This window comes from Vaginella massiliensis (genome assembly GCF_900089075.1).
GTDB classification, from domain to species: Bacteria; Bacteroidota; Bacteroidia; order Flavobacteriales; family Weeksellaceae; genus Weeksella; species Weeksella massiliensis_A.
In genome coordinates, this window is sequence record NZ_LT593745.1 from 115,343 (window position 1) to 173,013 (window position 57,671).

57 protein-coding genes and 1 pseudogene (2 of these 58 running past the window's edge) are annotated in these 57,671 nt (G+C 38.6%); 21 read left to right on the forward strand and 37 right to left on the reverse strand.

Annotation, left to right across the window (positions count from 1 at the left end; all coding sequences use genetic code 11):
- Together BN8061_RS11700 and BN8061_RS00495 are read left to right on the forward strand one after the other, a co-directional pair.
- Positions 1–301: the 3' portion of a DUF5715 family protein gene (locus tag BN8061_RS11700; protein ID WP_094745808.1), read on the forward strand. 464 nt of this gene lie to the left of the window's left edge; the window shows 301 of its 765 coding nt (coding positions 465–765); the start codon falls outside the window, past its left edge; the stop codon is at positions 299–301.
- Positions 302–363: 62 nt separating this feature from the next.
- Positions 364–939 (forward strand): DUF5715 family protein, encoded by a 576-nt coding sequence (locus tag BN8061_RS00495; RefSeq protein ID WP_068595547.1) that lies wholly within the window; start codon positions 364–366, stop codon positions 937–939.
- 16 nt (positions 940–955) lie between these two features.
- Here the strand turns inward: BN8061_RS00495 and BN8061_RS00500 are convergent, their stop codons facing one another.
- Positions 956–1,471, reverse strand: a complete 516-nt coding sequence (locus BN8061_RS00500; protein WP_068595264.1) for a gamma carbonic anhydrase family protein — start codon at positions 1,469–1,471, stop codon at positions 956–958.
- A gap of 56 nt (positions 1,472–1,527) precedes the next feature.
- On the opposite strand from BN8061_RS00500, the gene BN8061_RS00505 reads away from it, so the two are divergent.
- Entirely contained in the window at positions 1,528–2,415 is an 888-nt protein-coding gene (locus BN8061_RS00505; RefSeq protein ID WP_068595265.1) for a NifU family protein, read from the forward strand.
- 57 nt (positions 2,416–2,472) lie between these two features.
- Here the strand turns inward: BN8061_RS00505 and BN8061_RS00510 are convergent, their stop codons facing one another.
- Positions 2,473–3,084, reverse strand: a complete 612-nt coding sequence (locus tag BN8061_RS00510; protein WP_068595267.1) for an NUMOD4 domain-containing protein — start codon at positions 3,082–3,084, stop codon at positions 2,473–2,475.
- A 229-nt stretch (positions 3,085–3,313) separates the two neighbouring features.
- On the opposite strand from BN8061_RS00510, the gene BN8061_RS00515 reads away from it, so the two are divergent.
- Positions 3,314–4,195: a GyrI-like domain-containing protein gene (locus tag BN8061_RS00515; protein ID WP_068595269.1), complete on the forward strand. Its 882-nt coding sequence runs from the start codon at positions 3,314–3,316 to the stop codon at positions 4,193–4,195.
- 446 nt (positions 4,196–4,641) lie between these two features.
- Here the strand turns inward: BN8061_RS00515 and BN8061_RS00525 are convergent, their stop codons facing one another.
- From BN8061_RS00525 to BN8061_RS00540, 4 genes are read right to left on the reverse strand one after another with little or no spacing between them, the layout of a single operon-like run.
- Positions 4,642–5,685: a T9SS type B sorting domain-containing protein gene (locus BN8061_RS00525; protein WP_154662226.1), complete on the reverse strand. Its 1,044-nt coding sequence runs from the start codon at positions 5,683–5,685 to the stop codon at positions 4,642–4,644.
- A 20-nt stretch (positions 5,686–5,705) separates the two neighbouring features.
- Complete coding sequence (locus BN8061_RS00530) at positions 5,706–6,380, reverse strand: hypothetical protein (RefSeq protein ID WP_068595273.1); 675 nt, start codon at positions 6,378–6,380, stop codon at positions 5,706–5,708.
- Between the two features lie 16 nt (positions 6,381–6,396).
- Positions 6,397–7,080 carry a hypothetical protein gene (locus tag BN8061_RS00535; RefSeq protein WP_154662227.1) on the reverse strand — a complete coding sequence of 228 codons (684 nt, stop codon included), beginning with the start codon at positions 7,078–7,080 and terminating at the stop codon, positions 6,397–6,399.
- A 15-nt stretch (positions 7,081–7,095) separates the two neighbouring features.
- Positions 7,096–8,229, reverse strand: coding sequence for a hypothetical protein (locus BN8061_RS00540; RefSeq protein WP_154662228.1), 1,134 nt, complete (start codon positions 8,227–8,229; stop codon positions 7,096–7,098).
- Positions 8,230–8,371: 142 nt separating this feature from the next.
- Here BN8061_RS00540 and BN8061_RS00545 point away from each other — a divergent pair, with 142 nt between their 5' ends.
- Positions 8,372–9,238, forward strand: coding sequence for a pirin family protein (locus tag BN8061_RS00545; protein ID WP_068595280.1), 867 nt, complete (start codon positions 8,372–8,374; stop codon positions 9,236–9,238).
- A gap of 37 nt (positions 9,239–9,275) precedes the next feature.
- On the opposite strand, the gene BN8061_RS00550 is transcribed toward BN8061_RS00545, so the two are convergent.
- The 7 genes from BN8061_RS00550 to BN8061_RS00580 all read right to left on the reverse strand — a co-directional run bounded on the left by BN8061_RS00550 (position 9,276) and on the right by BN8061_RS00580 (position 17,145).
- The gene (locus tag BN8061_RS00550) at positions 9,276–9,803 is read right to left on the reverse strand and encodes a GNAT family N-acetyltransferase (protein WP_068595282.1); all 528 of its coding nucleotides are present in this window, start codon (positions 9,801–9,803) and stop codon (positions 9,276–9,278) included.
- A gap of 4 nt (positions 9,804–9,807) precedes the next feature.
- Positions 9,808–10,359, reverse strand: a complete 552-nt coding sequence (locus BN8061_RS00555; protein WP_068595283.1) for a DNA-3-methyladenine glycosylase I — start codon at positions 10,357–10,359, stop codon at positions 9,808–9,810.
- A 15-nt stretch (positions 10,360–10,374) separates the two neighbouring features.
- Complete coding sequence (gene gdhA / locus BN8061_RS00560) at positions 10,375–11,730, reverse strand: NADP-specific glutamate dehydrogenase (protein WP_068595549.1); 1,356 nt, start codon at positions 11,728–11,730, stop codon at positions 10,375–10,377.
- 206 nt (positions 11,731–11,936) lie between these two features.
- The gene (locus BN8061_RS00565; RefSeq protein ID WP_068595285.1) at positions 11,937–12,929 is read right to left on the reverse strand and encodes an FAD:protein FMN transferase; all 993 of its coding nucleotides are present in this window, start codon (positions 12,927–12,929) and stop codon (positions 11,937–11,939) included.
- Positions 12,930–12,973: 44 nt separating this feature from the next.
- Positions 12,974–15,172 (reverse strand): PepSY domain-containing protein, encoded by a 2,199-nt coding sequence (locus BN8061_RS00570; protein ID WP_068595287.1) that lies wholly within the window; start codon positions 15,170–15,172, stop codon positions 12,974–12,976.
- A 12-nt stretch (positions 15,173–15,184) separates the two neighbouring features.
- Complete coding sequence (locus tag BN8061_RS00575) at positions 15,185–15,655, reverse strand: DUF2271 domain-containing protein (protein WP_068595289.1); 471 nt, start codon at positions 15,653–15,655, stop codon at positions 15,185–15,187.
- A gap of 11 nt (positions 15,656–15,666) precedes the next feature.
- Positions 15,667–17,145: an ankyrin repeat domain-containing protein gene (locus tag BN8061_RS00580; RefSeq protein WP_068595291.1), complete on the reverse strand. Its 1,479-nt coding sequence runs from the start codon at positions 17,143–17,145 to the stop codon at positions 15,667–15,669.
- A 339-nt stretch (positions 17,146–17,484) separates the two neighbouring features.
- Here BN8061_RS00580 and BN8061_RS00585 point away from each other — a divergent pair, with 339 nt between their 5' ends.
- From BN8061_RS00585 to BN8061_RS12090, 3 genes are all read left to right on the forward strand, one after another.
- Entirely contained in the window at positions 17,485–19,020 is a 1,536-nt protein-coding gene (locus tag BN8061_RS00585; RefSeq protein WP_394330288.1) for a glycine--tRNA ligase, read from the forward strand.
- Between the two features lie 115 nt (positions 19,021–19,135).
- Complete coding sequence (locus BN8061_RS00590) at positions 19,136–19,477, forward strand: phage holin family protein (RefSeq protein WP_068595295.1); 342 nt, start codon at positions 19,136–19,138, stop codon at positions 19,475–19,477.
- Positions 19,478–19,907: 430 nt separating this feature from the next.
- Positions 19,908–20,030 (forward strand): transposase, encoded by a 123-nt coding sequence (locus BN8061_RS12090; protein ID WP_235802659.1) that lies wholly within the window; start codon positions 19,908–19,910, stop codon positions 20,028–20,030.
- A gap of 132 nt (positions 20,031–20,162) precedes the next feature.
- Here the strand turns inward: BN8061_RS12090 and BN8061_RS00600 are convergent, their stop codons facing one another.
- From BN8061_RS00600 to BN8061_RS00610, 3 genes are all read right to left on the reverse strand, one after another.
- The gene (locus tag BN8061_RS00600) at positions 20,163–21,020 is read right to left on the reverse strand and encodes an OmpA/MotB family protein (protein ID WP_068595552.1); all 858 of its coding nucleotides are present in this window, start codon (positions 21,018–21,020) and stop codon (positions 20,163–20,165) included.
- 152 nt (positions 21,021–21,172) lie between these two features.
- A complete protein-coding gene (lysM, locus tag BN8061_RS00605) occupies positions 21,173–21,628 on the reverse strand; it encodes a peptidoglycan-binding protein LysM (protein ID WP_068595299.1) in 456 nt (151 codons plus the stop codon).
- A 56-nt stretch (positions 21,629–21,684) separates the two neighbouring features.
- Positions 21,685–22,518 (reverse strand): hypothetical protein, encoded by an 834-nt coding sequence (locus BN8061_RS00610; protein ID WP_068595301.1) that lies wholly within the window; start codon positions 22,516–22,518, stop codon positions 21,685–21,687.
- Positions 22,519–22,635: 117 nt separating this feature from the next.
- On the opposite strand from BN8061_RS00610, the gene BN8061_RS00615 reads away from it, so the two are divergent.
- On the forward strand, positions 22,636–23,664 hold the full coding sequence (locus tag BN8061_RS00615; protein WP_068595303.1) for an asparaginase: 1,029 nt from the start codon (positions 22,636–22,638) through the stop codon (positions 23,662–23,664).
- Here BN8061_RS00615 and BN8061_RS00620 read toward each other — a convergent pair.
- Positions 23,661–25,067 carry a DHA2 family efflux MFS transporter permease subunit gene (locus BN8061_RS00620; protein ID WP_068595305.1) on the reverse strand — a complete coding sequence of 469 codons (1,407 nt, stop codon included), beginning with the start codon at positions 25,065–25,067 and terminating at the stop codon, positions 23,661–23,663. The genes BN8061_RS00615 and BN8061_RS00620 overlap by 4 nt on opposite strands.
- Before the next feature lie 99 nt (positions 25,068–25,166).
- Here BN8061_RS00620 and BN8061_RS00625 point away from each other — a divergent pair, with 99 nt between their 5' ends.
- Genes BN8061_RS00625 through BN8061_RS00640 form a run of 4 tightly spaced genes read left to right on the forward strand, consistent with a single transcriptional unit; the run spans position 25,167 to position 27,860 of the window.
- Positions 25,167–25,811, forward strand: a complete 645-nt coding sequence (locus BN8061_RS00625; protein ID WP_094745810.1) for a TatD family hydrolase — start codon at positions 25,167–25,169, stop codon at positions 25,809–25,811.
- Between the two features lie 5 nt (positions 25,812–25,816).
- Positions 25,817–26,539: a tRNA threonylcarbamoyladenosine dehydratase gene (locus BN8061_RS00630; RefSeq protein ID WP_068595309.1), complete on the forward strand. Its 723-nt coding sequence runs from the start codon at positions 25,817–25,819 to the stop codon at positions 26,537–26,539.
- Between the two features lie 24 nt (positions 26,540–26,563).
- Positions 26,564–27,274 (forward strand): hypothetical protein, encoded by a 711-nt coding sequence (locus tag BN8061_RS00635; RefSeq protein WP_068595311.1) that lies wholly within the window; start codon positions 26,564–26,566, stop codon positions 27,272–27,274.
- Between the two features lie 13 nt (positions 27,275–27,287).
- On the forward strand, positions 27,288–27,860 hold the full coding sequence (locus tag BN8061_RS00640) for a hypothetical protein (protein WP_068595313.1): 573 nt from the start codon (positions 27,288–27,290) through the stop codon (positions 27,858–27,860).
- A gap of 45 nt (positions 27,861–27,905) precedes the next feature.
- Here the strand turns inward: BN8061_RS00640 and BN8061_RS00645 are convergent, their stop codons facing one another.
- Entirely contained in the window at positions 27,906–28,439 is a 534-nt protein-coding gene (locus BN8061_RS00645) for a tetratricopeptide repeat protein (RefSeq protein WP_068595316.1), read from the reverse strand.
- A 542-nt stretch (positions 28,440–28,981) separates the two neighbouring features.
- Here BN8061_RS00645 and BN8061_RS00655 point away from each other — a divergent pair.
- Positions 28,982–29,554: an ankyrin repeat domain-containing protein gene (locus BN8061_RS00655; RefSeq protein ID WP_094745816.1), complete on the forward strand. Its 573-nt coding sequence runs from the start codon at positions 28,982–28,984 to the stop codon at positions 29,552–29,554.
- A gap of 56 nt (positions 29,555–29,610) precedes the next feature.
- Here BN8061_RS00655 and carB read toward each other — a convergent pair whose 3' ends face one another.
- From carB to BN8061_RS00695, 8 genes are all read right to left on the reverse strand, one after another.
- Positions 29,611–32,841, reverse strand: a complete 3,231-nt coding sequence (gene carB, locus BN8061_RS00660) for a carbamoyl-phosphate synthase (glutamine-hydrolyzing) large subunit (protein ID WP_068595555.1) — start codon at positions 32,839–32,841, stop codon at positions 29,611–29,613.
- A gap of 10 nt (positions 32,842–32,851) precedes the next feature.
- Complete coding sequence (carA, locus tag BN8061_RS00665) at positions 32,852–33,940, reverse strand: glutamine-hydrolyzing carbamoyl-phosphate synthase small subunit (RefSeq protein ID WP_068595322.1); 1,089 nt, start codon at positions 33,938–33,940, stop codon at positions 32,852–32,854.
- Positions 33,933–35,069: an aspartate aminotransferase family protein gene (locus BN8061_RS00670; RefSeq protein WP_068595323.1), complete on the reverse strand. Its 1,137-nt coding sequence runs from the start codon at positions 35,067–35,069 to the stop codon at positions 33,933–33,935. Before BN8061_RS00670 ends, carA begins: the two co-directional genes overlap by 8 nt.
- A gap of 32 nt (positions 35,070–35,101) precedes the next feature.
- The gene (locus BN8061_RS00675) at positions 35,102–35,458 is read right to left on the reverse strand and encodes a four helix bundle protein (RefSeq protein WP_068595325.1); all 357 of its coding nucleotides are present in this window, start codon (positions 35,456–35,458) and stop codon (positions 35,102–35,104) included.
- A gap of 39 nt (positions 35,459–35,497) precedes the next feature.
- On the reverse strand, positions 35,498–36,484 hold the full coding sequence (gene argC / locus BN8061_RS00680; RefSeq protein ID WP_068595558.1) for an N-acetyl-gamma-glutamyl-phosphate reductase: 987 nt from the start codon (positions 36,482–36,484) through the stop codon (positions 35,498–35,500).
- Between the two features lie 73 nt (positions 36,485–36,557).
- Complete coding sequence (gene argG / locus BN8061_RS00685; protein ID WP_068595327.1) at positions 36,558–37,739, reverse strand: argininosuccinate synthase; 1,182 nt, start codon at positions 37,737–37,739, stop codon at positions 36,558–36,560.
- A gap of 12 nt (positions 37,740–37,751) precedes the next feature.
- Positions 37,752–38,204, reverse strand: coding sequence for an arginine repressor (locus BN8061_RS00690; protein ID WP_068595329.1), 453 nt, complete (start codon positions 38,202–38,204; stop codon positions 37,752–37,754).
- A 70-nt stretch (positions 38,205–38,274) separates the two neighbouring features.
- A complete protein-coding gene (locus BN8061_RS00695; RefSeq protein ID WP_068595330.1) occupies positions 38,275–38,859 on the reverse strand; it encodes a GNAT family N-acetyltransferase in 585 nt (194 codons plus the stop codon).
- Between the two features lie 237 nt (positions 38,860–39,096).
- On the opposite strand from BN8061_RS00695, the gene argB reads away from it, so the two are divergent.
- The 3 genes from argB (at position 39,097) to BN8061_RS00710 (ending at position 42,581) form a co-directional block, all read left to right on the forward strand.
- The gene (gene argB, locus BN8061_RS00700) at positions 39,097–39,864 is read left to right on the forward strand and encodes an acetylglutamate kinase (RefSeq protein WP_068595332.1); all 768 of its coding nucleotides are present in this window, start codon (positions 39,097–39,099) and stop codon (positions 39,862–39,864) included.
- Positions 39,858–40,931 carry a M20 family metallo-hydrolase gene (locus BN8061_RS00705; protein ID WP_068595334.1) on the forward strand — a complete coding sequence of 358 codons (1,074 nt, stop codon included), beginning with the start codon at positions 39,858–39,860 and terminating at the stop codon, positions 40,929–40,931. The genes argB and BN8061_RS00705 overlap by 7 nt, the downstream gene beginning before the upstream one ends.
- Before the next feature lie 120 nt (positions 40,932–41,051).
- Positions 41,052–42,581, forward strand: a complete 1,530-nt coding sequence (locus BN8061_RS00710; protein ID WP_068595336.1) for an IS1182 family transposase — start codon at positions 41,052–41,054, stop codon at positions 42,579–42,581.
- Positions 42,582–42,715: 134 nt separating this feature from the next.
- Here BN8061_RS00710 and BN8061_RS00715 read toward each other — a convergent pair whose 3' ends face one another.
- The 4 genes from BN8061_RS00715 to BN8061_RS00730 all read right to left on the reverse strand — a co-directional run bounded on the left by BN8061_RS00715 (position 42,716) and on the right by BN8061_RS00730 (position 45,773).
- Positions 42,716–43,672, reverse strand: a complete 957-nt coding sequence (locus tag BN8061_RS00715; protein ID WP_068595338.1) for a hypothetical protein — start codon at positions 43,670–43,672, stop codon at positions 42,716–42,718.
- A gap of 30 nt (positions 43,673–43,702) precedes the next feature.
- Positions 43,703–44,242: an ExbD/TolR family protein gene (locus tag BN8061_RS00720; protein ID WP_068595340.1), complete on the reverse strand. Its 540-nt coding sequence runs from the start codon at positions 44,240–44,242 to the stop codon at positions 43,703–43,705.
- Positions 44,243–44,258: 16 nt separating this feature from the next.
- Complete coding sequence (locus BN8061_RS00725; RefSeq protein WP_068595342.1) at positions 44,259–44,858, reverse strand: ExbD/TolR family protein; 600 nt, start codon at positions 44,856–44,858, stop codon at positions 44,259–44,261.
- Between the two features lie 96 nt (positions 44,859–44,954).
- Positions 44,955–45,773, reverse strand: coding sequence for a MotA/TolQ/ExbB proton channel family protein (locus BN8061_RS00730; RefSeq protein WP_068595344.1), 819 nt, complete (start codon positions 45,771–45,773; stop codon positions 44,955–44,957).
- Between the two features lie 332 nt (positions 45,774–46,105).
- On the opposite strand from BN8061_RS00730, the gene BN8061_RS00735 reads away from it, so the two are divergent.
- Positions 46,106–48,193 (forward strand): type IA DNA topoisomerase, encoded by a 2,088-nt coding sequence (locus BN8061_RS00735; RefSeq protein WP_068595346.1) that lies wholly within the window; start codon positions 46,106–46,108, stop codon positions 48,191–48,193.
- Here BN8061_RS00735 and BN8061_RS00740 read toward each other — a convergent pair.
- The 3 genes from BN8061_RS00740 to BN8061_RS00750 all read right to left on the reverse strand — a co-directional run bounded on the left by BN8061_RS00740 (position 48,190) and on the right by BN8061_RS00750 (position 50,298).
- A complete protein-coding gene (locus BN8061_RS00740) occupies positions 48,190–49,104 on the reverse strand; it encodes a helix-turn-helix transcriptional regulator (protein WP_068595349.1) in 915 nt (304 codons plus the stop codon). The genes BN8061_RS00735 and BN8061_RS00740 overlap by 4 nt on opposite strands.
- A gap of 86 nt (positions 49,105–49,190) precedes the next feature.
- Positions 49,191–49,889, reverse strand: a complete 699-nt coding sequence (locus tag BN8061_RS00745; RefSeq protein ID WP_154662229.1) for a hypothetical protein — start codon at positions 49,887–49,889, stop codon at positions 49,191–49,193.
- A gap of 97 nt (positions 49,890–49,986) precedes the next feature.
- A complete protein-coding gene (locus BN8061_RS00750; protein WP_068595353.1) occupies positions 49,987–50,298 on the reverse strand; it encodes a DUF3817 domain-containing protein in 312 nt (103 codons plus the stop codon).
- 121 nt (positions 50,299–50,419) lie between these two features.
- On the opposite strand from BN8061_RS00750, the gene BN8061_RS00755 reads away from it, so the two are divergent.
- Positions 50,420–51,544, forward strand: coding sequence for a calcium:cation antiporter (locus tag BN8061_RS00755; protein ID WP_068595355.1), 1,125 nt, complete (start codon positions 50,420–50,422; stop codon positions 51,542–51,544).
- Positions 51,545–51,899: 355 nt separating this feature from the next.
- On the opposite strand, the pseudogene rplI reads toward BN8061_RS00755, so the two are convergent.
- The 3 genes and pseudogenes from rplI to rpsF form a co-directional block, all read right to left on the reverse strand.
- Positions 51,900–52,397: pseudogene (rplI, locus tag BN8061_RS00760) on the reverse strand (50S ribosomal protein L9); the annotation flags it as partial.
- Between the two features lie 24 nt (positions 52,398–52,421).
- The gene (gene rpsR / locus BN8061_RS00765) at positions 52,422–52,724 is read right to left on the reverse strand and encodes a 30S ribosomal protein S18 (protein ID WP_068595360.1); all 303 of its coding nucleotides are present in this window, start codon (positions 52,722–52,724) and stop codon (positions 52,422–52,424) included.
- Between the two features lie 11 nt (positions 52,725–52,735).
- The gene (gene rpsF / locus BN8061_RS00770) at positions 52,736–53,080 is read right to left on the reverse strand and encodes a 30S ribosomal protein S6 (protein ID WP_068595362.1); all 345 of its coding nucleotides are present in this window, start codon (positions 53,078–53,080) and stop codon (positions 52,736–52,738) included.
- Positions 53,081–53,389: 309 nt separating this feature from the next.
- Between rpsF and BN8061_RS00775 the strand changes: the two genes are divergently transcribed.
- Positions 53,390–54,694 (forward strand): aminopeptidase P family protein, encoded by a 1,305-nt coding sequence (locus BN8061_RS00775; protein ID WP_068595560.1) that lies wholly within the window; start codon positions 53,390–53,392, stop codon positions 54,692–54,694.
- 45 nt (positions 54,695–54,739) lie between these two features.
- Here BN8061_RS00775 and BN8061_RS00780 read toward each other — a convergent pair whose 3' ends face one another.
- Positions 54,740–57,001 carry an OmpA family protein gene (locus BN8061_RS00780; RefSeq protein WP_068595364.1) on the reverse strand — a complete coding sequence of 754 codons (2,262 nt, stop codon included), beginning with the start codon at positions 56,999–57,001 and terminating at the stop codon, positions 54,740–54,742.
- A gap of 105 nt (positions 57,002–57,106) precedes the next feature.
- Between BN8061_RS00780 and BN8061_RS00785 the strand changes: the two genes are divergently transcribed.
- On the forward strand, positions 57,107–57,671 hold the 5' portion of the coding sequence (locus BN8061_RS00785; RefSeq protein WP_068595366.1) for a cupin-like domain-containing protein. 305 nt of this gene lie beyond the right edge of the window; only the first 565 of its 870 coding nucleotides appear in the window; it begins with the start codon at positions 57,107–57,109; its stop codon lies off the right edge, out of view.

Sequence of the window (57,671 nt, forward strand, 5' to 3'; positions counted from 1 at the left end):
GACTCGCACGCTCGAAACCCAACAAAAATTGCGTCGTGTAAATAGCAATGCCGCAAAAGGAAACAGCGCACATGAATATGGTGCAGCATTCGACATCTCGTATGCACAGTATGATGATGGAATAAGAGGAAGAAATTACACCTACGAATCGGTAATGAAAAACATTCTAGATCAATTGGTTACAGAAGGTAAGATTTACTATATAAAAGAAAGAAGACAACCTTGCTTTCACATAACGGTGAGAAATCCTAATTTGGTCTATCCCGAGATGTTGAGTGAAGAATATCATCAACATTTATAATAATTCATCGAAAGTTAGCGTTCTATAGATTGAATGAATTAATTTTGAGTAAATTATCGAACGTGAGAACTTTTTTCGTTTTATTTTTATTTTTGATTTTCAGCACCACACAAGCACAGGCAACCATAGAACCCACCAAAGAATACCTCACCCATTTGTCTGCAGCCAAGTCGCATGGGGTAGATTTGATCATCAACAAAGAACAGCTCGACAAATACATCAATCGAGGAAAATTGATAAAAGTAAAGCAACGCGGATATGGATTTCGCGTGGCAAATCTCTCTCATAGTCATTCATATCTTGTCCCAAAAGGTCAAAAAGTACTAGCCGATATCGCACGTGAATTTGTACGAACAACCGGGCAAAACTTCTTCATCGTTACCTCGCTTACCAGAACATTAGACGATCAGAATAGATTGCGTAGAGTGAACACCAACGCCTCGTCAAATGACAGTTCGCACAATTTTGGGGCGGCGTTCGATATTTCGTATGTACGCTTCAATCACAAACACGAAAGAAATCTTACGCTAGAGAAAGAGTTAGAAAACGTTTTGAAAATCTTTCAGAAACAAGGAAAAATCTATTATGTGAAAGAGAATAAAATGAAGTGTTACCATGTGATTGTTCGCAAATATTAGGCAACACTTCGCTATTTTACTCTTTATACCAACTGCTGTAAAGCAAATAATTATTCGCTATACGTTCTATTTCGCCTTCTTTCAGCTCTTTGGGAACATCTTTTATTTTCTTTGCTGGGATTCCCGCCCACAATTCGCCTTCTTGTACATAAGTGCCTTTGGTAAGAATAGCGCCCGCTGCTATTAGCGAATTAGATTCTACCACACAATCATCCATCACAATTGCGCCCATCCCAATCAGCACATTATCGTGTATCGTACAACCATGCACAATGGCATTATGACCAATAGAAACATTATTACCAATTGTGGTTGGCGATTTCTTGTAGGTGGCGTGTATCGTTGCATTGTCTTGTACATTGACTTTGTTTCCCATTTTGATGTAATGCACATCTCCTCTAATCACAGCAGAAAACCATATCGAACAATCATCTCCCATCTCTACATCTCCCACCACAACAGCATTGTCTGCCAAGAAACAATTCTGCCCGATGATTGGTTTTTTACCATTTAATTCTTTTATAATAGCCATGATGAAAATTATTTTTTGTATGTGTAAAGATACTGGATAATGCCTAAATTTGTAATATGAAAACAGTTTATACAGAAAGTACTCCAAATCCCAATATTTTGAAGTTTGTTTGTCCGACTCAACTCACTTCTGGAGGCATAGAATTTAGCGAAGTCACCGATAACTCAACATCGCCCCTAGCGCAGATTTTATTGTGCATACCTTTCGTCGAGAAGGTCTTCATCACTGCTAATTTTGTCGCAATACAGAAAGTCGAAGCAATTTCCTGGGAAGATGTTCAGGATGATTTGGCAGAGATCGTACAAGATCATTATGACGAAGGAACGGTTATTTTAGCGTCTACTAAAAAAGAGCCGATTACGGTCTATGCAGAAATGACGCCTAACCCCAATGTGATGAAATTTGTTGCAAACCGTTTGTTGGTTCCAGATATAATCGAAATCAAATCACGAGAAAACACGGCTGGCGTGCCCGTAGCAGAGGCAATTTTTGGAGAATACCCTTTTATCGAAGAAATTTTTGTCGCCGAAAACTATATTTCGTTGACCAAAAACAACCAAGAATCGTGGGATTTATGGACGATGGATGTTCGGGCATACATCCTGAATTATTTGCAAAACGATGGCAAAATTTTCGAGCAAGATTACGTCTTCAAAACCGAAACGCCTACGCAAATCCTCATGAAAGACAGCAACGATTATACCGATGCAGAACATCAGATAAAAGCTATTCTCGATGAGTATGTGCAACCTGCTGTTGCCAACGATGGCGGTAATATTGAATTGATCGAGTTTGACGAAGAAACCAAAACAGCCAAAATGCTTTTGCAAGGTGCATGTTCGGGTTGCCCATCTTCTACCGCCACACTGAAAAACGGTATCGAAGGTATTTTGAAACAAATGTTGCCCAATGTGGTAGAAAATGTAGAAGCTATCAACGGGTAGTTTTCGAGCTATCGCAACACAAAGGGTTTCAATTTCTTGAAACCCTTTGCTTTTTTTCTACTTATCTTCTTTATTATTTTCTCTAGTACTTACATTTACTTTTACATTTCCCCAATTCTCTCCTCTTTTGATTCGATAAAGTTGCATTTCGCTTATCCCAAACTCTTTCGCAATCAGGCGTAATCTGGTTTTGCGATTCGGATTTTCGATTTTCTTTTTTATCCGCATCACCTGCGTAAGGGTAAGTTTCATGCCTTTTTGTCTTACTTTCGACTTACGTTCTTCGATGGCTTGCTTCACAAAAGGACTATTTTTCTGATGCGCATACATTTCTTCCTTTGTAGCCCATTTCAGATTTTTCACATAATCGTTGTCTTTATTATAATCCAAATGCAAGACATATACTTGATCTTCCGACGTTTTTTCTAGAAAATTTTCAGCAACCATTTTCGAAAAAAAACGATGCCCATAACTCGCCTTACCATCTTTGAAGTTTTTATACCTAAAAAGTCGGTATCCTTCGGTCATACTTCCTTTTATAATGACACCATCTTCGAAAGAATTGGTAAACGAAATAAAGCGCCCGAAATTCGAAATGGCGTATCTTTTTTTTCTTTTGGGTTCGAAATGAACTTCTTTAAAAGTTTCTCCCGGATAAATTCTAAACATTAATCTCTCTTATATTTCTTCAACATCAATTGAAATGGATTTAAGGTGGTTTAATCCTTTTTTTGGGATTTTTCGATGTAGTGAATCTCAAATATAAGCATATTAAAATGATTCAATCAAAATTAACGTTATATTAACGTTCTGATAAGTAATTGTGCTGCAGTAACAATCGAAAAAGAAATAAAAAGCGCCCAACAACCTGCAAAACCTATCGAAATGGCAACAATTCATGCCAAAAGAAGAGCGTGTTGATTTGAGTTTTTTTGCCAATCCTCGCGATGTAAACGCTTGGATGAAGTGGGAATCAGAATCTGCTACAATCGGTGATGGTCGCTTGAGTATTGTCGATAGCGACATCAATCAAAATGTGGTGTACGAAATAGAAAATTTCGGATGGGAAGAAACTGGAACGTTAACCATTAATTTTAGTGCTAATAACGATGGAAAAACTTTGGTAAAAATGATTTACGAAGGACCAAAATTGCCCTATCTCTACCGTTGGTACAACCTCTTCAAAAACCGAAGTGACTTGTTGGAAGAGAATCTCATGGGCTTGAACGAATATGTAAAAGTTGAACTGAAAAAGCAAAGACAAGAAGGAAAATTATTGGTTGGTGATTACAAAATTTTCGAGACCGATGCCATTACTTTAATTGCCGTGAAGAATGAAACAACGCTAGCTCAATCCAAAATTACCAACGCCATCGATCAATCGTTCGAAGATATTTACAACGTTCTTGCACCCAAATCTGAACAAGAAGAGGGACTGCATATCGACTTGGGTTTTCCTACGATATATTATACCCATTGGGACGAAGAGAAAAATAAAACAACATTTTTTAGCGGAATTCCGTTTATCGAGAGTTTTCCAATCAGTAAACCACTCCAAAAAGTTTCCATCCCGAAAGGGAAATATTTATTAACGCTTCACATTGGTCCAAAAAGTAAGAAAAAAGCAACCCTCGACCTAATGAAACGGTATGCCGAGAAAAACAATCTGAAATTGGGTAAAAAACACGGGGAGGTTTTCCTCAACGATCCTAAAGAAACCGATAGTTTGCTCTTGCAATCGAGAATATACTACGAAATCATAACACCCAAAAAACAATAACGGAATCTGAATGTGAGTTTTTGGTTGACGATTTGACAGGCTCAGGGGACGCGGGATTTCGGATTGCGGATTTGGGCTGCGGAGGCTGAGGTTCTCAAAGCCCAGGCAAGTCCATCTTCTAAAGGTTACTTCGAGAGGCTTTGCATGATAAATATGCTAATATTTCTTTATTTTATTACTTTTTTCTTGATGAAAAAAATGAACCAAAAAAATCAAGGCTTTAAATCGTTTTGGCTAAAAATCCTTTTCACTTCAGGAGTGAATTAAATCGCTCCTTTCAGTCGGTAATTCATTCTATTGCTTCTTGAAAATGATTTTCTTAACGCCAACGATTTAAATGCCGTTTTCCCTTCGACAAGCTTAGCGACCGACTTGAAGAGTAGCATAAACCGTATGACATCTGGCGTCTGCCAAAGGCTCAACGAGACAACAAGTTCTCCGTAAGTTTATTTATATTTCAAGAGTATTGATCCTGACTTGGTTTGTTTTTCATCGATTCGAATCAAATACCAATAACTATCGGTTGGTAGTGCATGTCCGTTGACTTTTCCATCCCAAATGAAATTATCTTTGGCGGTGATTTCGATTAATTTTCGTCCGTATCGATCATAGATTTCTATTACAGCTTCTGGATATTGTGCCAAATGTTTGCTCAGATCCCAAGTGTCGTTCTTGTTATCGCCATTTGGTGTAATGGCATTGGGCAAAATGAACGCTTCTAATGCAATATGTGTTAGACAATCTCCATTCAACGAGCGTATTCTTACGACATATCGCCCTTTTGGTACGCTGAGGAAGGTGTTCGAATGCTGCCATGGATAAATAATCGTTCCGTTTTCATGTTCTAATTGATATTCGACCGAAGAATTTCCGCCACTCGCCACAATAATGATCGAATTGTCGAGATCGGTATTCACGACGAAAGTTGGGAATTCGACCAAAATTACTTCGGTTTGCGCCTTTGCACTACAAGAACCTTTCTCTACAACCACGGTGTAAATCCCTGGCTCACCCACCTCTATTTCAGCTCCTTCGCCTACCAAATTGTGGTTTGCATCGTACCATTGGTAATTGTCATATCCGGCTGGAGCGGTGAGTGTAGTAACCAATCCGGGACAAAGGTAGAATTGTGGAGGCAGTGTAATTGCTATCGATTCTTCGATCGTTACTTTTAGCTGCTTGGTTACATCACCACAAATTCCGTTTTCTGTCACTTCTAAAGTATAATCACCGGCAGAAGTTTCGCCCCAATCAACCGAAATCTGGTTCCCCGAGTCGGTGAGGGGATTTATATCGCCTCTAAAATTAGACTCGAGCACTTTCCAAGTATAGGTAGAAGCTGTTGATCCTTCTCCTCCATTTTCAGATTTATCGACGCTGTATTGCTTTGTCGAACTATAACAGATCATTTGTTGACCATACAGAACAGCACTTCCCAAAGCGAGAAGAGCTGTCGTGCATAGTTTGATATGGATATGATTCAACTTCAACCTGATCTGGATTTTGATGATTAATCGAACTCAATAGCCGAAGTGGTTGTGGTCATAACCGTAGTCGTTGCCGAAATGTTTTGAGCTGCTAGATCGACATTAGTCCCGGTACTCAACTCCATTTTCGTAAGTGTCACCACGATTTTGTCAACGCCAGCATCTGGTGTTACGGTAATCGTGGCCTTACCATCAGCATCTACTGTTATAGGATTCTGATCTGTTGTTGTTCCGCCTGTTATGATGTAGCTGATTTTGCTATCGGCAGCTGCATTGCTTATGCTAAAGGTTGTGGTGTCTGTGCTACAAATCTGCGCATTATCTGCTGTCAATACTGGATATTGAACTGCGGCAATGATGACTTTAATTTCCTTTTCATCTTTACAGCCGTTGTTTGTCTCCACTACCTTCAGCGTGTATGTACCTGCTGGTGTAGTATTCCAATCGATTTGTATACTGTTTTTTGACGTGATTTGATAAGTTATCACAAAGGGACCTGTCATCAAATTTGACGAGCTATCCAAAACAGACCATTCGTAGGTAGAACCTGGCGTTCCTTCGGTACCTTCTGCTGTATCAACAGCGTAGTTTTTCACATCACCATAATTGATGTTTTGTGTTGTTGTTTGCGCTTGTAAACCTAAGACAATCAGCATCATGATTGTCGATAAAATATTTTTTAATTGAAACGTTTTCATATTTTAATTTATTTTTTTAGTTTAATATTATTATTGGCGAGGTTTGAACAATATTTATCGTTGCGGTAGCCGTAGGCTTGGTATCTGGAAACGGAATATCTTGATTGTTTAGTACCATTTTGTCCAATGTAATGACTACCTCATTGTTGTCTGTATGAGTTACTTTAATGGTCGCTTTACCTACAGGATCAACTGCTATAGTACCTGTAGAGTCGGTTGCATTGGTTACGGTATAATGCAGTGTACTGTTTGGTACAGCACCTGTTACAGTAAATGTTACTTCTCCTCCCTTACATACATTTACACTATCCCAAGATACGCTTCCTGTTGCGTTCGGAAGTACCACTTCGACTTGAAAACTAACGGGATCGGTAGAACAGCCTGCATTCGTCTCTTCTACCGTAATGGTATAAATCCCTGGTGCTGCTCCCGACCAATTGATGGTCGCTTTGTTATCATTATCATTAGTATTATGTTGCCCTGTTGGGAAAGTTCCACCACCGCTAATCGACCATGCGTAGGTTGACCCGGGGGTTCCATCTGGAATTGCCCCACCTTGAGTAGGGTCGGTATCTACAGAATAATTGTAATCTGTATTATCACCAAAAGTTAGCGTTTGCTGTACTTGAGCAAAAACTGCACTAGTGAACAAAAGCATGCAGCAAATGATGAATTGTTTGAAGGTAGAATGTATTTTCATACTCTATATTTTTTTTTAGTTTAATCTATTAATTGGCGAGGTTTGAACTTGGTTTACGGTGACTTTAAAAACTTTTGATTTAACTGTTGATTTAGATGTTTTAATACACTCCGAAGGTTTATTTGTTTCACAATCTTGCCACTTCAATTGATAGGTAATCTCGCAATAGAAATAATAGACTCCAGCTGTGTCTAATGGTATATTAACATCTCTTCCTGCACCTACATTTTCAGGATTAGACAAGTTGGAATTAACACTTCTTTTCCATTGAAAATTCGTTTGTATAGAACCACTTGGTATTTCACTGTCGTATTCTATACTCAGTTTGAAATTTTCACCTGCACAAACCTCAATTTCTGAAGTCTCTGATATTTCTATTTTTTTAAAATTTTTCATTTCATCCATCATCGTTGAACAATCAGAAGCGTATGTCCAATTATTTGGATTCAATAATCTAATCAGCCATTCGTTTTTTGAAGTTTGGGAAAGGGGTCCATTGTAATATCTATACCTCTGATTACTATCTTTTGGAGTAAAATGATAATTTTCGATATTTAAATTTGTATTGCTATTTGAAGAACTAGGTAACAAAGAATTACTAGAGTTAATAGGCTCTTTTTTGAGCCAATAATTTTTTGAATTATATGCTGCAATAATTTTCTGATCTTTCCAAAATTGAGAATCTTCCCATTTTGAACCATGTAAAATAAAAAATTGATCTCCATCCGTATTCAGACCAAAGATATTTTTTCTATTAATCAATTTCCAACCATTTAATTTATCTCCGTTTGGACCAGCAATTAATTTCCCTGAAGTAAAATCTATCCTAAACACTGTACCTTTCGTAATCGTCTCATCAACTCTTTCCAACTCGTATGCACCTTCATTTACTTTAAAAGTATTATTTCCGATATAAGCATTATCTGTAACGATTATTCTAGTACCTTTCTCTATATCCTTCAGTCCTACCAAAAAAATATTATCAAAAGTAGCCTGTTGTTGATTAATTTTAGTATCACAATTATTATTATGATTCAAAAGATTCACCCCAACAACCACAATATCACCTTTGTCTAGGGTTGTGGTTTGCCCTAAAAGCATGGCTGTTTTCGCAAAACAAAAAAGTAAAAAGAATAGAAACTTCTTCAAGCGTTTTAATTTTTCACACCACGAATGTAACTTAAAGTTTCAATATGCATTATAGTATCATTAACTTAACTTTAAGATTTAACATGAAAATAATATTGCATTTCATCCTAACTTTAAGCTCATCCTAAAAACAAAAATAATCATGTCTAACATCGACTATATTTTTCCAGAAAAAGCTGCCGATATTGGCAACTTTTTGGTGGGTCGTCTGTTGCCTTTCAGGCAAAAAAGAAGCATTGGACCTTTTGTATTCATCGATCATATGGGACCAGCTTGCTTGGCAGACCATGAAAACCTAGACGTTGGACCGCATCCGCACATTGGGCTTTCTACCCTCACCTATTTGTTCGATGGCGCCATTATGCACCGCGATTCTATGGGCACAGCAATCGAGATTCTGCCCGGAGCAGTAAACTGGATGACTGCTGGTAAAGGTGTAACACATTCTGAACGGACGCCAGAACGCCTCAGAAACAAAGACAAATTTCTTCACGGACTGCAAATTTGGGTGGCACTACCCAAAGAATACGAAGAGATCGAGCCCAGTTTTCATCATATCGAAGCGAGTCAATTGCCCTCTTGGCAAGAAAACGGCAACGATTTTAAATTAATCGCGGGCGAATTCGAAGATAAAAAATCTGCTGTTCCTGTTTTTTCGAAATTGTATATGATCGAAATCAAAGCGAATAAAACCTCGACCATCAGCCTAAAAAACAAGCTCTTTGGCGAAAGTGGTTTGTATATTTTGCAAGGAAAAATCAGCAGTAACGGTCATGAATATGGGAACAAACAAATCTTGATTACGAAAGATGCGCATCTATGCGAATTCGAAATTGAAGAAGGGTCGATCGTCTATATTTTTGGTGGGGAACCATTCCCAGAAGAACGGTACATTCGTTGGAATTTCGTTTCGTGTTCGGTCGAACGTTTGAAACAAGCCGAAGAAGATTGGCGTGCGCATCGCTTCCCGAAAGTGGTGAACGATGATGGCTACGTCCCCATGCCCTGAAAACAAAATCGGCTTCGAACAAAGAGTAAAGCTCGTGCTAAGAAGCTTCTGAAATCACTTTTTCGAAGGCTTTACGAGTGCCGTCTCGCATCTTAACTTCGCCACAATATTGATAGCCCAATTTCGATATGATGTGCAACATGGGCGCATTATCGAAATTGGTATCGATCTTGATGCTTTTACGGTTTTGTTGCAAGGCGACTTGCTCTGCATTTTTCATCATCCACTCGGCCAAACCTTTTATTTTATGATCCTGATGCACTGCTAAGCGATGCACCACCAAATAAGGTGTATTGGTCAGCCATTGCCCGTCGATGTTTTCGTAGGCTTTGTCGCCATCTGCAATGAGCGCGATGTAAGCGATGCATTTGCCCTGAGGGTTTTCGGCAACGTATCCGTATTCATTTTCGATATCAGACTGCAAAACCGTAAGATTTGGGTAACCGTCTTGCCATTGCTCACTGCCTTCTGCTTTTCTTTTGGCAATGGCGTTTTCTATAATCGCCCAACAAGCCGACAAATCGACAATGGTTGCTTTTCTAAATTTTAAATAATTCGTTTCCATATACTTAAACTGAACACCATTTCGGATTGAGTTCGACAATTTGTTGATGTATTCTACACGTTTCGTCGTGTGCACCTGGCAAATATCCTATGCTCATGAGAAATTCGTTCACAATCTCGCCACCCATAAATTTAAAGTTTTTTTTGAACAACTGTGTCCATTCTTCTTTAGTTTTCGGATGATGCGCATCTAACCAATTTTTGAAAGAACCATGGATTTCTTGTATTTGCAGTATTGTTTTAGCGTTTTCGATGGCGGCATTTATTTTCAATCGATTGCGGATAATTCCAGCATTTTGCAACAATCGTTCACGGTCTTGCTCATCAAAATTAGCGACTTTGGCAATATCGAAATTAGCATAGGCTTGACGAAAAGAATTTTCTTTTTTCAGGATGGTTTCCCAACTCAAACCTGCTTGGTTAATTTCTAAAATCAATCGTCCAAACAATTCCTCATCGTCTTCTATCGGAAAACCGTACGAAAAATCGTGATACTGTTGATGCAAATCTTTTCTTTGCCCATTGGGCATGGCTTCGATAGCTTTACAATACGACATACAAGAAGGCGAAAATTAGACAAGTCCTTGTGCCAGCATGGCGTCGGCAACTTTTACAAATCCGGCAATATTGGCTCCTTTCACATAATTCACATAATCAGCTTCTTGACCGTATTCTTGGCACAAATGATGAATGTTTACCATGATCGCTTTCAGTTTGGCATCTACCTCATCGGCAGTCCAATTCATCCGAATCGAATTTTGAGTCATTTCTAAACCAGACGTTGCAACACCGCCAGCATTCGAAGCTTTGCCAGGAGAAAACAGTATTTTGTGATCGATAAAATAATTGATAGCTTCTAAGGTACAAGGCATATTGGCTGCTTCTGTAATGCAAATACAACCGTTTTCGACCAAGGTTTTGGCATCTTCTAAATCCAATTCGTTTTGGGTTGCCGAAGGAATCGCCACATCACATTTCACTTCCCAAGGTTTTTTACCAGCATGAAATATTGCCTCTGGATATTTCAAAAGATAATCTTCGACCCGGTTGTTACCCGAATTACGAAGCGTCAAAAGATAATCGATCTTCTCACCGCTAATTCCGTCTGCATCATAAATATAGCCGTCTAGACCAGAAATGGTTACCACTTTACCGCCCAATTGGTCGATTTTTTTGATCACACCCCAAGCAACATTTCCGAAGCCCGAAACGGTAAAAATTTTCCCTTTGATTTCTTGTTGAATGGTTCGAAGCATCTGTTCGCAAAAATAAACCACGCCATAGCCCGTAGCTTCGGGGCGAATCAACGAGCCGCCATAAGCTAAGCCTTTACCAGTGAGGACTCCCGTGAATTCGTTTCGAATGCGCTTGTATTGCCCGAACAAATATCCGACTTCTCTCGCTCCTACTCCAATATCGCCAGCAGGCACATCGAGATTTGGTCCGATATGTTTAGACAATTCGGTCATGAATGCCTGACAGAAACGCATGATTTCGGGATCCGATTTTCCGACAGGATCAAAATCAGAACCACCTTTAGCGCCGCCCATTGGCAAGGTCGTCAAACTATTCTTGAAGACTTGTTCGAAAGCTAAAAACTTCATGACGCTGAGGTTTACAGAAGGATCGAAACGCAACCCCCCTTTGTATTGCCCGATGGCTGAATTCATTTGAACTCTATATCCGCGATTTACCTGAACCTCGTGCTGATCGTCTTGCCAAACAACTCTGAAAATGATCACGCGTTCTGGCTCGGTCATCCGTTCTAAGAGTTTCATTCCATCGTAGTCTTCGTTAGTTAAAATATAAGGAATCACCGTTGTAGCGACTTCTTTTACAGCTTGTAAAAACTCGGGTTCGTTCGGATTTCTTTTTTCTACCCAAGTCATGAATTCGTCTATCCTTTTTTCAACATCAATATTTTGCATACGTTGTAGTTTATGTTTTGCCAATTGTAGCTTTCAACTGGCGAATGCCTTGCTTAGCTTCAGTAAAGATATTATATCTCGAGCTTTAATGTTGATTTTTAAAATATTTTTAATGTAAATTTATTCAACACAGCATTTTGAATTTTGCTCGCCTAATGAGCGTTCGGTTTAAAAATAAAATCGAGCAGAAAGAGAAAAAACGCCGCTTATTTTAGATATCTTTTCACTCGACGATAGTGTTTCGATTTGATGATTTTTCCGCTATCGGTCATCATCATTGCGGCATAATCCGGATGCTGATTGATTAATTTCAGTCCGTCTTTTTTACCCAACACCATCAACGAGGTCGAAAAACCGTTACACATTTCGGCATTGGGTCCGATTACCGTCACGCTGGTGAGTCCAGTCGACGGCATTCCAGTTTTGGGATTGATGATGTGCGAATATCGCTTACCGTCTATCATCAAAAATTTTTCGTAATCGCCCGAAGTGGCGACAGCAGCATTGGTAAAGTACAGAATATCGAGAAATTTGCCGCGTTTTTTTGGATTGGTAATCCCGATAGACCAAGGCGCACCATTGGGTTGTTTTCCCCAGGTTTGGATATCGCCAGACGCATCGATGATACCAGCCAAAATTCCTAAAGACTTTGCATATTCGCTGGCTTTGTAGGCTGCATAGCCTTTTCCGGTTGCACCAAAACCAATCTTCATGCCTTTGTTTTTGAGGAAAATTGTAGAATGTTTTTCATCTATGATTATGTTCCGATAATCGATGTGCTGAATTGCTTGCCGAATTTCTTCTGCGGTAGGAAGCTGTTCCATCGAATCGTCGAACCTCCAAATGCGATCCATTGCCGCAAAACTAATGTCGAAAGCCCCTTGGGAAAGCTTAGAAAAATGGATGGCACGCTGCGTAAGCTCCAATACTTCGCGATCGACTTTCACGGCTTTTATACCTGCATTTTTATTGACTTCTGATACTTGTGACCACGCACGCCAATCGGAGATTAAATCCTCTATGCGAACGATTTCGGTAATGATCTGATTGATCTTTTGGTGTGCAGTTTCTCGATTTTGTTCTACAATCGTAATCTTGAATCTGCTACCCATCAAAATTGTATCGCTAGAAACCGTTTCTTGTGCCTGTAACAAAGGAATTAAAAAAAACAACAAGCATACGTAAACGAGCCTTTTCATTAGCACTTTCTTGAAAATTAATAAGCGTTCAAATTTCAGCTAAGTTAATAACAATCTGTAAGAATCTGTTTTTGACGTTTGAAGGATTCTAAATTTTGATTCAAGTACTGTTGGCAAATTTCCTCCAAAACCCCTTCAACATCTCGTTGCATGGCGAGCGATCCACAAATCATAATGCTTCCGCCGCTTGCCAAAACCTTAGCAATTTGTTCTGCGTCTCGACGCACAATATCCATCACATAAGCCGAATCTTGCTCGCGCGAAAAGGAGAAATGAGCGCTCGTAAGTAAATTTTGATTTTGATAAGCTTCTGTGAAGGCTTGATAAGCTCTTGTCGTCTGATTGAGGTATCTAAATCCTGCATACAAATGCATTGGTCTCTGATGCATATTGTTGGCAATCATGCCCAAAAAAGGTGCAATCCCTGTACCGTTGGCGATGAGAACAACCGCTTTGCTATGGCGAGGCAAATGAAACGTTTTATTCTCTACCAATCGCGCCTCAAACTGGTCGTTTTCTTTTAGCTGAGCCAGAAAATTAGACCCCAAACCGTGTGGATGGCGTTTTACAACCAACTGTATTTCGCCCTCTATTTTACCAATCGAATACAAGCGTTCGCGATGATCCTTGGCGGGATAAATTGCCAACAAATCGCCTGAATCGAATTTCTGAGTGGTCTTTATACGAAGTTTAAACACCTGATCTTCCTCGTTGATTGGTGAAATTGACTTTACTGTAAAACGTTTCAATTTGGGTAGTTTTTCGGCGTACAATGCGGCTGTAGTTGCCAAATTGAGTCCTTTCAAATCGTTGTATTGTTGTACCCAAGCAACAAATTCTTGGGGTGATTTATCGTTTACCGCATGCCAAGGCATCAAAGGGTTTGCCCATGGTTTTTCTCTCAATTGTTCATCAACTTTTTTAGCAAATCCACAAAAATCTTCGTAAGCATCAGACCCAAATCCTACAACAGTAAAATCGATTGGATGGGATTGATCGATTTTGTTCAGCCGCTTCAAAAACTGATTGGCATTGGTTGGAGCATCGCCCAAACCAAAGGTTGACGTAAAAATAATGAGTTCTTTAGCCTCGGGATAATCGCTGTATTGATTGAGCTCTGAAAAATATACTTTCTGATTTTGCTCTTGGAGTTGCTTGTATATTTTATTGGCAAAATGCAAAGTCGAGCCGTTCTCCGAGCCTACCAACAAAATTGTTTCGGCCTCAGTAGCCGAGCATTTGTTTTTGTGCATTTTGTTTTTCAATCGTTTCCACGAAATCACAAAACCCGAATAGATAAAAAACAAAATATTGAGCGAGGCAATTCCGATAATAATCGCCCAAATGATACTCGTGCGCCCAGTATGCAGATCGAGGCTCCATTTTTCTAACAAAGTTTGGATGGGATATGGCGTTTCTTGGAGAATTTGCCCTGTAAATTGATCGATTACCAATGCTCGATCGCGAAGTTTGAGGGTGAAAAATTCTTCGGGATCTTCCATAAAAGGGAATTCCACCTTTTCTACATCTTTTAACTTAATGGTTCGAAAAACATCGAATTCTGCCCATTCTAGCTGATGTTCTTCTGCATTGGCAATTGCTGGGATTTCGGATGGTTCGATCGCTTGGTTAGGAATAAATTCGAATCGAAGAAGAAATAAATACGTCCCTGTAAGGGCCAAAATAATAATCGGAATCAATAATATTCGTCCGGAAACCACATGAAAATATTGTGCAAAGGAATCTTTGTTGATGCTATCGAAAAAATGCCGAATTCCTTTTTGACGTTTCAGAATAAGGACTGTCCCCGAAAGGGCGATGAGCAACAAAAGAAAAGACACTACTCCCACGATGAAGCGTCCTGTTTCTTTGAGGAACAACGAACGATGAAGCGCCGTTACCGTTTCCATCAACTCGCTTTTCACCAAAGGATCGCCTATCGATTCACCCGTTTCTGGGTTGATGATTTGCTTGACATCGTTTCCATCTTCATCCATTCCCTCCAGGGTCACAAAACCATGATGATCGACAACAAGTTCGAATATCTCGGGATAGGTTGATTTGAGGTTGGGCAACGTCTGAGCCAAAGTAAGTTCATCTGAACCTGCTATTTTGTAGGGCTGAGCTTTTTCTATGATCGGATCAAACGCCAAAATGACTCCTGTAACAGAAGCCATTGTGAGAAATAAAAACGAAATTATTGCCAATGCGAGATGGGCATATCGCCAAATGGAAACCGTCATAACCGAAAAGGGTTAAACTTTGTTCAGTTTCACATAGCGGATATAGCCTTTTCCTTCTGCCTTTGCTGTTACAGCAGCAGAAGTCAACGGAATCTCGACATCTTGTACATGGTATTGACCATCTTCTACAGCCGATTCGAAGCGTAATTTATAGCCTTTGTTCATGTATTTATCTTCAATCGACATCGTCGTTACCGTACGATCGCCAGCAGCAACCGATGCTCCGGTAATTCCGTTCAAATTTGGTTTTTTCTTTTTGTTGAATTTATCCCATTCTTTGAAACCATTGTACCATTGTTTATCTGGTCCCATCATATACAAGGTTTTTACATAAGTCCCTTGTTTATCGACCACCGAAACCACAACATAGGCTTCTAAACCTTTGTAATTCGACATTTGTAACATGCATTTGTACTTAGAACTTTGAGCAAAAGAACATACCGCTAAAGTCAAGAAAAATGATGTAATGATTGATTTGAACATGCTAAATTATTTTATGATTTCAAAAATTCTACTGAAACGTTTTGATCTTTTAAAAATTCGTTTTCACTGGCTAAATCGTAAGCAGTTTCACCAAACTCGGTTTGAATATTTTTTTCCGCTCCGATGGATAATAAGTATTGGAGAATGGTGTCGTCTTGCGACATCATCGCTGCCTTGTGCAAAGGTGTGAGTCCGTTCTCATCTTGAGCATTCACCGCTAGTTTGAAGGGTGCTAAAACCTTGAGCAACTGCAAATCATTTTTAGCAACCGCTGCATGAAGAAGCGTGCTGCCGTCGTGTACCTTTACAGAAAAATCAACTCCAGCTTGCTTTAGCAATTCTAATTTTTGTAAGAAATCTGCCGAAATTTCAGCCGGATTTGCAGGTTTATAACTCTGGATTAAGGCAAAAGCTAAATTTCCGTCTTTTGTTGTTGCATTCGTTTTCGCACCTTTCGCAATCAAATAGCTTACAATTTCTGGCGTACCCGATTGCACAGCAAAAGTGAGTGCGTTTGCACCTTTTTTATTTTGTGCGTTGACCTCTGCTGATTTTGCGATCAAACTTTGCACCACATCTAAATTTTTAGAAGATGCTGCTTCCATCAGAACTGTGTTTCCATCTTGTTTTACTGCATTGATGTCCGCACCTTTGCTTACCAAATAATCGATAATCGCAAGCTGATTTGGTTTTTTCACCAAATAATGCAATGCACTTTCACCGTTCAAACCTTTTGCTTTTGGATCTAATTTCATCGTCTCGATCAAATACTGATAAACTTCGATCGGATTCGACTTTGCTCTTGTACCCTGTGCAGCAAACAACAACGCATGATGAGTAGGTTTTACCCCTTTTGCAACAAGCGTTTTCAACAAATCGAGGTTACCATTACGAGCTGCATAGTCGAATGCTGTACGACCATGAGCGTCTACATCTTTTATCGAGAGACCTTTCGTTGTCAGGTAGTTGGCAATTTGCAAATTGGTGTCATGAGCTATGGCAAACAACAAGAGATTTGCTCCCTCTGCATACTTTTGTTTTGGGTCTATGCCAGCATCGAAAAATTTTCGGTACACGTCTATATTTACCTGTCCGTTACTGGCAGCAAAAACCAAAGGTGTCGCGCCTTTATCATCTGTACGGTTCAGATCAGAACCTTTTCTTATCAAATAATCAATCAACTCCAAATTCCCTTTGTTGGCTGCCCAATGGATATATTGTCTACCGTCGTGCGTATTTTTGTCGATGGCATTCCCAGGTTGATCTATTAAATACTGAATTACCTCGAAATCTGCATTATTATTGATCGCAATACTCGGCACATCGTGATTGCCTCTGTTTGATTCCGACGGATTATTCCCTTTCCCAATTTCGGCTTTTACAGCTGCCAAATCAGGATTCGATTTCCAAAAATCTCCGTTCAACAAGGTATTCGTCTGAGCTTGCAAAAATGTTCCTAAAAACAGTAGTGCGAATGCTATTTTCTTCATGCAAATGTTACATTTATTATTTAGACCAAATATAATTAAGGCAAATATAATTGTTTATTTATATTAATTCTAAAGAAAGAATCATAATTTTTATAAACATGTTAAATATCATCAAAAAGCTATTGAGGAGATTTTGGCTAATGTTCGCTTTGGTTAAAAAAATTCAACTCCTTTGTAGAAAGTAAATCGAGGCTTTTGCGTACCGAGTTATTAGTTTGAATCGAAAAATTAGAAAATTTGAAAAAAAATTTGAATTCCTTTGATATCCCTCCTTCATTATACCGAAAAAATGGTGAATATTTCTTAAAATTGCATTTTAGAACAGAATAAACATTGAGTATGTCAGAAGAGATTTTCAAGAAAGTGATTTCTCACGCAAAAGAATATGGATTTATCTTCCAATCTAGTGAGATATACGATGGATTGTCAGCGGTTTATGATTACGGTCAGAACGGAGCTGAGTTGAAAAACAACATCAAACAATATTGGTGGAAAGCAATGGTACAATTGAACGAAAATATCGTGGGTATCGATTCTGCCATTTTTATGCACCCGACAACTTGGAAAGCTTCTGGTCACGTTGATGCTTTTAACGATCCGCTGATCGATAATAAGGATTCTAAAAAACGTTACCGTGCAGATGTTTTGATTGAAGATCACTGTGCGAAAATTGAAGCAAAAATCGAAAAAGAAATTGCCAAAGCTGCCAAACGTTTTGGTGACGCTTTCGATAAAAACGAGTTTGTTACGACCAATGCTCGTGTTGTAGAATATCAAAAACAAATCGATACGATATTGGCGCGCATGGGCAAATCGTTAGAGAATAATGATTTGGATGATGTAAAAGCGCTAATCGAAGAATTGGAAATTGCAGATCCGGTAACGGGTTCTAAAAACTGGACCGAAGTTCGGCAATTCAACCTCATGTTCGGAACCAAGTTGGGTGCAACTGCAGATCAAGCGATGGACTTGTATTTGCGTCCAGAAACAGCGCAAGGTATATTTTTGAACTACCTGAATGTGCAGAAAACTGGGCGCATGAAATTGCCTTTTGGTATCGCCCAAATCGGTAAAGCATTTCGCAACGAAATTGTGGCTCGCCAATTCATTTTCCGCCAGCGCGAATTTGAACAAATGGAAATGCAGTTTTTTGTGAAACCAGGAACAGAACTCGAATGGTACGAAAAATGGAAAAATGTACGCCTCAACTGGCACAAAGCCTTAGGCTTGGGCGATGATAATTATCGTTTTCACGACCACGAAAAATTGGCTCACTATGCCAATGCCGCCGCAGATATTGAGTTCAAGTTTCCTTTCGGATTCAAAGAATTAGAAGGCATCCATTCGCGTACAGATTTCGATTTGAAAGCACACGAACAGTATTCTGGAAAGAAACTTCAATACTTCGACAACGAAACCAATGAAGCTTATGTGCCCTATGTGGTAGAAACCTCTGTAGGATTGGATCGCATGTTCTTGGCAGTCTTTTCGAACTCGTTGAAAGAGGAAAAGCTAGAAGATGGTAGCGAACGCGTTGTATTGGCACTTCCACCAGCATTGGCACCCATAAAAGCAGCAATTTTACCATTGGTAAAAAAAGACGGTTTGCCAGAGTTTGCAGAACAAATTGTGAGAAAATTGCGTTTGGATTACAATGTAATGTACGAAGAAAAAGACTCAATTGGTAAGCGTTATCGCCGTATGGATGCAATCGGGACGCCGTTCTGCATTACCGTTGACCACGATTCTTTGAATGACAATTGCGTAACCTTGCGTCACCGCGATACCATGGAGCAAAAACGAGTTTCGGTAGACGAACTTGCAGCCATTATCGACCAAGAAGTGAACATGAAATATCTGTTGAACAAAATATAAAATCCTTGTTTTTTCTAAAATATAAAGCGAATCTCTCTCGATTCGCTTTTTTTGATGACTTTGGTAAAGTATTTGATTTGTAAAAAACAATTTTAATCAAATTTATTATTATATTATGAGCTTTATTTTAAATCTAATCATATCGGCTATTGTCGTATTTGTTTTAGCAAACATTTTACCAGGCGTTAGCGTTTCTGGTTTTGGAAGCGCACTTATCTTAGCATTGGTTCTAGGATTATTGAATTCTATTGTGAAACCCATCCTGAAAATTATCAGCTTACCAGTCACTATCATTACTTTGGGATTATTCTCCTTTGTGATTACTGCGCTCATCATCTTGCTCGCCGATAAAATAATGGGATCGAGTTTTGAAGTTACCAATTTTTGGTATGCTATGCTTTTTGGAGTTGTACTTGGAATCGTACAGTCTGTTTTTGGAGGACTGTTGAATGAATAAAAAAAAACTTAAACGGCTTCTTTTTTGTTTTTGATAAAATCCTCTGCAGCAGATTCTTCTACGAGTTTTATTTAAAAGATCAGAATGACGAGGAAAGAAAACGAGAGAAAAGTTCTATAGGGTAGATTGCTTGGAGTTACAAAAATAAAAGAAACCGTCTCACAACTGAGGCGGTTTTTTATATAAATAATGGATTGATTATTAGGTGATTAATAAAGAATTCACGATATTTAACTACTTAATTTTCAGCGAAATGAACTACAGAATTAAAGAATATAACCCATCCGGGAGAAAATGATCAAACAATTAGAGGATATGTGGCAATACGCGCAGTGCGTTGCTGATGAAGAAGACCAAGATCCCGAGCCACCGGAGTTCAAAAAAACTTGATCCCGAAAAAATCCAACAGGCTGCAGATAAAATCAACCGGATATTTGCCCAACTCAAACACAACCGAAACTTCAAAAGATTTCCTCTAAAAGGAATTGAAAAAGTGGAAATAGCGTTCGGATTGCATGCTTTAGCTCATAATCTGAAAAAGATGAGTGCGTAAACAAGAATAATCACTCATTTTTTTCTAAATTATTGAATAGCGTTGGTTTTTGACCTCAATTTTTTAATCATAAAAAAACCGTCCCGATTTTATAAATGAGACGGCTTCTTCTAATGATTATTTTTAAGAATCTTATTTACCAGCTTCCGGTGCTTGCCCAATCAAATTCATAAATTCATCTAGCTTAGGTGTGATGATGATTTGTGTACGTCTGTTTTTCGCTTTTCCTTCTTCGGTTGCATTAGACGCAATTGGGTTGTACTCTCCTCGTCCACCAGCTGTCAAACGTTTAGGATCTACACCATATTGGTTCTGCAATGCTTGCACCACAGAAGACGCACGCAAGGTAGACAAATCCCAGTTGTTGCGGATGTTGGTTTTGTTGATCGGCACGTTGTCTGTATTCCCTTCGATCAACACGTCATAATCTCTATAATCTTTGATGATTTTGGCAATTTTACTCAAGGTTTCGCCTGCTGCAGGTGAAATTTCGTAGCTTCCAGATTTGTACAACATATTATCTGCCAACGAAATATAAACTACCCCTTTCAACACTTGTACATCAACATCGCGCATTTCTTCGCGTGATAGCGAACGCGTCAAATTGTTGGTCAATACCATATTCAAAGAGTCTGACTTTGATTTGGTGTTAACTAAGTGCTGAATGTATTTATTAGAAGCTGCAATTTCATCCAACAATTTAGAGATGTTTACAGCATCACCTTTTTTACCATCTAAACAGTTGTTGAGGGAACTCTGACAAGTTTGAAAAGCAGTTTCTAATGATTTTAGATTTCTCCTTTCAGACTCGATCATACTCTCCAAACCTTCTATTCTTGCTCTAGCAGCCGATAACTCGTTTTGTGCAGCTTGTGCTTCTGCATACGTGGTGTTGAACCTCGATTGTAATTCATCATATTGCTTTTGGCTTACACATCCCACCATAAGGGTAAGTGCTAATGCTGCGATTGGGAAAATTGATAATTTCATATTATTTGTTTTTTTACTCATTACGAATATTTCATTAACGAAAATAGTGACTTTTTAGTGTACTTGGTAAAAATTAATATAATTTTATAAAAAAAAACTTCTAATCCGCTCGGAATAGAAGTTTTATTTAATTTATTCTTAACAAATTATGATTAATCTTGTGGAATATACAACACTTGTCCAGGATAAATTTTGTTGGGATCTGTCAGCATTGGTTTGTTTGCTTCAAAAATTTTGTTGTATAGGTTTGGATCTCCGTATACTTCTTTAGAGATTTTAGACAAGGTATCACCGCTCACTACGGTGTACATGGTTTTCGAAAGGTCTGGAATTTCTATTTTCAAAGGTTCTTTCAATGTAAGTTTGTCTTCTACTCCATCTACGCCTTCGATATTACCTGCTGTAGCCAAGATTTTTTGTTTTTCATCGATGTTTTTTGCTTCACCAGAAACAACAACTTTCTCACCGTTCATAGAAAAATGTACACCGCTCAAGTCGAATCCGTATTTAGATACGTGATCTTTTACTTTTTTAGCTTTTTCTTCTGGCGATTCGTTACCTCCAAATAATTTAGATCCTGCATTTTTTATAAATGAAAATAATCCCATAGTTTTTATAATTTTTTAATGGTTAAACATAGTTCGAATATACAATTATTTTGCCATTATCGATAAATATTATTTAATTTTGATTTAAATGTTTGAATCAATTCGTTTTGTGCTTGAATGGTTTTGTTCACACCATCTAGTGTAAGGTCTAATTGTTCCATTTCGATGTTTGCCGCGTTTATTGCTTGGTTCAGTTTAGAGCTTTTGGCGTCGTAGGTATTGTATTTCGTTTCAGATTTTACTTTCTGGTTGTAGAGTTTGTTCAGCTTTTTCTCGTCTTCTTCAAACGATAGCTGGCTGTCGATGGTTGCAATCTTTTGCGCTTCGAGATTTTTTTTGGTCTCCAACTTTAAAAACTCGTTCTGATTTTTCAACATTTTTTTCATCAGATTTGCTTTTGTAGTTTGGGCGTCTATGCTTTGCTTGGTCAATCGCATCATGTATTCATTAGCCTGCGTCAACTCGTATCGGTAGCAACCTTTTCGCATCTCGAAAGATAAGTCTTTAAGTTTCTCATACACCTCTGCATAATCCATAGAACTAGAATTGAGGTACATGCCGTTGCCATCCAAAAGGGTCGTAATTACGGTAAGCGAATCGTTGCCCTCGTCTACCAGATTCAGGTTGACTTTGTATTTTTCGGGTGAATTTTTAAAGGTGATTTCATTCGCTTCATATTTATTCAGCAAAGCCAACTTTCCGTTTCTAGCTTTTACCCAATCTCGCCAAGTGTTGTCGATAGAGGTGTTGCTGCATTTGGCAATGGTATAGCCCAAAGTCTGAACGGTTTGTTTTTTCGCATCGTATTCTACCTCGAACAATTTGCCTTCTTGTGCCAATAAATAATTGCAACTAAAAAAAGTGATAAATAGGATGAACTTTTGGATCATAATTTCAAATTCTTTTACACGAAGTTAGACATTTTCTTCTGTCTAATAAATATTCTTGGAACAAAGCGTGTAAAATCTATTTTAAAAATTATAATTTTGGATGAAAATTGCATTCAGATGAGACCTAAGATTCTAATTATTTACACTGGTGGTACGATTGGAATGGCGATGGATTACCATTCGCAATCTTTAATTCCGTTCGATTTCGACAACCTCATCAAACGTTTACCCGAAATATCGCTCATCGATTGTGATTTTGATTATTTTAGTTTCGAAGAACCAATCGACTCGTCGAATATGCGACCAGAAATTTGGTTACAGATCGCCGAAGTATTAGAAACCAAATACCACGAATTTGATGGTTTTGTAATTTTACATGGTACCGACACCATGTCGTATACTGCATCTGCGCTGAGTTTCATGACAGAAAATCTCGAAAAGCCGATCATTTTCACGGGATCACAATTGCCCATTGGCGAGTTGCGAACCGATGCAAAAGAAAACCTCATCACCTCTATTTTGCTGGCATCTTTACAGAAAGAGGGCAAGCCCATGATACAAGAAGTTTGCATCTATTTCGAATACAAATTATTCAGAGCCAATCGCACGACCAAAATCAACGCAGAGAATTTCGACGCATTCGAATCGCCAAACTTTCCTTCTATCGGAATAAGTGGTGTTCACCTCGATGTGAAAGAAAAAATTCTGTTCAATTATCAAAAAACTGGAGATTTTCGCATCAACAAACAATTGGATTCTTCGGTCGGGGTACTCAAAATTTTCCCAGGAATTCCTCAAACCTTTGTTGAAAATTTACTGCATTCACCCAATATCAAAGCCTTTATTATAGAAGCCTACGGAACCGGAAATATCTTTACCGATCAGTGGTTTATAGACATTTTGCAACAAAAAGCAAAAGAAGGAATTCACCTCATCATCAACACCCAATGTGCAGGTGGCATGGTCGAAATTGGACGTTACAGCACCAGTACGCCGCTTGCCAAAATCGGAGTTATTAGCAGTTTCGACCTCACCATGGAAGCCGCGATTACCAAGGCTATTTATTTATTGGGACAAAATTTAACGCACGCAGAATTCAAAACACAATACGAAACCTCGTTGAAAGGAGAAATGAGTACGCCTTAAACCGACTTACCCGACATGTTGTTGCCATCTGTGGCTTTGAGTTGTAAAAAGATAAGCGTCGAAAGTAGCGTGATGATTCCTAAAACCAAAAACGTGTAACGAAACGTAATTGCAGGAATTTTGGAATAAGCCTCTACATTCTGAAAGAGAATCAATATAAACGAAGCTACTGAAACTCCCAAACTCATCGACATCTGTTGCGTGAGGGCCAACAATGCATTTCCTTCAGACGATGTTTCGTCATCCAAATCGGCAAGAGTAAGAGTATTCATCGCAGTAAATTGTATGCTACTGAAAAAACCTTGAATCACCATCAATGGGATAATATGATAAATCGGAGCTTCGGATTTCAAAATAAAGAAACCAAAGAAAATCACTCCTAAAATCAAGGTGTTGGAAATCAGCGTTTTTTTGTACCCCAACCGATTCACAATCGGGACAACTAAAGATTTTGCCGTGAGGTTTGCCAATGCCGAAGGAATCATCATCATTCCGGCGATAGTCGCAGAATAGCCGTATCCCACTTGCAACATCAGTGGGATGAGCAAAGGTATTCCACCAATTCCCATTCGGGTAAAAATATTCCCGAGTAAACTTACACTTAAGGTTCTAATTTTGAATAAATTCAGATCAATCAGCGGATGTTGTTTGCGTTTCGCATGCCGTACATAAAGCATTCCCACCAGCATGGCTGCTAATAAAATCAAAGCCAAAATCTTGTACGAAATGAGCTGATTGGGTCCTAATTCGAACACCAAAGTTATCAACACCATTGCACTACCCAACAACACCAAGCCAATGCTATCGAAACGAAAAACGGGTTTGGTGAAATTCGGAATTCCGTAACCGCTCAAGATAAACACCACCAATCCGACTGGTATATTGACCAGAAATATCCAATGCCACGATAAGGTTTCTACAAAAACTCCGCCCAATGTAGGACCGAGCAAAGGCCCTATCAAACCCGGAATCGTAATAAAGTTGATGACCTTGAGCAACTCTTTCTTGGGAAAAGCATAGAGAATTGCCAATCGGGCAACAGGCACCATCATCGAGCCGCCGATTGCTTGCACAATTCTAGAAAGCACAAGACCCGACAGTGAATTGGACATGGCGCAAAGAAGAGAACCTAAGGTAAACAGAATGACCGCAATACGGAAAACTCGCTTGCTCCCGAACCGATCAGACAACCAACCACTCAACGGAATGGGGAGTGCCGAGGTCAACATATACGACACAATCACCGATTGCATTTCGATTGGCGATTTCCCAATTTCTCTGGCAATCGTAGGCAAAGAAGTATTGAGTATGGTGCCGTCTAAGGTCTGCATAAAAATACCCAAAGCAGCAACCCAAGGTAAAAGTTTGCGATGACGGTGAGTAACTTCGGTATGGTTGAGCATAGCGTTCGAAGCAGCAATTTTTATTCCTAAACCAGAATATTGCCTATAGATTTTTCGGGTTGATTGAATTTTGGTTTAACTTTAGCCTAATTATTTATCATGTATATCGATTTACACACGCATCATCCGCAAAATAATACAAATGGCATCTCTATCGTCAATGTTTTTCCTCAACAAGAAAGTTTGGGCAACTATTTTTCAGCTGGCATCCACCCTTGGAAAATCACCCCTGCGTGGAATAACGAACTAGAATTTTTAGACCAAAAGCTTCAACAATCGGCTTGTTTGGCTTTGGGTGAATGCGGATTGGACAAAGCAATCGAAACCGATTTAGCTTGGCAAACAGAAGTCTTCAAAACGCAATTAGACCTCAACAAAACCTATCAAAAACCGGTAATCATCCATTCGGTAAGGGCCCATCAAGAAATCTTGAATATACAGCGAGAAATGAAATACCATCTTCCGTTTTTTTTTCATGGTTATACCAAAAACGAAGTGTTGCTTGAGCAAATTCTAAAACAAAAAAATCATGTAAGTTTTGGAATTCATCTGCTCAAAAAACAAAACCTACAAACTATATTTGCAAACCTTACGGAAGATGAATTGTTCTTGGAGACAGATGATGCCCAAATTTCAATTGACGAAATTTACCAAACAGCCGCAGATATTCGTAAAATCTCGGTCGAACGATTGCAAGAAATCATCCAACGAAATGTAGAAAACGTATTGAAAATAAAATTTTAACATTTATGGCAGTTTGGCAAGAACGTGCAGAATTATTATTCAAGCCAGAAGGAATTGAGAGACTGAAAAATGCTAATATTCTCGTTGTTGGCATGGGCGGTGTGGGTTCTTTTGCGGCAGAATTTGTGGTGCGTGCCGGAGTAGGAAAAATAACCATTGTCGATGGTGATACCGTAGACATTACCAACATCAACAGGCAATTGCCTGCCTTACACTCTACCGTTGGACAATACAAAGTAGATGTTGTGGCTGGTCGTCTGCAGGACATCAACCCAGAACTGGAACTGACGGTGATACGAGAATTTTTGACCCCAGAGCGTATGCACGAAGTGGTGACCGAAGACTTTGACTATGTGATGGATTGCATCGATAGCATCACCCCGAAATTGAATTTGATACGCGCTGCCAAAAACAAGAAACTTCGTGTAATCAGCAATATGGGAGCGGGCGGAAAAATGTTGGCAAGTAAAATTCAGGTACGCGACATAAGCAAAACCGATGTTTGCCCTCTGGCAAAAAACATCAGAAAAAGACTGAAAACCATGGGAATATCGAAAGGTGTAAAAGCCGTTTTTTCTACCGAAGTTCCCGATGCTACGAGCTTGAAGCTGACCGATGGAACCAACTTCAAAAAGTCTTTTTACGGAACCAACAGCTGGATACCAGCCTTGTTTGGACTGCATTCGGCAGAAACAGTGATTCGACATTTATTAAATAAAGAAAATTAATCGAATAATTTTTATCTTGCACGCATGAATATTAATTACGACTATCAGACGTTCGAAGATAAGCTTCGGGCTCAATATAAGGCTTACAATCAGGTCATCGAAAAACGGGCGACCAAGAGTATTTTGAATTCTGCTGTAGACTTGTTCGATCAACAACTATACGATTTGTGTCTGAAAATTGCAGAAGAATTAGAAAAAACAGCCACCAACGACAAAGATTTGTACGATGCAAAAAAACTCATCGCCCTGTGCCATTATGCCAAACAAGACCGAGCCAAATCGGATGAGGCTTTTTTTGAATTGACACGCAACAGCCAGAATTCTGACGATTGGTTCAATGCAGTAATCGCTGCCGCAATAAATGAAAACTACGAACGCAGCGAAGCGCTTTTTGCACAAGCTTTGCAAATCTATGCAGATCATGGAACCGCCAAAAACATGCCTTCGGTGCAGTTGATTTTTCATTATCTTTTGGCTTTGCAACAAAATGAGGCTTACGAATTGTCTTACGAAAAATTCAACCTATTGAGACAAGTGTACGAACAAGTCGAATCGAGTGATGAAAAAACTTTGAATCAAAGAGGTTTGAATAGTCTTTCGGTTTTCTTGGAAAGTGCAAAAGAAACTTTGGTCAACATCGACAAAAAAGAACGAGATGTCATGTTCGAAGAATTCAGAACTAAAATGGACGAACGTGGAAAACTCGAAATCAGTAATTTTTTGGATACTTTGTAACTTATTAAAAATCATGATTCTTGATAAATTGTTTTTACCAAAAAAGAAAATAACATTTATTAATTTTTTAAATCTTTTCTTATTAGGATTTGCGGTAACAAACGCACAAGAAACCGAGTACACTTCGTTTGGGAGTGCTCATGCTGGTCTGCAAGGTTTGGAATTGAAGTATGAAGTGCCTTTTGCATATCAATTCATTTTCAAAGGAGGAGCTGGTTTTGGGGCTGGTTATTATGTAGACGACGCTGTGCACTATGTTTGGAGTTTCCAGTCACCTATTCCATTTCTCAAAGCCAATATCGCGTGGATGTACAACAAAGAAAACAGAATTGCCAAAGGTAAATCGTTGCGCAACAACGCTGGAAATTTTGTAGCGCTGCAAGCCAAATATTCTTTTGGCGATAAGCATGATGACGTATTTAACCAAGTTTTGTTTACAGCTATTCATTGGGGAATTCAACGTACCATTTCGGGTAAATTCTATTTCAATACCCATGTAGGTTTAGGATATATGCACGACCAGAATACAAAAGAAAATGCCGTTGCCCCAAGTTTGGGATTGACCTTTGGGTATCAATTTTTCTGAAAATAGTATCGATCAGCTAGGTTTGTAATCGAGTAAAAACCTACCTTAATTGGTGGGTTTCTTTTTCGCTACCATTTTCTTTTTTGCTGGCATCGACCGTGGATATTTTCGGTCGATAAACGATTCGTAGTTTTCTACTGCCTCGAGCTGATCGTTGACTTTTGCAAATAATTTGGCTTCTTTTATATAACGATTGATCAGTCGTTTGCTTTGATCGCGAATATCGGCAAGCTTAGCCTTATTCAGCCAAACGCCAGCCTTATCAACACCTTTGATGCTCATCGCAAAATCGATAAGTTTTTCGGCCTCTTCGAAATCTTCGTTCAAAATCAGACATTCGGCATAGGGCGCATAGATTTTCACATTGTTCAGGTTATAATCCATCGCAAGCTGAAAGTATTCTTTTGCAGTCTCGTAATCTTCCATCACCTCTGCATATACTTTCCCCATCAGCACCAAGCAATCACTGTCTTTCTCATCGTAAGAGAGTGCGAAATTGAGTGCTTCGATGGTTTCTTCCATATTGTATGGAAAATTATCCAATGCTTGAAAATAATATTTTCGATTATTTGAATTCATAAAATCAGTGTTGAATGATAATAAAACTGGGTAATCTTTTGAAACAAAATATGATTCACCTTACAAAAGCGCCTCATCAAAGCCATTTCCGAAATTGGAAATTGTGTAGTGATAAATGAATTTTCTGAACATCATAATCGGCTTTGTCTTAATAGTTCTTGCAAATATACGACATTTTTTTACTAAAACTTCAATTCCCTCGAGAAACCTAACCTTTACACACCCTTGCATTGCATCCGAATGGATAAAATAAAACATTTTCGAAACGAGAATCGACCATGAAAAAGTTTGTTTTTAAATAAATTTTGAGTACATGAAGTTGAGCGTTTTAACACGATTATTTACTAATCCATTGTTAAAAATCGATCAAAATACTTAATGTTTCGTTTAAATTTCAATTGATTGTGAGCTATCTACTCTAATTATACCTATCTTCAAATACTATGAAAGCAGCCTGGATATTTTTTAGTTTTTGTTTCCTCATCAGTTGTCGCACAGATTCATCGAATCTCAATGCACGAACTGAACAAAAAATTGTACAAATGAATCTTTTCGAAGCGGTAAAACACCGAAATATTGCGCATATAAAAACTTGGATTGCCGATGGTAAACCCGTAAACGATAAAGACGTCGACGGCAATACGCCTTTGCATTATGCGACCTTTGCAGATGATTTTACCGTAGCCGAATTACTGGTCAAGGCGGGCGCCGATGTCAATGCGCAAAACATTATACAAGATTCTCCATTTTTGTATGCTGGTGCAAATGGCTATACCAATTTGGTAAAATTATACCTCGATCATGGTGCCAATTTTTATGTTCTGAATCGTTATGGGGGAACTGCATTGATTCCTGCTGCAGAGAAAGGTCATCTAGAAACCGTAAAATTATTGATCGAAGTTCCAGATTTCCCCATCAATCATGTAAATCGATTGGGTTGGACGGCCCTGATGGAAGCTGTGCTATTGTCTGATGGTGGACCAAAACAGCAAGAAATTATAAAACTATTGTTGGATGCAGGAGCCGATAAAAACATTCCTGACCTGGATGGCATTACAGCTTTGCAACATGCAAAAACTAGAAAATTTGAAGCTGTGACCGCATTGTTACAATAAAAAAAGAAGGAGCCTTTGAAACTCCTTCTTTTGTACGATTGCTTATAAAAAGCGAATTATTTATTCAGATACTCTTTCCAAGACTTGATTTTCAGATCTTCTACATTCAAGCTACAAAAAGCATTGATATAAGCCGAAGCTAAACGCGCATTTGTAACCAACGGAATGTTGAAATCTACTGCTGTACGACGAATTTGGTAATCGTTGTCCAACTCTGCCTTGGTCAGGTTTTTCGGAATATTGACCACCATATCGATTTTCTTGTCGTGCAAATACGAGATAACGTTCGGTTCTTTTTTATCCGAAGGCCAGTAAACCAAAGTCGAGTACACGTCGTTTTCGGTAAAGAATCGGTGTGTCCCTTCTGTCGCGTAAATTATATAACCTTTCTCGATCAATTGTTTTGCTGGCTCCAACAAAGCAACTTTCGATTCAATTGGTCCGCCAGAGATCAGCACTGTTTTTTCAGGAATTTCGTAACCAACCGAGAGCATCGACTTCAACAAGGCTTCTTCTGCAGTATCGCCAATACATCCAACCTCACCCGTAGACGACATGTCTACCGACAAAACTGGGTCTGCTCCTGCCAAACGCGTAAAAGAGAACTGAGAGGCTTTCACCCCAACGTAATCTAAATCGTATACCACTTCTGGATGACCTTTTTCCACCTCTAATCCCAACAAAACTTTGGTTGCTTTTTCGATTAAATTATTGCCCGACACTTTCGATACGAAAGGAAATGAACGAGAAGCGCGAATATTGGTTTCGATAACCCGAACTGTGTTGTTTTTAGACAAAAATTGAAGATTCATTGGGCCAGAAACTTCGAAACGTTTTGCAATTTTCGCTGCCACTTTACGCATTTGGCGTATGGTTTCGATATACACTTTCTGAGGCGGATAATACATGGTCGCGTCACCAGAATGAACTCCGGCAAACTCTACATGCTCCGAAATGGCGTAGTCGATGATCTCACCATTTTTACAAACAGCGTCTAATTCGATTTCTTTTGCACCTTGAACAAATTCGGAAACTACAACAGGATAATCTGGCGAAACCTCTTTTGCCAACTTCAAGAATGCTTCCAATTCTTCTGTGTTGGCTACCACGTTCATCGCTGCACCCGAAAGGACATAAGAAGGGCGAATCAATACTGGGAAACCAACTTCTTCTACAAAGTTGTGAATGGCTTCTAATGAAGACAGCTCTTTCCAACGAGGTTGATCGATTCCTAATTCATCTAAGATTTCAGAAAATTTGTGTCGATTTTCTGCATCATCAATACGCAAAGGAGAAGTTCCTAAAATATTGATTTTTTCATCGTATAATTTCATCGCCAAGTTGTTCGGAATTTGTCCTCCTGTAGAGATGATCGTCCCATCAGGTTGTTCAAAATCCAAAATATCCATCACCCGTTCGAACGATAATTCTTCGAAATACAAGCGATCCGACTCGTCATAATCGGTCGAAACGGTTTCTGGATTGTAGTTGATGATAATTGTTTTGTATCCGTTTTTGGCTGCGGTCTGTGCTGCATTTACAGAACACCAGTCGAACTCAACCGACGAACCAATGCGGTAAACTCCAGAGCCTAAGACACATACAGATTTTTCGGTTTCGGTGGCAATGTCGTTTTCAGTTCCGTGGTAAGTGACGTACAGGTAATTGGTTTGTGCAGGAAATTCGGCAGCTAAGGTGTCTATTTGCTTGATTACTGGAACTATTCCGAAGTTTTTACGCAATTCACGAACCGTTAATTCATTACGATGAACATTGGTATTTCCTTTTACCAAAACTGCGATTTGTTGATCAGAAAAACCAGCTAATTTTGCTTTTTTTACTAAATCTGCCTCCACTTGCTCGAAGCGCTCCAAGGCTTCAAACTCTTTCGAAATGTGAAAAATTTTCTCTAAACGTTGCAAAAACCACAAGTCGATTTTCGTTAAATCGTGAATTTTTTCGATAGAATATCCAGCTTTGAAGGCTTCTGTAATGGCGTACAAACGCTCGTCATTTGGCTCTGACAACCAAGTGTCCAACGATTCTCCTTCTGGAATTGTGAATGAGTTGGCAACAAAACCTCTATAGCCGATGTCTAACATTCGAATTCCTTTCTGAATTGCCTCTTCAAAAGATCGCCCAATTGCCATCACCTCGCCCACCGATTTCATGGCAGAACCAATATTTCGGCGAACACCGTAGAATTTGTTCAAATCCCATCGAGGTAATTTGACCACGCAATAGTCTAAAGCAGGCTCGAACATTGCCGATGTGGTTTGCGTTACACTGTTTTTTAATTCGAACAACGAGTAGCCTAGAGCTAATTTTGCCGCTACAAAGGCTAATGGATAACCCGTGGCTTTGGAAGCTAAGGCAGAAGACCGAGACAAACGAGCATTTACCTCAATCACGCGGTATTCTTCTGAAGTCGGATCGAATGCATACTGAATGTTACATTCTCCTACCACACCAAGGTGACGAATGGTGCGAATTGCCACTTCGCGTAATTTGTGATATTCTGAGTTGGTCAAAGTTTGCGATGGAGCGACAACGATAGATTCACCAGTATGTACACCAATTGGATCGAAGTTCTCCATGTTACAAACGGTGATACAGTTATCGTATGCGTCTCGTACGACTTCATACTCAATTTCTTTCCAACCTTTCAAAGATTCTTCCACCAAAACTTGAGAAGAGTAGTTGAAAGCTTTTTCAACGAGTTCTAACAATTCTTCTTCGTTGTTGGCAAAACCAGAGCCTAAACCTCCTAAAGCGTAAGCTGCTCGAATGATCAATGGAAAACCAATTCGCTTACCAGCTTCCATCGCGTCTTCAATTGTTTCTACTGCTTCTGATCGGGCGGTGAAAACACCGATTTGATCCAATTTTTCGATGAAGATATCACGATCTTCTGTTGCCTCGATAACTGGGATTTGTGTGCCCAGAACTTGGACACCGTATTTTTCGAAGATGTTTTCTTTGTTCAATTCAACCGCACAATTCAGGGCTGTTTGACCTCCAAAAGCAACCAAAACACCGTCTGGTTTTTCTTTCTTGATCACTTCCTCTACAAAATATGGCGTTACGGGTAAGAAATAAACTTCGTCTGCAATACCTTCTGAAGTTTGAACGGTGGCAATATTTGGATTGATCAAAACGGTTTTGATTCCTTCTTCTTTTAGGGCTTTTAACGCTTGAGAACCAGAATAATCAAACTCACCTGCTTGACCAATTTTCAATGCTCCTGATCCTAATACTAATACTTTTTTAATATCTTTTTTTAACATCTTGATCTGATTATGCGTTAGCACTTTTATATTTTTTTACTTCTTCGATGAATTCATCAAATAAATACTCTGTATCTATTGAGCCTCCCATGGCTTCGGGGTGAAACTGAACCGTAAAGATTGGTTTCGATTCGTGACGGATACCTTCGCAAGTGCCATCGTTTAGATTGGTAAAAAAGGTGGTAAATCCTTCAGGTAATTTTGAATCGTCTACGGCATAACCGTGATTTTGAGAGGTGATGAAACATCTTTTGGTTCCAACCAATTGTACGGGTTGGTTATGAGAACGGTGACCGTATTTCAACTTATAAGTCGACGCGCCGGCTGCCAAACTCACCAACTGATTTCCTAAACAAATTCCAAAAATTGGTTTATCGCCTTTTAGTGATTCGCCGATGTGATTGATCGTTGGCACGCACAAGGCTGGATCGCCGGGCCCGTTCGAAATGAACAATCCGTCGTAATCCAAGGTTTCGTAATTATAGTCCCAAGGCACTCGAATTACTTCTACGCCACGAGAAACAAGGCAGCGGATGATATTGTTTTTTACGCCACAATCGACCAAAACAATTCTGATATCAGCGCCTTCGTTGTAGCGAATCACTTCTTTACAAGAGACTTGAGCGACCAAGTTATCTAAATTTGGATTGTAAAAATCGACGTCTGTATCGGCAACGATTTTTCCTAAAGTAGATCCTTGCTCACGCAATTTTTTGGCAATCATACGCGTGTCTACTCCGTAAACTCCTGGGATGTTTTGGCTCTTCAACCAAGCGCCCAATTTTTGAACCGCATTCCAGTGTGAATAATCATCCGCATAGTACGAAATCACCAAACCTTTCACCTGAATTTGGTTCGACTCCATCCACTCTTCCACCGAATCGATCATTGCTTTATCATCAGGAACACCATAGTTTCCGATCATTGGAGCTGTCATGACCAAAATTTGCCCTTTGTAAGAAGGGTCTGTCAAACTCTCATTGTATCCAACCATTGCGGTGTTGAATACCACTTCTCCTGCGGTAGAAGTATAAGCACCGAAAGGTTTACCTTCGATCTCTAATCCGTCTTGGAATACTAATTTTATTGTTTTATCCATTGATGATAATGTTAATTTCGGTTTCTAAAGCTGATATGAATTTATCTACGTATTGTTTTGTAATCGTAAGAGGCGGAAGCAATCTGATGACGTTTGTCCCGGCATATCCTACAAAAATATGGTGTTTTTCTAATAAGTTATTTTTCAACGTTGCAATGGGAAACTCAAATTCGATTCCGATCATCGAACCACGTCCACGAATTTCTCGAATTTTCGGGAATTTATTCAATTGAATGCCAATATATTCTCCAATTTCTTTTGCATTATCGATTAAACTTTCTTGCTCCATCACGTCCAAAACTGTAACTGCAGCCGCGCAAGCCAAGTGATTTCCTCCGAAAGTTGTCCCCAATAACCCGTAAGAGGCTTCGAATTCGGGAGAGATCAGCACCCCACCAATTGGGAAACCGTTGCCCATTCCTTTTGCTATCGTAATCAAATCGGCTTTGATATTGGAATGTTGATGAGCGAAGAATTTCCCCGAACGTCCGTAACCACATTGTACTTCATCGGCAATCAAAACCACGTCGTTTTCTGTACAAACGGTTCGCAATTCTTGAACGAATTTGTCTGAAGGTAAAACGATTCCGCCAACACCTTGAATTGGTTCGTAAATAACGGCTGCAACATCACCGTGCGCAATGATTTCTTTGATCGCATCGATGTCGTAGTCTACAAAAGATACTTTGTGATGCGCATTGAACGGAGCAACAATTTTTGGATTATCTGTAAGCGCAACCGAACCCGATGTACGCCCGTGGAAAGCTCCATTGAATGCAATGATGCGGTCTTTTCCGGTATGGAAAGAGGCTAATTTCGCAGCATTTTCGTTGGCTTCTGCACCAGAATTACACAAAAACAGGGTGTAATCATCGTATCCTGATAGCTTGCCTAATTTCTCTGCCAATTCGGTCTGAATTGGGATATGAACCGAGTTGGAATAAAAGCTGATGTTGTTGAGCTGTTCTGTAATTTTTTGCACATAATGTGGGTGTGCATGCCCAATGGAAATCACAGCGTGACCGCCGTACAGGTCTAAATATTCTTGTCCGTTTTCATCCCAAAGAATACAATCTTTGGCTTTGACCGGAGTTACATTCATTAATGGATATACGTTGAAAAGTTTCATTTTTGTTTATGTTTTATGTGATACGTTGTAGGTTATACGTTTTTAATTTTACTGATTAGATTAATTAACATGGCTTTAATTTGTTCGATTTTATTTTCTAAACTTTCAAATTCTTCAGCTATTATGTAATTCAATTCTTTAGCTAATAATAATAAGTATGATGTTTCGTTGGCAGATCCTAAACTGATATTTAAGAATTGTGTTAATTCTTTTGAAGAATATCTTCCACAACCTTCTGCAATATTAGTAGGAATTGAGCTTGAAGCTCTTCTAATTTGAGAAGTTAATCCAAACATTTCATCTTTCGGAAAAGATGAAGATTGTTTATAAACCATTAATGTTAATTCGTGGCTTAATTCCCAAACTTTTAATTTCTTATAATCTTGCATATTGAAACGTATAACTTATTACTTATAACGTACAACTTATTAAAACGCTACCGTCTTTAAATTAAGTCCTAGATTTTCATCCCATCCGAAGATGATGTTCATATTCTGAACGGCTTGCCCCGATGCGCCTTTGGTTAAATTATCGATAATCGACGTTATCAACAAAACATCGTCTTGTTTTTGGATGTGGATCAAACATTTGTTGGAATTTACCACTTGTTTCAGTGCAATTGGCGCATCTGATACCATCGTAAAAGGCTCGTTTTTGTAATATTCTTTGTAAAGCTGAATTGCTTCTTCTGCTGATAAATCTGATTTCAGATAAACACCTGCCAAAATACCCCGGGTAAAATCGCCACGCATGGGTAAAAAATATACTTTGTTGTTGAAATCGGGTTGTAATGTTTGGAGCGTTTGGTAAATTTCGCCCTCGTGTTGATGCGTAAATTCTTTGTAAAAAGAGACGTTGTTGTTTCGCCAACTGAAATGTGTAGAAGGCGACAACGACTGACCAGCGCCTGTAGAACCAGTAACCGCATTGATGTGGATATCGGCATGAATTGCTTTGCTTGCAGCCAAAGGTAATAATGCCAACTGAATGGCCGTTGCAAAACAACCCGGATTAGCAATATTTTTTGCCTCCAAAATAGCCGAACGATTGAATTCTGGCAATCCATAGACGAATGTTCTTTCTTCGAAATTTTTATGGGCGTCTAAGCGGAAATCGTTGCTGAGGTCGATCACCACTGTATGCACTGCATAGTGATGATTTGCAAGAAATTCTGCTGATTTTCCGTGACCCAAACACAAAAAAACGACATCGGCATGCTCATCGATTTGATCTGAAAATACGATATCGGTTTCGCCCAATAAATCGTCGTGGACTTGTGAAACAGGATTTCCTGCATTCGAAGTACTGTAAACAGAAGTAATATTCACATACGGATGGTGAATAAGAACACGAAGCAGTTCGCCTGCCGTGTAACCAGCTCCACCTACGATACTTACGTTAATTTTATTTATCATTTGTTGTTTGTTGTGTGTGTTTGTTGTGCATGTTTTTCTAGTCTGATTTTGGAACAAAGTGGATTCAAATCAATTAATCGAAACTATGAACAATCTTCAATTGATTACCAAATATTTTGATAAATCCTCTTGCATCTCTCGAGTCCCAAGCATCGTTCTCTTCGCCATATACCGCAACTTTAGATTGCATCATATCGTAAGGAGACTCGATACCGATCATCGAGAAGTGGTAAGGATTTAATTGTAATCTCACTTTACCAGTCACTCTTTCTTGCGACGATTCTAAGAAAACTTCTATATCGCGCATCACAGGGTCTAGGTACTGTGCCTCGTGCAATAAAGTTCCGTACCAATTTGCTAACGAATCTTTGTGTAAAAGTTGCCATCTTGTTAAGGTATGTTTCTCTAACAAATGATGTGCTTTGATCAAAATATAGGCAGCCGGAGCTTCGAAACCTACTCGTCCTTTGATTCCTAAAATGGTATCGCCTACATGGATGTCGCGACCGATGGCATACTCTCCGCCGATTTCGTTCAATTTTTGAATCAAAGCGATTGGAGACATTTTTTCGCCATCTAAAGCTACCGGAATTCCTTTTTCGAATACAACTTCGATGACTCTTGGTTCTGTTTTCGATAAAGGTGTCGGATACGCCTCTTCTGGTAGTGCCTCATTAGAAGTTAGGGTTTCTACACCACCAACCGAGGTTCCCCAAATCCCTCTATTGATCGAATATTTGGCTTGTTCCCAACTATAATTCACTCCTTTGGACTGTAAATAATCAACCTCTTGTTGTCGAGATAATTTTTCGTCTCGTATCGGTGTGATGATTTTAGAGTTGGGCGAGATGACAGCAAACGCAACATCGAACCGAATTTGGTCGTTACCTGCGCCTGTAGATCCGTGTACAATATATTCTGCCTCTACCTCTTTTGCATATTGAGCAATAGCAATGGATTGAAACATACGCTCGGCACTTACAGATAATGGGTAAGTGTTGTTTTTCAAGATATTTCCGTAGATTAGATAGCGAACACAATCGGTGAAATATTTTTCTGTAATATCGATGGTCACGTGTTTAGAAGAGCCCAATTCGTATGCGCGAGTTTCGATTTCTTTCAACTCACTTTCAGAGAATCCGCCCGTATTGACAATTACGGTGTGCACCTCCATTCCTTGATCTTTTGTTAAGTTCACCAAACAGTACGATGTGTCCAAACCTCCACTGTATGCTAAAACCGCTTTGTTGCTCATTGTAGAATATTTTTAGTTTTTTAAGTTTATTATTTTTTTTAAATCTTGTATCAATTGTTCTCGAGTAGAATTTTCATTCATTATCACTAATATGGTATCATGGCCTGCAATCGTTCCAATAATGCTGCTAAAATTGGCATCATCTATTTCTGCAGCCACACCAAGTGCATAGCCCACTCGAGTTTTGAGTACGCCTAGATTATTAGAAAACATCAGGCTGACTTGTTTTGCTGGATGCAAAAGTTGGCGTGGTTCATTTTCATTTTCGGTAAGCTGATAAATATACTCTCCTTTGGAATTGGGTAATTTCGAAACTTTCAGCTCTCGCAGATCTCGAGATAAGGTCGCTTGCGTCACCTGAATGCCGTGTGCCGATAAGCTGTTTAGCAATTCGTCTTGACTACCGATCTCTTGCTCAGTTATAAGCGTTTTGATGATTTCGAACCTGTATTTTTTATCACTCATCTTGTATATTTATTCTGAGTAAAATGAATTTTTATAAAGTTAAATTAAAAAAAAACCTGTCAACGAATATTTATTCATCAACACCATTATTTCCATTCGATTCCTTCTTGTTTGCTTTAGCAAAATCATCATCCAAATTATCATAAACCAAGCCCGTACAAATGCAACGTTCCCGATCGTTATCCATCAATATATGGTAATTTTTACAGCCTTTACAACCATTCCAAAACTCATCAGATTGTGTCAACTCAGAAAAAGTTACCGGTTTGTACCCCAACTGTGTATTCATGCGCATCACAGCCAAAGAGGTCGTAATGCTGAAAACTTTCGATCTCGGAAATTTGGTTCTAGACAAGGCAAAAATCGCATGTTTTATTTCTTTACCAATACCAGACGAACGCAAATCTTCACGAACGATTAGCCCCGAATTTACAACAAATTTCTCTTCATCGTAGGTCTCAATATAACTGAATCCGGCAAGTTTGCCTTCATCATCGAATGCTATAATCGAATTTCCATTTACCATTTTACGTTGCAAATAAACCGGATTTCGTTTGGCAATACCAGTCTTTCGTTGCCGTGCAGATTCTTCGTACCAAAGCACCAATTCATCGGCATACTTCACATCATCTTTATTTGCCACCCTTACCAGCATGATATAAAGTTTTTTTTGGAAATTAGAAAAAAATGAAATAAAAATGATGAAAAAAAAAGAGTTTCGAAGTAATAAACCTTTTTAAATTTTTCACTATTTGACTTGCTGTTGAATGCAAGTGGAAATAAATTTTCCATTATTTGATTAAGAATTCAGTTGTTATACTGAAGTGCAAAGTTAAATACTTTATTTTTGTAAAACATTATATTTATTCAAAAAAACTTTAAATTTTATAAAATGTTGAAAATATATAAAATAGGAGGCGGTATAATCGACCATACGGAAGAACTGCATCAATTTCTCGATCGATTGGCAAGCGATAACAACCAAAAAATATTGATCCATGGCGGCGGAAGAGGAGCGAATCGACTTTTGCAACAATTGAGCATAGCACCCAAAATGATTGAGGGAAGACGCATCACAGACCAAGCAACGCTAGACGTGGTGACCGGTTTGTATGCCGGAAATCTCAACAAACAAATTGTGGCTTATTTACAAAAAGTTGGCGCAAATGCAATGGGATTATCCGGGGCAGATGCCAACATGATCCAAGCAAAGAGAAGGGCAAGTCAACAAATCGATTGGGGCTTTGTAGGCGACGTTGTAGAAAATGGCGTAAACCACAGCCTGATAAAATCGTTTTTAGAACTGGGGTTAATGCCTGTTTTTTGTGCCATAACACACGACAAAAATGGACAATTGTTCAACACCAATGCCGATACGATTGCCTCTCAAATTGCCATTGCGATGAGTAAGCATTACGAAGTCGAGCTCAATTTCTGTTTCGATAAGATTGGAGTTTTGGCGGATATTCACGACGAAAATAGTTTAATTCCTAAAATCGACCGAAATTTATACGCACAACTAAAGGCAGAACAAAAAATCTTCGAGGGGATGATTCCGAAGTTAGACAATGCTTTTTCTGTTATAGAACAAGGTGTAAAACAAGTAAATTTGGTGCATGCCCAAAATATAAATTCAGATATTAAAACCGTCATATGTTAAGTCAGAACGATGTAAAACATAAAGCAGTAGCATTGCTCAAAGAAATGATTCAACTCGAATCGTTTTCGGGTTCGGAAGAAAAAACTGCTGATTTGCTTTTTAATTTTCTTGTCGAAAATGGTGCAGAAGTTCACCGACAAAACAACAACGTCTACAGTTTTCACAGTAAAATGGATGCAAACAAAAAAACAATATTACTCAATTCGCATCACGATACTGTAAAACCTGGATCCACTTGGACTTATGATCCTTTTGGGGCAACCTTAGAAGGCGATAAATTGATTGGCTTGGGCAGTAACGATGCGGGAGCGTCTGCTGTGAGTCTCCTTGCCACCTTCTTGTATTTACTAGACAAACCTTTGGCGTACAACCTTATTGTTGCCATCACGGCAGAAGAAGAGAATTCTGGCAAGCTCAATGTAGCAAGTTTGTTGCCACATTTACCACCGATCGATTTGGGAATAGTGGGCGAACCTACCCAGATGGACATGGCGATTGCAGAGCGCGGACTGATTGTCTACGACATCATTACGAAAGGTAAAACGGGACATGCTGCAAGAGAAGAAGGCATCAATGCGATCTATATCGCGAATGATTTTATTTCCAAATTGCGAGCGTTTGAATTCGATAAAGTTTCAGAATTTATGGGGCCTGTAAAAATGACCATTACCCAAATCGAAGCTGGAAAACAACACAATGTCGTTCCCGATGAATGCAAAATGGTCATGGATGTTCGGGTAAATGAATTTTATTCGAATGAAGAGGTGAACGATTGCTTGCAAAAGCAATTTTCATCGCCCGAGATAGAACTGTTACCTCGATCGTTGAGGCTCAACTCGTCGCGAATAGCAGAAAATCATCCGATTGTAGAAAAAGGAATAGAATTGGGTTGCACGACTTATGGTTCTCCTACCCTATCCGATCAATCAATGATGAATTTCACGACGGTCAAAATTGGCCCTGGAGATTCTGCACGTTCCCATACGCCAGATGAATACATCTACATTTCGGAGATTCATCACGGTATTGAGCGCTACATCGAACTTTTGGAAGATTTTAAATTTTAATTCATATACAAAAAAAGAAGCCGTCTCACAACTGAGGCGGTTTTTTTATATAAATAATGGATTGATTATTAGGTGATTAATATAGAATTCACTATATTTAACTACTTAATTTTCAGCGAAATGAACTATAGAATTAAAGAATATAACCAATCCCAAAACTGGTTATTTCCACCTTCGATAGAAGAATTAATTCCGACTAATCATCCAGTAAGAATCGTAAACAACGTAGTTGAGAAGATAGACTTAAAACCTCTTTTAGAAACTTACAGTCGGGAAGGTCATCCTAGTTATCATCCTAAAATGATGCTCAAAGTGATGGTTTACGCTTATATGGACAATATTTATTCCAGTAGAAAGATCGAAAAAGCCCTCAATGAGAACATAAACTTTATGTGGCTTTCTGGTAGAGAAAGCATCGACCATAATACGATAGCCCGATTTCGAAGCAATAAGTTAAAAGCCGTATTCAAAGACATCTTCAAACAAGTGGTATTGCTTTTGGTAGAAGAAAAATTAGTGAGTCTCAAACGAGTTTATACAGACGGTACCAAAATAGAATCGGTAGCTGGAAGATACACCTTTGTCTGGGGAAATTCCATCAAGACCAATCGGGAGAAAATGATCAAACAATTAGAGGATATGTGGCAATACGCGCAGTGCGTTGCTGATGAAGAAGACCAAGATCCCGAGCCACCGGAGTTCAAAAAACTTGATCCTGAAAAAGTCCAACAAGCCGCAGATAAAATCAACCGAATCCTAAAAGAAAAGTCTGACGATCCAAAGAAAAAAGCCAAATCCCGTTACATCCAAAAGAATTTTGCGCCAAACTTAAAGAAATACCAAGAACAAGAAAAGTTACTACAAGAACGCAACTCCTACAGCAAAACCGATCCCGATGCGACCTTTATGCGCATGAAGGACGACCACATGCAGAACGGACAATTAAAACCCGGCTACAATGCACAAATCAGCACCGAAAACCAAATCATCGTCAACTATACCTTACATCAAGACACCAACGACATTCATACTTTAAAACCTCATTTAGAAAACCATAAAAAACTCTACAATGAGCTTCCCGAAGAACTCACCGCAGATGCAGGATACGGAAGTGAAGAAAATTACGAACTTTTGGAGGACAAAGCAATCAAAGCCTTTGTAAAGTTCAACACCTTTGACCAAGAACAAGGCAAATCAAAGAAAAGAAAAAATCCCAAACCCTTTGAACGAGACTCACTCTATTATAATGAAGCGCAAGATTTTTATGTATGCCCGATGGGACAACGTATGGAAAAGCGCGGTGAGCGAAAAGTCCAAACAAAGTCAGGATATAAGCAAACCTATAGTTGTTATAGCGCTAAAAACTGCAATGGATGTCCGCTCAGAAGCCAGTGCTTCAAGGGGAAAAACAACAGGACAGTAGAAAGGAACCATAAATTAGAATACCACAAACAAAAAGCAAGAGAACTTCTCACATCCGATATCGGAGAAATAAGAAGAAAACAAAGAACTGCTGATGTCGAACCTACATTTGCCCAACTCAAACACAACCGAAACTTCAAAAGATTTACCCTAAAAGGAATTGAAAAAGTGGAATTAGAGTTCGGATTGCATGCTTTAGCTCATAATCTGAAAAAGATGAGTGCGTAAACAAGAATAATCACTCATTTTTTTCTAAATTATTAAATTGAGTTAGTTTTTGACCTCAATTTTTTAATCATAAAAAAACCGTCCCGATTTTATAAACGAGACGGCTTCTTTCTTATGTAGTTATTCTACTTGAATTATTGCAATTGGAATTTAACAGGAATACTGAAGTTCAAGATTGCAGCTCTACCATCTTCTGTCTTAGCAGGTACGATGGTTTTACCTCTTCTTTGTTGACGATCGGTAATTCGCTGTAAAGCTTTTTTAGCTTCAGGTCCTAGGTGCTGATCACTTCCGCCAATCGGCTCGATCTTTACGATTCTACCTTGCGTATCGATTTGGAAACTCAATTTAGCTTGTGCTACATTGATACCTTGACGCTCAGCGATATCAACAAAGTCTTGTAATTCATCTTGTAGATCACCAGTCAATCGCTTGTTCAAACAGTCTTGTGCTGCTTGTTTACCTTTGGCTGCTTCTCGCTCACAACCTGGGTAGATCGCCATTACTGCCGCTGTACGAGCTGTAACAGTTGACGGAGCAGCGGTTCCAGTGTCTGATTTTGATTCGTTTTTAGGAACTTGTTGCGTATTCTTACCAGCATTAGGATCCAAATTTACAGGTCCACCACCATCTTGCTTTTTGGTTTCTTTACCTTCACGGTTTTCGAACGAAATGTCTTTTCCTACGATATCTTTCACCTCTGGTACGGTTTCTTGTACTTTTGGTTCTTTTTTCGGTTCTGGAATGATCAATTTCACCTGTGCCGTTTCTTCTTGGTAATGATTCTGAATTGGTTCTGGCTCTGGTTCTGGCTCTGGCTCTACGACTTCTGGTTCATCTGGCACTTCTGGCAACGTTACGTCTTCCAAGGTTACGTCTACCACTGTGTCTTGCTGCGAACTAGAAAGTACTTCTGAGTTGAATAACCATACCACACCGGCAAGTAACAAAATCAATAAACTTCCGCGAAGCAATGCCTTCAAAAGTGCATTGTCTTCGTTCTTACGCAAATCATAAGCACCGTAGGCTTTGTTTCTGTTTTCAAAAACAATTTCATCAAGTGCTTTGTAATTATTTGAATTGTTAGACATTTTCTTAATTTTTAAAATTTTACATCTTACCTATTTACCAGCTTTTTGCTTGTAAACTTCAACCTCTTTAGCATCTGCATCTTTCATACCATATTTGGTTGATTTGGTAATTTCCATCTCATCTAACACATCCACTACATTTTTGTAGTTTGCATCATCTGTAGGTTTTATCACTACTGTAAACAATTGTGGATCTTCTGCTCTGGCTGCCGCTGTGGTAATCACTTTTCGGATACCGTCTGCAGAATAATCTGTTTCGTTCAAGGTTTCTGGTGTCAAGTCCTTCACCTCGCTCTGATGCCAATAGAGCTTATCATCGCCACCAATGATAATGACCAAAATATTTCTGAGTTTTAGGTCAGGCGTATTTTGTTGTAATGTTTTATCATCCAATTTTGGTGGCATGTTGAGGTTCATGATATTCGGTTTGCTGAACGTAGTTGCGAACATGAAGAACGTAATCAATAAGAAACCTAAATCTACCAACGGCGCCATATCCACCTTGGTGGATTGCTTTTTCGAGCGTACTTTGCCGCCGTCATTTCCTGACGATTCTTGTATTTGTGCCATTTTAAATTTCTTTTAATTATTCAGCCGATGTTATCAACTGAAATTTGTTCATATTCTTGTTCTGCAACTCTTGCATCAACAAACGAAACTGAGGGTACGATACCTTCTGATCTCCTTTGATTGCCAAGTTTACATATTCATTCACATCTTTAGCTGCAAAGACCCAATCTACGATTTCTCTGTTTGGACCAATGGTGTCTAAAGGTATACCGGCTTGGCTACTTTGCAAGTATTTTTCGCGATCTGCTGCTGTCAAATTCAAGAACTGACGCATACCTTGCATAGATGTCCCAAACTCTGCGGTTTCTCTGAAGGCTTTCTTTTCACCATCTGTAAATCTTACTCCATATTTCTCACCCATTTTTTCTAAGGTTGGTATTCTATCTTTTTCTTCTAACGAAAATAGAAACTTCCCTTCTTTGGTAATCGAAATTCGCATCATATTGTCGTCGGCCATTTTCAGGGTAGAAACTGAACTTGGGGTTACCACCTCTACAATTTCTGGCTCGCGAAAGTTGGATGTTAAGATAAAGAAAGTTAACAAAAGCCAAGCCATGTCACTCATAGCTGTTAAGTCCATATTCGGACTCTGTCTTTTCGGTCTAACTCTTGCCATTTTTCTCTGTTTGTTTAATTAATCTTTGTTTTGTAAATATATTTTTTTTTATCCCGAGCTCACTTCTCAAGTTGCGCCGTCGGATGATATAGTAGATTAATTGTGTGCAGAGAAAGATTGCTGAATGCTCATTCCTACTTCGTCGATTTTGAAAGTTAAATCATCAATTTTAGAAGTGAAGTAAGCATAAGCGATAATTGCAAAAGCAGAAGCTCCAATCCCCATACCTGTGTTGATCAACGCCTCAGCAATACCAACTGATAATTGAGCAGCGTCTGGTGATCCACCTCCTTCACCTAATGCGAAGAATGCTTTAATCATCCCGATTACTGTTCCCATCAAGGCGATAAGGGTACCAATAGAGGCAACTGTAGACAATACCGTCATGTTTTTTTCTAATGTTGGCATTTCTAATGTTGTTGCTTCTTCTAATGTTTTATTGAGTTGAGCTAGTTTTTGTTCTTTGTTCAAGGTAGTATCGTGTTGCAACGCTTTGTAAGTTGTCAAACCTTCTTTTACAACATTTCCTACAGAACCTTTTTGCTTGTCGCAAAGCGCAATCGCTTGATCGATCTCATTTCTGTTCAATAAAGCACGGATGTCGTTTACAAATTTATCAACGCTTCCGCTTCCTTTTGCTCTACCTAAAACAATTGCACGGTCAATCGAGAAAACAATTACCATAAAGAAAAACGTCATAAGGAATGGGATGATATGTCCACCCTTACGGATAATTCCTAAAAAGTTAAGTGGGTGACCATACTCTACATCTCCACCTTCAAAGTTTCCTGGATTACCAAACCAAAGGTAGAAGATACATGCTGCAACAGCATACAAAATAATAATTGTGATTACTGGATTGATACCTGCCTTCTTTTGAGTAGCCTTAGCGGGTACTTTTACATTCTTTTCCATTTACTAATTCTTTTAAATAATTTATGTTTTAATTAATGTGGGTGTAAAATAAGTGATTTTTTTTTAAATCAACTAAATTTTTTCGATACACATCATGTTAATTTAAGGTAAATATTACTAAATCTTGCAAATTCGTGAAGATTCCAAAACTATTCTTATCCTCAATAATCTATTCGTGTACAAATCATTAGTCAAAATAATGACCTCATCTGTTTACTTTACATAGAACAAATATAAATAAATATGTAATCGCAACGCATTTTTTTTGAAATAAAATAGATTTCATTTCCCTAAATATTTTAAGAAATTTGCCTTTTCAATGCTAAATCATCATGAAAGTTTGCATCGCCGAGAAACCAAGTGTAGCAAAAGATATCGCCCAAGTAATTGGAGCCGACCAAAGGAAAGACGGCTATTTTGAAGGAAATGGGTATCAAGTCACCTGGACTTTCGGGCATCTTTGCACCCTGAAAGAGCCACATGATTACTCAAAAGAATGGAAAAATTGGGACCTGAATTATCTTCCGATTATACCGCCATCGTTCGGAATTAAACTCATCGACAATAAAGGGGTTGAAAAACAATTCAAAATCATCGAACGCTTGGTTGAGCATTGCGACGAGGTCATCAATTGTGGCGACGCAGGACAAGAGGGCGAACTCATACAGCGTTGGGTGTTGCAAAAAGCAAAAAACACAGCACCAATCAAAAGACTTTGGATCTCCTCGCTCACCGAAGAAGCTATAAAAGAAGGCTTTGCTCAGCTAAAAGATGGCAACCAATACAACAATCTGTATGCGGCTGGTAGCGCGCGTGCAATTGGCGATTGGCTGTTGGGCATCAATGCTACCCGTGTTTTTACCAAGAAATATGCTCCTCCAAAGAGCGTATTGTCTATTGGCAGAGTTCAAACACCTACCTTGGCGATGATTGTAGAACGCCAAAAAGAAATCGACGCCTTTGTGATAGAAGAATATTGGGAACTGAAAACAGTCTACCGCAATACAGAGTTTACAGCCACAATCGATCGGTTGAAGTCTAAAGAAAAAGTCGAAAAAGGATTAGAATACTTATTGCAAAAAGAATTCGAAATTACGAAAGTAGAAATAAAAGAAGGAAAAGAAAAAGCACCTCGCTTGTTCGATTTGACTTCTCTACAAGTCGAGGCGAATAAAAAAATGGCTTATTCGGCAGAAAACACCCTGAAAATTGTTCAGAACCTTTACGAGAAAAAGTTGGTAACTTACCCTCGGGTAGACACCACGTATTTGTCTGAAGATTTGTATCCAAAAATACCTGGAATCCTCGAAAAACTGACACCCTATCAACAATTCACCGAAGAGATTTTGGCAAAACCAATCCCTAAAACCAAATACGTTTTCGACAATGCAAAGGTAACCGATCACCACGCCATCATCCCAACTGGCAATTACCCCACAGGCTTGAACTTGGATGAAAAGAAAATATATGACCTTATCGCAAAGCGTTTTTTGGCTGTTTTCATGAACGATTGTTTGGTGTCGAACACCTTGGTAGAAGCGATTGTAGACCAAATCGGCTTCAAGGCTACAGGAAAACAAATTCTGGATCTCGGCTGGCGAGTACTTTATCTGAAGGATAAAGATAAATCTGACAAAGACGAAGAAAAAATAATGCCGAATTTTGAAGTCGGCGAAAAAGGACCACACCAACCTTTTATACATCAAGGCAAAACCACTCCACCCAAACCGTATACCGAAGCAACCTTGTTGCGTGCAATGGAAACAGCTGGCAAGCAAGTAGAAAACGACGAGATGAGAGAACTGCTCAAAGACAATGGTATTGGTAGACCATCGACAAGAGCGAATATCATCGAAACCTTGTACCGAAGAAAATACATCGAAAAACGTAAAAAAAATATTATCGCCACCGCTACTGGCATTCAATTGATCGAACTTATCCAAGACGATTTACTGAAAAGTCCCGAACTTACCGGACAATGGGAATTGAAGTTGAGACAGATAGAAAAAGGCGAATACGATTTGGCTTTGTTCAAAAAAGAACTCATCGCCATGGTTGTAGAACTTACCAACAAAGTAAAATACAGCGTTTATCAACCCATAAAAATAGAATCAAGCTCGAGTCCGAAAAAAACGCAGACCAAAACAGAAGCGCCCAAAATCGAAGGAAGCAAATGCCCAAAATGCAAACATGCTATTTTGGTAAAAGGAAAGACGGCTTACGGATGCCAACAATTTGCCAATTGCGGCTTCAAAATTCCGTTTGTGATATTCGATAAAAAACTCACCGAGCGCCAAATTCACGCTTTGCTCACCAAACATAAAACGCCTAAAATAAGAGGTTTACATTTGGATGATGAGAAGAAAGACGGATACTTGATTTTGAATGTTCTTTTCGAAATCGAATATTCTCCAAATTAAGAATACAAATCCAGATTGGCTTGCAATTTCTTTTTGATTTGATTGATCAACGACTTTGGTTTTATCACTTTTACTCGATCGTTCCAAGACAACAATTCGCTTACAAAATCATCAGTTATAAACAAAGTAAACTCGAATCGTGTAACGTTTTTATCCTCAAACACAAGCTGTTGAGAGTTGTGCCAAGGCAAGGTTCTAACGTAGGCTGCTTGCTTGTTGTTGAACTCCAAAACTACTTTCGTAGGCTCGTCGCCATTCGGAACCTGAATTCCGAAACAATGTTGAAATTTATCTTCGTAGTCAAACTCGATTCCTTGATCTCGTTTCGCAGCAAGAATTTCTACCTTCAGCATGCGATCTAGCCCAAAAATCTTTTGTTGCAAATTTTCTTGAGCAATCACATACCATCGATTTTTATATTCTTTGAGCGCCAACGGCGATGCAACGCGATTACTGATTTCGTCTTCCCCGAATTTTCGATAATCAAAACTTATTTTTCTGTTTTTTTGAATGGCCTGAATCAGTATGGGTAGAAAACTCACATTGGCGGGCGGTGTTTTTTCTAAATGCATAATATCTTCGAACGAATGCATCAATTTCAGGGCATGGAAAGAATTGATTTGTTCTACCGTTTTCAGGAAAAGCTCACTCCCAAACTCATTTTGTACAATATAATAGCCTTTGTGTTTGCGACTGTAGAGAATATCTATCCCTAAAATATTTCTGATCTCTCGAATATCGCGTTGAAAGGTTCGTTTAGAAAAATTAAAAATCGCTTTTTCGTCTCGCAATTGATAAATTTCGAATTCATTTTCTAAGGATTTGTACAATTCTTCGTACGAACAATAAGGTGTTCTGGACAATTTTGTAATGATATTAAAATACCTCGCTATGTAATCTTGTTTTGCCATAAGTTTGAGCTAAAAGAAAATGGATTAATCGAATGACTAATCCATTTCTGTAAAATTATTTAAAATATTCTAATCGAGGAAATCAATTATTGAGCAAATTCTTTTTTGAATGCAATAGTTTTAGCATCAATTATTTTTTTCAAGCCTTCTGCTCTGGCTTGTGCATTCGATTCGTCAACTGTTACCGCTTCTTCGGTCGCCTCGGTCTCTTCAGTCTCCTCTACCATTGGGCTCACGTCTATCGACTCGATTACTTCGACCAATTTCGCAGCCAATTCGTCGTCTACGCTTGGTTGATTTTTCACCTCAACACTCAAAAACACTGCAGGCACTTCGTTATCTTGCGGATATTTCGAATCGGTTGTGAACACGCCTTTATTCTCGATATTGTCAGATTCAATAGCTTTGGCAACTTTATCGGCCAAAATCAGCGATTGATCTTTCATCATGTTTGAATTCGATACTACTGCTGTTACATTTTCTTTTGGTGCATCAGACTCTTTGAAGCTGATGGTCAATAGATAATCTGGTGCTACATTTTTCAGAATATCAGAAGCTTTTTTGGTCTTATCTTGGGTAAGGTCTTTCCAAAAAACAACTTTTACTGCTTCTTTGTTTAGCTGTTCTACTTGTTTCAAAAACTTGTTTACAACATCTTGTTCGTTTTGGTTTTCTAGATTATTTACCACATCAACAATCACTACTTTAGGGTCGTCTATACTTGTAAACGAGAAAATGGTAAAGGCAAACATCATCGCCAATAATCCTTTAAATACATTTTTCATAATCATTAAGTTTTATATTCAACATGAGTAAGACATATTCTAAGCCATAAAATATTAAAAAACGCAAAAAAATGTTAGCATTTTCTAAAATCCGGTTTTACTCCGCATCTGTTTTATCCAAATCCTTATGAATTAAGAGTGTGGCGAGCGGTATGAAAGCAAAAAGAAGGTTGAAAATAAAGGTTTCGTCATCCCACTTGTAAAGTTTCCTCACCAAAAAAGCGAGAATCACGTAAGCAGAAAACCAAAAACCATGAAAAGTACCAGCAAAAGGCATCAACCATACATTACCAAATTGATATTTGATGGGCATCGCCACAAGAAATAACAAAGCACAACTAATCGCTTCCCAAACACAGGCGATTTTGAACCACTTCTTCAATCGTGCATGATCTTCTAATATTTTCATACTTCTATATATAAGGTGTAAAAATAGGTTTTAATGAATAAAATTTCTATGATTTTGATTAGGATGAATTATAAAAAAAATTTTTTATTGTATTTTGTGCTAAAATAATTAAATACCATCCATGTCAAACAGTTTATTAGCCAAAAAAATCAATTTAGATTTATCGATTTGGACAATTGTGTTTCCTATTTTTGCATGCCTCATGCTGATTCCAAGTATTGGAAACATATTCAAAAGTATTCACCCCATCTCTTTCGAGCTGATATCGGGAGGCTTCTTAATCGCTTCTGTACTTGCTGCAGTGCATCATGCCGAGGTTGTTGCCCACCGTGTTGGAGAACCTTTCGGGACTATAATTCTTGCCTTGGCAATCACAGTGATCGAAGTTTCACTCATTGTATCCATCATGGTATCCGAAACAGGAGATCAACCATCGGTATTGGCTAGAGACACCGTATTCGCAGCCATTATGATCATCATTACAGGAATCGTCGGCATCTGTTTGTTGATAGGCGGCGTGCGTTATCGCGAACAGAATTTCATCAAACAAGGTGTTTCGACCGCTCTCATTACCTTGGTTGCCATATCGGTGCTGACCTTGGTCTTGCCCAATTTCACAACTTCAGAAGCAGGTGGAGTTTATTCTGAAAGCCAACTTTTGTTTGTTGCCATCATCTCGCTTATTTTGTATGGCGGATTCATTTCGGTGCAAACTATTCGCCACCGCAATTATTTTCTTCCGAATCATGAAGATGATAACATGTCTGAATTACACGCCGATCCGCCAAATAATCTAACGACAACGGTAAGCCTTATCTTATTGATTTTGGCTTTGATTGCGGTGGTTCTAATTTCTAAAAAACTCTCGCCTACCGTAGAAAGTTTTATCATAGAAATTGGTGCACCCAAATCGTTGGTCGGGATCATCATTGCGACAGTGATTTTGTTGCCAGAAGGACTTGCCGCCCTGAAAGCTGCCAGACGCGACCGATTGCAAACCAGCCTGAATTTGGCTTTGGGTTCTGCTCTGGCTTCGATCGGTCTCACCATTCCGGCGGTGGCCATTGTGTGTTATTTTACAGGGACGACGGTAACCTTGGGCATCGATAGCAAATCGATTATTTTGCTTGTGCTATCGCTTTCGGCTTTATACCTTTCGCTCAATACTGGCCGAACCAACGTGCAACAGGGCATTGTTCTTCTTACGCTATTTGCTACCTACCTCTTCACCACCATCGTTCCATAAAGTCTAAAGAAGCGAATACATTTCTAAAATATTTTGCCTCAAAAAGTTAACACTCTTTGAGGCTTTTTTATTGGACGAAAAGGCTTAGTCGGATAAAATTTGAACCTTATTTCTGAACTTAGAAATGGGTAAATAAAAAACCCTCAATCGTACGATTGAGGGTTTTGTTGTATCATCAAACAGAAGATTATTCTTCAGTTTTTTCTTCTTCAGTAGCTTCGGTAGCTGCTGGCGCTTCCTCAACTTGAACTTCTTCTTTTTTAGTCTCTTTAGTTTTAGGACGTAATGGGTTGTCGAAGTTGAAGAAAGAACCTTCTTCTTTAGTTGCGTTAGCTGCTTTTTGCGCATCTAATTTTGCTATTTCAGCTTTCGTTTTAGCTGCTTCTTCTGCCGCTTTGATAGATGCTGCATCTGGCACAACTTCGAAATCGAAATCTACCTCTACTTCTCTATGGAAGCGGATTTTTGCTGTATATTTTCCTAAGCGTTTGATAGTATTTCCTGGGATTTTGATATGTTTTTTCTCGATATCAACTCCCTCTTTGTTCAATTCTTCAGCTAAATCGGCGTTGTTTACAGATCCAAATAATTTGTCTCCTGATCCAACTTTTGCTTCCAATTTTACTTTCAAACCGTCTAATTTAGAAGCTTTTTCTTTTGCCGCAGCAATCAATTTTTCTTCTTCTGCTTTACGAGCTTCCAAAGTTTTGTTCAATTCCTCGATGTTTTTTGGAGTAGCTACTGTTGCTAATCCTTGAGGAATCAAAAAGTTACGTGCATATCCAGGTTTTACTGAAACTACTTCAAATTCAAAACCTAAACCTTCTACATCTTTTTTTAATATGATATTCATGATATTTTATTCTTTAGGTTTTTATTATTTTAATTGGTCTCCTACGAATGGTAATAAAGCTAAATGACGAGCTCTTTTGATTGCTTTAGAAACTTTTCTTTGGTATTTCAAAGAAGTTCCGGTATAACGACGTGGTAAGATTTTACCTTGCTCGTTTACGAACTGAATCAAAAAATCTGCATCTTTATAGTCTACGTATTTGATTCCGAATTTTTTGAAACGACAATATTTTTTGTTTGATTGTGTCTCGATATCTAATGGAGATAAATAACGAATTTCTGACTCGTTACCACCTGCTGCTTTTTTTGCTAATTCATCAATTGCCATAGTTCAAAATTTTACTTGTTAGCGGTTTTTAATTTGGTTCTACGTTTTTCTGCCCACTCAATTCCATGTTTATCCAACTTCACAGTTAAATAACGCAATACACGTTCGTCACGTTTGAACGCCAACTCTAAATTTGAAACCAAATCAGCATTTTCTGTTTTGAATTCGATCAAATGGTAAAATCCATTTCTTTTGTTTTGAATTGCGTAAGCTAATTTTTTCAAGCCCCAATTCTCTTTTGCTACGATTTCTGCACCATTCGAGGTAAGATAATCGTGAAACTTATTAACTGCTTCCTCTACCTGTGAATCTGATAGAACGGGAGTTAAAATGAAAACAGTTTCGTAATTTGTCATTTTAAAAATGTTTTTATTAAATTAAAATTTATTTATTAGCGTGCAAATATAGTGAAATCTTTTTAAATATCTACAAAAGAATAAATTAATTTATCTGACTGCGCTGCTCTTAACATTTTTCAAAAAAAAATTCAATTTATCTTGCATTTATTCGTTTTCTATTTTGCAGTTAGAAAATATTGTTTGATATTTGCAACCGTAAAAGCTAATGGCTTTTTCATAGGTTTAGGTTGGTTTAATGGAAGTCCTTGTTCAAAAACAAGGGCTTCTTTTTTTTATTACCTTTGGTGTAATAAAAATTTACAAGTTATGACAACAAAATACGAGACCATCGATTCGGCTTTATACATTCAGAATCGTAAAAATTTTGCCGAGCAAATGCAAGCAAAATCATTAGCCGTCTTCAATTCTAATGACATCTACCCTATTTCATCAGACAGTAGCTTACCGTTTGCTCAACATCGCGATATACTGTATTTGTCTGGAGTTGACCAAGAAGAAACTATTTTGGTAATTTTCCCAGATGCACACGAAGAAAAATATCGCGAAATATTATTTGTACGAGAAACCAACGAACACATTGCCATCTGGGAAGGCGAAAAACTGAACAAAGCACAAGCTACGGCAGTCTCTGGAATCAAAACGGTTTATTGGCTTCAAGATTTCCCAGTGATTTTCAGAAAATTGATGGTCGAAGCCGAAAAAGTTTACATCAACAAAAACGAGCACTACCGAGTGACCACAGCGCCTGAAGTTGAAACCAGAGAAGATCGATTCATAAAACAACTGCAACACGATTATCCTGGGCATACTTATTTGCGATCAAATCCTATATTACAACGTTTGCGTTCGGTGAAAAATAAAATCGAAATCGAACTCATTCAGAAAGCATGTGCTATCACCAACAAAGGCTTTCGTAGAGTGTTAAACTTTGTAAAACCTGATGTTTGGGAATTTGAAATTGAGGCTGAGTTTGCACACGAATTTTTACGTAATCGTTCCAAAGGTTTTGCCTACACGCCCATCATTGCATCGGGTAACAACGCCAATGTTTTGCATTATATCCAAAACAATCAGCAATGTAAAGACGGCGATCTTATTTTGTTGGATGTGGGAGCAGAATACGCAAATTATTCATCAGACATGACGCGTACTATTCCCGTAAACGGAAGATTCACACCGCGACAACGCGAAATCTACAACGCTGTTTTACGATGCAAAAAAGCAGCAGAAGATCTATTGGTCGCTGGTAATAATTGGTACAAACTTCATCAGGAAATGGGCGAAATATACACCGCCGAATTGCTACAATTGGGATTATTGGACAAAGCAGATGTGCAAAATGAGGATCCGACTTGGCCAGCTTATAAAAAATACATGATGCATGGCACTTCTCACCACATGGGCTTGGATACCCACGATTACGGAATCTTAACGGATGATTTTGTAGCCGGCATGGTCTTTACCAACGAACCTGGTTTTTATATTCCGGCAGAAGGTTTTGGTATTCGTTTGGAAGATGATTACGTGATCCAGGCAAGTGGAAAACCACTCAATCTGATGCAAGACATTCCGCTCGAAGCCGAAGAAATTGAAACCTTGATGAATGCCTAATGCGGTACAACCGTGAAAAAGTGATTAGCGCGCTAATCACTTTTTTTATTCAATTATAATTTGAACTCTCCTATTCTCGAAATTCTTCCACTCGGGGCAGACCTCAACTGGTCTACATTCTTTGTGCAACAAATCTTTGGCTCCAACGCCTTTCGATGTTAATCGCTTCGAATCTATTCCGTGCTTTTCCAAATAGATTCTCACAGCATTGGCTCGGCGAAACGATAAATTTTGATTATACTCTGCCGTTCCCGACGCATCGGTATGCCCTACAATCGTAAAGGTATAGGTTGGATATTGTAACATCAGTTTTAATATTTCATCTAAAATGATAAAATCTTCCTTGCGAATTTCGTCACTATCAAAATCGAATTTAAGGCTTTTCAGCACCGAATTCGATAAATTTTCGATGGCATTTTTCTTAGAATCGACGCTCAACACATCGATCGGACAACCATTGGCTTCTTTCAACCCGAATTGTGTCGGACATTTGTCGAGTAAATCGTGCACGCCGTCACCATCCGAATCATAATCATAATGAAACGTCACAAACTGATTGTTCGACAAATCGCTTCTATTTTCTACCAACAAATTATAAGGCGTCGCAATATTATACCTTTCGCCCAACTGCTCTATTTCTTTGCGATACCGACCTGTTTTCTTGCAATAATCGCCGCATCTTTCTTCTTCCATCATCAGGTACTGAATTTTCTTTTGAACCCAATAATACTTGATCGCCTCTGCAAAAATGGTTGTTTGTTGCTTCAATTGAAATTCTTTTTTATACGTGAAATCACCGTCTTTACCCGTAATAACAAGCGATTGACTGGGCGTTTTCTTGCAATCTCTGGTCACGAAATTGATGGGTCGATTGGACAAAAATCCGTTAAAATTACGAGGAAAAGTTTCATTCAAATTAAAGGTTGTCGATTTCACTTCAATGTTTCGCAAAATTGGGGTGAGAATCAATTGTTGGAAAGATTTCACTTGCGGCTCTACATCCTTCTCGTTATCAATAATCAACGGTTGAATGCCCGTGGTATATCCTAAATAATTCATCGTTTTGTAATCTACCTGCTGCCCTATTCCTAAAATAAAATAATGCGCATTTTTGAGGTTCGATTGAATATCGAGGTGAATATTTTGATTGGGATCTATCCGCCCATCCGAAGCAATCACAACAAGACGATTGAAATTGTAATCGACCGGAATATTGTTGACGCGTTTCAGTGCATCGGTAAGTTTCAGGCTACCAGCGCTTTCCATCTTCCGAAGCATTTCTACGGCTCTTTGCTTCTGCTCTGGCGTTGCAAAAACAGCCCGCGGCGACAACTGATTGGTGTTTTTGTTGAAGTAAAAAATATTAAACTTCTCTTGTTCGCTCAATTGTTCTATCACTTCCATCATCATTTGGCGAATGTGTTCCAAAGATTTCCCTTTCATCGAACCCGAAGCATCGAGTAAGAAAATATATTCGCGTGGCTTCAGATTTTTCGTATCTATTTTAGCAGGCGGTTGAATATTACCCAAAACGTAACGACAATTTTCGTCTTGGTATTGCAACAATTCGGCATTCATTTGCTCGTCTACATATTCGTAGCGAACGTTTATGGGCGATGCCCAATATTTTGTGCTGATGTATTGGGTATGTGTTGCGCTTTTCGGCTTTTTTTCAAAATCATTTGTAAGACCTTTTACATTTTTGAGGTTTTCGCCAAAAAAATTCAATTCGATCGAAAATTTTTCTGGCGAGAAAGATGCTAAATTATATGGAAAACGTTTGGTTTGAGTGAAATTTTTGGTTCGTTTGGCAATCGGAACGTTCAGCTCAAAAGCATATTGATGCAAATTTTGCTGAACCGATTTTGTCCATTTGATCTCAACCGAAATCGATTCGTTGGGTTGCAAATCAGACAGTTCAACTTCCATTCGAAGAGAAGCTTCTTGATTGGTTTTCAAACTTTGATTTTTTCGTTGGGCTTCTTTTCGCAATTCGAAAATAGATTTGGACGATAATTCGATTGTTTCATCATTTTTTTTGATGACCAGCTGATAAATATTTTGTTCTGGTTGATGTGGAATTACATATTTTACAGCAATTGGCTGCTGACCGACATTCGCAAAATTTTGGAAACTCTCGACCGACGCCAACACTGTTTGAATATTGGAAATCACCCTGAATTCCTGAACTTTTACCGATGCAAATTGCGCTTCGTTTTCTACCTCAAGATACGGGAAAACTCCGTACGATTGCGCTTGCAACGGAACAACAAAAACCAGGAAATACCAAAATAAAAATCGAATCATACGTGAATAATATAATTTGATGAGTTAAAAATATGCCTATTCTTTTTAATAATTGAATAAAGTAATCAAAAACTAACCTAAATTTGTAGCCCTAATTTTATAACCATGCAATTTAATTTAATTGAAGTAGAACGAGTTGATACGATAAGTGCCAAAGATTTTCAGCAGTATTATGTGAAACCACAAAAACCTGTGGTGGTCGAGCGTATTACAGAAGATTGGCCAGCTTATGAGAAATGGAATTTCGACTACATAAAACAAGTTGCGGGCGATAAAATTGTACCGCTTTACAACAACGATCCGGTCGATTCGACCAAGAAAGTCAACGAAGCTGTTGCCCATATGAAAATGAGTGATTATGTTGATTTACTGCAGCGAGAACCAACCGATCTTCGTATTTTTCTTTACAATTTGATGAGCCAAGTACCCGAATTGCAGAAAGATTACAAGATGCCCGATCTTGGTCTGAAATTATTCAAATCGATGCCGATGCTTTTCTTTGGTGGCGAGGGTTCGAATGTTTTTATGCACTACGATATTGATTTGGCGAATATTTTACATTTTCATTTTGCAGGCGAAAAACGTTGCATTATTGTTCCGCCAGAACAATCGAAATACATGTACAAAATTCCTTTTTCGGTGATTTGTAGAGAAGACATCGATTTCGACA

Excerpts from the sequence above, each read along its gene's own strand:
- BN8061_RS00510 (WP_068595267.1), bottom strand. The coding sequence starts at position 3,084 with ATGTTTAGAATTTATCCGGGAGAAACTTTTAAAGAAGTTCATTTCGAA.
- BN8061_RS00500 (WP_068595264.1), bottom strand. The coding sequence starts at position 1,471 with ATGGCTATTATAAAAGAATTAAATGGTAAAAAACCAATCATCGGGCAG.
- BN8061_RS00720 (WP_068595340.1), bottom strand. The coding sequence starts at position 44,242 with ATGGCACAAATACAAGAATCGTCAGGAAATGACGGCGGCAAAGTACGC.
- BN8061_RS00565 (WP_068595285.1), bottom strand. The coding sequence starts at position 12,929 with ATGAAAAGGCTCGTTTACGTATGCTTGTTGTTTTTTTTAATTCCTTTG.
- BN8061_RS00705 (WP_068595334.1), top strand. The coding sequence starts at position 39,858 with ATGTTAAGTCAGAACGATGTAAAACATAAAGCAGTAGCATTGCTCAAA.
- BN8061_RS00695 (WP_068595330.1), bottom strand. The coding sequence starts at position 38,859 with ATGCTGGTAAGGGTGGCAAATAAAGATGATGTGAAGTATGCCGATGAA.
- BN8061_RS00550 (WP_068595282.1), bottom strand. The coding sequence starts at position 9,803 with ATGGAAACGAATTATTTAAAATTTAGAAAAGCAACCATTGTCGATTTG.
- BN8061_RS00590 (WP_068595295.1), top strand. The coding sequence starts at position 19,136 with ATGAGCTTTATTTTAAATCTAATCATATCGGCTATTGTCGTATTTGTT.
- BN8061_RS00690 (WP_068595329.1), bottom strand. The coding sequence starts at position 38,204 with ATGAGTGATAAAAAATACAGGTTCGAAATCATCAAAACGCTTATAACT.
- argB (WP_068595332.1), top strand. The coding sequence starts at position 39,097 with ATGTTGAAAATATATAAAATAGGAGGCGGTATAATCGACCATACGGAA.
- BN8061_RS00615 (WP_068595303.1), top strand. The coding sequence starts at position 22,636 with ATGAGACCTAAGATTCTAATTATTTACACTGGTGGTACGATTGGAATG.
- argC (WP_068595558.1), bottom strand. The coding sequence starts at position 36,484 with ATGATAAATAAAATTAACGTAAGTATCGTAGGTGGAGCTGGTTACACG.
- BN8061_RS00715 (WP_068595338.1), bottom strand. The coding sequence starts at position 43,672 with ATGTCTAACAATTCAAATAATTACAAAGCACTTGATGAAATTGTTTTT.
- BN8061_RS00735 (WP_068595346.1), top strand. The coding sequence starts at position 46,106 with ATGAAAGTTTGCATCGCCGAGAAACCAAGTGTAGCAAAAGATATCGCC.
- carA (WP_068595322.1), bottom strand. The coding sequence starts at position 33,940 with ATGGATAAAACAATAAAATTAGTATTCCAAGACGGATTAGAGATCGAA.
- rpsR (WP_068595360.1), bottom strand. The coding sequence starts at position 52,724 with ATGGCAATTGATGAATTAGCAAAAAAAGCAGCAGGTGGTAACGAGTCA.
- rpsF (WP_068595362.1), bottom strand. The coding sequence starts at position 53,080 with ATGACAAATTACGAAACTGTTTTCATTTTAACTCCCGTTCTATCAGAT.
- BN8061_RS00600 (WP_068595552.1), bottom strand. The coding sequence starts at position 21,020 with ATGAAATTATCAATTTTCCCAATCGCAGCATTAGCACTTACCCTTATG.
- BN8061_RS00670 (WP_068595323.1), bottom strand. The coding sequence starts at position 35,069 with ATGAAACTTTTCAACGTATATCCATTAATGAATGTAACTCCGGTCAAA.
- gdhA (WP_068595549.1), bottom strand. The coding sequence starts at position 11,730 with ATGCAAAATATTGATGTTGAAAAAAGGATAGACGAATTCATGACTTGG.
- BN8061_RS00635 (WP_068595311.1), top strand. The coding sequence starts at position 26,564 with ATGAATATTAATTACGACTATCAGACGTTCGAAGATAAGCTTCGGGCT.
- BN8061_RS00740 (WP_068595349.1), bottom strand. The coding sequence starts at position 49,104 with ATGGCAAAACAAGATTACATAGCGAGGTATTTTAATATCATTACAAAA.
- BN8061_RS00570 (WP_068595287.1), bottom strand. The coding sequence starts at position 15,172 with ATGACGGTTTCCATTTGGCGATATGCCCATCTCGCATTGGCAATAATT.
- BN8061_RS00755 (WP_068595355.1), top strand. The coding sequence starts at position 50,420 with ATGTCAAACAGTTTATTAGCCAAAAAAATCAATTTAGATTTATCGATT.
- BN8061_RS00580 (WP_068595291.1), bottom strand. The coding sequence starts at position 17,145 with ATGAAGAAAATAGCATTCGCACTACTGTTTTTAGGAACATTTTTGCAA.
- BN8061_RS00750 (WP_068595353.1), bottom strand. The coding sequence starts at position 50,298 with ATGAAAATATTAGAAGATCATGCACGATTGAAGAAGTGGTTCAAAATC.
- BN8061_RS00545 (WP_068595280.1), top strand. The coding sequence starts at position 8,372 with ATGTCTAACATCGACTATATTTTTCCAGAAAAAGCTGCCGATATTGGC.
- BN8061_RS00555 (WP_068595283.1), bottom strand. The coding sequence starts at position 10,359 with ATGTCGTATTGTAAAGCTATCGAAGCCATGCCCAATGGGCAAAGAAAA.
- BN8061_RS00780 (WP_068595364.1), bottom strand. The coding sequence starts at position 57,001 with ATGATTCGATTTTTATTTTGGTATTTCCTGGTTTTTGTTGTTCCGTTG.
- BN8061_RS00585 (WP_394330288.1), top strand. The coding sequence starts at position 17,485 with ATGTCAGAAGAGATTTTCAAGAAAGTGATTTCTCACGCAAAAGAATAT.
- BN8061_RS00655 (WP_094745816.1), top strand. The coding sequence starts at position 28,982 with ATGAATCTTTTCGAAGCGGTAAAACACCGAAATATTGCGCATATAAAA.
- BN8061_RS00710 (WP_068595336.1), top strand. The coding sequence starts at position 41,052 with ATGAACTATAGAATTAAAGAATATAACCAATCCCAAAACTGGTTATTT.
- BN8061_RS00620 (WP_068595305.1), bottom strand. The coding sequence starts at position 25,067 with ATGCTCAACCATACCGAAGTTACTCACCGTCATCGCAAACTTTTACCT.
- BN8061_RS00530 (WP_068595273.1), bottom strand. The coding sequence starts at position 6,380 with ATGAAAACGTTTCAATTAAAAAATATTTTATCGACAATCATGATGCTG.
- BN8061_RS00505 (WP_068595265.1), top strand. The coding sequence starts at position 1,528 with ATGAAAACAGTTTATACAGAAAGTACTCCAAATCCCAATATTTTGAAG.
- BN8061_RS00610 (WP_068595301.1), bottom strand. The coding sequence starts at position 22,518 with ATGATCCAAAAGTTCATCCTATTTATCACTTTTTTTAGTTGCAATTAT.
- BN8061_RS00730 (WP_068595344.1), bottom strand. The coding sequence starts at position 45,773 with ATGGAAAAGAATGTAAAAGTACCCGCTAAGGCTACTCAAAAGAAGGCA.
- BN8061_RS00640 (WP_068595313.1), top strand. The coding sequence starts at position 27,288 with ATGATTCTTGATAAATTGTTTTTACCAAAAAAGAAAATAACATTTATT.
- BN8061_RS00675 (WP_068595325.1), bottom strand. The coding sequence starts at position 35,458 with ATGCAAGATTATAAGAAATTAAAAGTTTGGGAATTAAGCCACGAATTA.
- BN8061_RS00775 (WP_068595560.1), top strand. The coding sequence starts at position 53,390 with ATGACAACAAAATACGAGACCATCGATTCGGCTTTATACATTCAGAAT.
- BN8061_RS00625 (WP_094745810.1), top strand. The coding sequence starts at position 25,167 with ATGTATATCGATTTACACACGCATCATCCGCAAAATAATACAAATGGC.
- lysM (WP_068595299.1), bottom strand. The coding sequence starts at position 21,628 with ATGGGATTATTTTCATTTATAAAAAATGCAGGATCTAAATTATTTGGA.
- BN8061_RS00515 (WP_068595269.1), top strand. The coding sequence starts at position 3,314 with ATGCCAAAAGAAGAGCGTGTTGATTTGAGTTTTTTTGCCAATCCTCGC.
- BN8061_RS00645 (WP_068595316.1), bottom strand. The coding sequence starts at position 28,439 with ATGAATTCAAATAATCGAAAATATTATTTTCAAGCATTGGATAATTTT.
- BN8061_RS00725 (WP_068595342.1), bottom strand. The coding sequence starts at position 44,858 with ATGGCAAGAGTTAGACCGAAAAGACAGAGTCCGAATATGGACTTAACA.
- BN8061_RS00575 (WP_068595289.1), bottom strand. The coding sequence starts at position 15,655 with ATGTTCAAATCAATCATTACATCATTTTTCTTGACTTTAGCGGTATGT.
- BN8061_RS00630 (WP_068595309.1), top strand. The coding sequence starts at position 25,817 with ATGGCAGTTTGGCAAGAACGTGCAGAATTATTATTCAAGCCAGAAGGA.
- argG (WP_068595327.1), bottom strand. The coding sequence starts at position 37,739 with ATGAGCAACAAAGCGGTTTTAGCATACAGTGGAGGTTTGGACACATCG.
- carB (WP_068595555.1), bottom strand. The coding sequence starts at position 32,841 with ATGTTAAAAAAAGATATTAAAAAAGTATTAGTATTAGGATCAGGAGCA.
- BN8061_RS00535 (WP_154662227.1), bottom strand. The coding sequence starts at position 7,080 with ATGAAAATACATTCTACCTTCAAACAATTCATCATTTGCTGCATGCTT.
- BN8061_RS00745 (WP_154662229.1), bottom strand. The coding sequence starts at position 49,889 with ATGAAAAATGTATTTAAAGGATTATTGGCGATGATGTTTGCCTTTACC.